Source organism: Pseudoalteromonas sp. SR41-7, from assembly GCF_014163935.1.
Classification (GTDB): domain Bacteria; phylum Pseudomonadota; class Gammaproteobacteria; order Enterobacterales; family Alteromonadaceae; genus Pseudoalteromonas; species Pseudoalteromonas distincta.
Map to the genome: position 1 here is coordinate 115,343 of NZ_JACJEF010000008.1, position 57,671 is coordinate 173,013.

Genomic DNA, 57,671 nt, shown 5'->3' on the forward strand with positions numbered 1-57,671 from the left:
CCCTAACGTACTTGAATGGCGTGTAATGCTAAGCAAAATACTCATTATGCAACAACAGTATGAAGGAGTATTGCTGCTTTTAAGTGATGAATTTGAGGCTCAAGCGAATCTTGATTTTTGGGTGCTACAAGGTACTGCTGCGCAAAGTGCGAGTAAGCACCATAAAGCACTTGAAAGCTTTAAACATCTTACACAACTACAGCCTAGTCAAGCTAAGTGGTGGCTGGCACTTGCAACCTCAAAAGATGCATTAGGAGAGTACCTCGATGCTAAACAGCTTTACAAAGTGGCTCTAGATTTAGGTGGATTAAATACAGCTATGACGCAGCATGCATTACAGCGTTTAGTTGCGCTAAAGGAGGCCGTATGAGACCTAGTTTAAAAATGCGCTTAGGGGACTTACTTGTTCATGAGCACATGATCACCGAAGCGCAACTAAGCGAAGCGCTAAACGTTCAAGCTGCGACGGGTCGTAAATTAGGTTCGACGCTTATTACACTTGAGTTTATTAGTGAACCACAACTATTACGTTTTTTAGCGCAGCAATTACAAGTACCTTTTTTAGATATATCACAGCGAAAAATATCAGCTGATGTATCTAAGCTTTTATCTGAGGTTTATGCACGTCGCTACAGAGCATTAGTAATTGAAGACAATGGTGACTCTGTTTTAGTCGGGATGAGCGATCCTGCTGATCTAAGGGGGCTTGATCAACTTGCAACTATGCTTGCTCCTAAACGAATAGATTTAGCTGTTGTACAAGAAAGTCAAATAATGGCTGCGTTTGACAACGTATATCGTCGTACAGATGAAATTACTAACTTTGCAGCACAACTCCATGAAGAATATCAAGACGTAGAAGAGTTTGATTTAAACTCTTTAGGTGATGAAACATCTGATGCAACCGTTGTAAAGCTACTGCAATCAATATTTGAAGATGCTGTGCAAGTTCGCGCATCTGATATTCACATTGAGCCTGATGAAGGTTTGCTTCGCATTCGTCAACGTGTAGATGGCATATTACAAGAGCACACTCTTAACCAAGTAAAAATAGCATCGGCACTCGTGCTACGTTTAAAGCTTATGTCGGGATTAGATATATCTGAAAAACGCCTCCCTCAGGATGGTCGCTTTAATATAAAAGTGCGCAGCCATAGTATTGATGTGCGCCTATCTACTATGCCCGTTCAGCATGGCGAATCAGTTGTAATGCGTTTGCTTGATCAATCAGCCGGATTATTATCGTTAGATGAGACAGGCATGCCAGTACACATATTAAAACGTGTACGCAGCATTATAAAACGTCCGCATGGCATGGTTTTAGTTACTGGGCCAACAGGCTCGGGTAAAACAACCACACTATACGGTGCATTAAGTGAGTTAAACCAACAAGAAAGTAAAATTATTACAGTAGAGGATCCCGTTGAGTATCGTATTGGCCGTATTAACCAGGTACAAATAAATAATAAAATAGGGCTGAGCTTTGCAAGTATTTTACGGACCGCTCTAAGGCAAGATCCTGACATTATAATGGTTGGTGAAATGCGTGACCAAGAAACCGTAGATATTGGATTAAGGGCCGCTTTAACAGGCCACCTCGTACTATCAACGTTACATACCAATGATGCAATTACCAGTGCTATGCGTTTAATCGACATGGGGGCACCGGCTTACTTAGTGGCAAGTTCACTGCGCGCGATTATTGCTCAGCGATTAGTAAGACGAGTATGTAATGACTGCAGAGTACCGTACTTGCCAGATCGCCAAGAATTAAGTTGGTTAAAATATTTAGGCGAAGAGATTACAGATGCTCAATTTTCTAAAGGGCAAGGTTGCACCGCATGTAATCACAGTGGCTATAAAGGGCGTGTAGGTATTTTTGAGTTACTCGAAATGGATGATGCGATGATGGATGCATTACGGGTTAACGACACACAAGGTTTTGCAAAGGCAGCTAAAAATAGTGCTAACTTTTCACCACTTTCAACAATGGCACTAAATTACGCTAAGCAAGGTATTACCTCTTTAGATGAAGTATTTAAAGTGGCTGAATATATTCCAGAAATAGTAGGGGATATTGATGCAACTATATAGCTACAAAGCGAAAGACAGCAAAGGTATGTTGGTTAAAGGCCAATTAGAAGCGAGTAACCAAGCTGGCGTAGCTGATAGTTTAATGAAGCGTCAATTTATACCAATATCAATCTCTTTAGTTGAAACAAAAAATAACATCAAAATTTTTGATAATTTATTTGTCGAAAAAATAACGCTAGACGACATGATTATGTTTTCTAGGCAAATGTATTCGCTATTAAAAGCAGGTATACCAATTATACGAGCAATGGTTGGGTTGGCAGAAACAACACAAAATAAAAAATTTAAAAATGTACTAATAGAAGTTACCAAGCAGCTCGAACAAGGCCGCGACTTATCCAGTGCAATGGCGATACATAACGAGGTATTTAGCCGTTTAACAGTATCCATGGTAATGGTTGGTGAAGGCTCTGGACGATTAGAAGATGCGTTTTATCAACTCGCTATTTATTTTGAGAAAGAACAAGAAACCCGAAAGCGTATAAAAGCAGCTATGCGCTACCCTACTTTTGTTATTTTGGCTCTAGTAGCGGCTATGATTATTTTGAATATTTTTGTTATTCCTACCTTTGCCAGTATGTTCGAAAAATTTGATGCTGAATTGCCATTAATGACTCAAATATTAATTGGCACTAGCAGCTTTTTTGTTAACTACTGGTGGTTATTGTTGGTGATGGGTATTGGTTCTGTTTTTGCTTGGAGGCGTTATTTAAATACAGAGCCTGGACGCTTTAAGTGGGATCAATATAAATTAAAAATTCCATTTATTGGGGATATTTTAAAACGGACATTGCTTGCGCGCTACAGTCAAAGTTTAGCTATGGTATTGCGCTCCGGTGTGCCTATGACCACTGGTTTATCACTAACAGCGCATGCCGTAGATAACAGCTATATGGAAAAAGCGATTATTACTATGCGCCAAGATATAGAAAAGGGCGATAGTTTACTCAGAGCCTCAAAAAGTTCTCAGCTGTTTTCTCAGCTTGTATTACAGATGGTGGCGGTAGGTGAAGAGACAGGTCGGGTTGATGAGCTCTTACAAGAGGCTGCTGATTATTATGAGCGTGAAGTTGATTACGACTTACGGAGCTTAACTGCAAAAATAGAACCTATTTTAACTGTGTTTGTTGCCATTATGGTGCTGATTTTAGCGTTGGGTATTTTTATGCCGATGTGGAACATGATGTCCGCGATTAAAGGTAATTAACCAAGTGATTGCATCAAAGGCTTACTCAAAAGGTTTCTCATTATTTGAGTTAGTTATTGTTGTGATTTTACTGGCAGTAATTTTGAGCTTTGCTATACCTCAATATATAGGTATTAAAAATCAAGCGCATAATGCAAGCGTTGACGCTATAGCAGGTAGTTTCTCATCGGCCGTTGGCATGGTTAGGGGTCAATGGGAATTAGAAGGTAGGCCAAACAGCAGGTCAAACAAAACATTTGTTAACTATGCAGGGGTAATAGTTGGTGTTGATGGGACGTTAGGTACACCAACAAGCGATGAAACAGAAAAAAAAGATACTCGTGCAGAAGTTATAAATGCGAATAAATGCCGCCAAGTTTTGAATATAATTTTACAAGATGCACCCAGTAGTACGTTAAGTAATGAATTATCGATAATAAAAAGTGTAAGTTTTTTAGTTAGGTACAATGCAGAAAATACGCAATGCGTCTATTATTTAACTCACACCATTGATGTTAAAAGTATACCTACCAATACAGGGGAAATATCAGGTTTAACAGGTTTTTCATACTTTGCTAAAACAGGCAAAGTAAAAATATTTAAAAATTAAGTAATTAAAAAGAGGCTTACTTATGAAAACGCAATCGTTAAAAAGTTTACCAATGAATAAACAAGCAGGTTTTACACTTGTTGAATTGATCATCGTAATTGTTATTTTAGGCATTTTAGCTGTTACCGCAGCACCTCGCTTTTTAAACTTGCAAGGTGATGCCAATGCTTCAACACTTGAAGGCTTACAAGGGTCGATTCGCAGTGGTATGAATATTGTGAATGGCAAATCTATTATTGCTAGTGATCACAAAAAGGATGAGGCTACAGTTACAGTAGATACTGGTGTAGCAGTACCTACTGTTTATGGTTATCCAGCAGCAACAGAAGAAGCCTTTGAAGCATTTTTAGATGTCAACTTTGCAGATGGAACACCAAATGCAATTGATTCAGCTGATTTCAATTTATTTGTAAACGATACAACAGTAACTATTTTTCCTAATAGTTACACTGTGGATGCAACTACTGTTGATGATTGTCGAATTGAATACACGCAAGCTACTGCGACGACAGGCCCTGTAGTTGTAACTCCTCCAGTGATTACACTTGTTACTACGGGTTGTTAATTACATAAATGATAAGCAGTAGTAAGCAACGATTGCGTGGCTTCACACTCATTGAGTTAATTATTACTCTAGTGATATTGGGAATACTGTCGGTAACGGCAGTTCCCAAATTTCTGGGCAGCTCAACAGAAGACGCCTATTCGTATCGAGACCGTACTTTAAATGCACTTAGGACAGTGCAGCTACGTGCAATGCAAAATACAGCAACAACAAGTTGCCATACCCTTTATATAACCTCCACACTTATTGCTCCCTCCGCACCCGATACATGTACCGGTGGAGCAGATACCAATAACACCGATCATTTAGTGGTACAAATAAACACGCAAAGAAGTGATATAACATTTAGCGCTTTAGATAGTAACGCGAATATATTTACCCAAATTAGTTTTGATCCTTTAGGTAAATCAAATCAAACCTGTACTACGCAGTGTCGAATAGATGTTGGATTAGCTGGCGTATGCATAAGTGGTGAAGGGCTTATATATGCGTGCCCTTAAAGTAAAAGGTTTTACTCTAATAGAGCTTATTATTGGCATTGTCATGTTTGCAATTGCATTAAGTATTATTACAGCTTTAATTGCCCCACAAGCCAAAAAAAGTGCAGAGCCGATTGTGGCTTTAAGAGCCTCTGAATTTGGTCAATCACTAATGAACGAGATTCAAAGTAAGTCGTTTGATGAGCACAGTGATAGAAGCGCACCTTTTAGGCGGTGTGGCGAAATATCTATAGGTGCTGAGGCTTGTACCGCACCTGCTGACTTCGGAGTAGATAACTCAGAAACCAGAACTAGTTATAACGATGTAGATGACTATATTGCACTGTCTAACCAGCCTATTACTAATAGCTTAGGTGAGGTGTTAAGCGAGTACAGCGACTTTAATTTAGTTGTTACTGTTGAGTACGATAGCGACTTTAACGAATCGACCACCAACGATGGCACAACCTTTAAGCGTATTACTATTGAAGTAACATCACCCTTAGGCGAAGTTTACGGATTTAGTGCATATAAAGGGAATTACTAATGCAAAGAGCTAAATACCAAAATGCATTTACCCTTATAGAACTATTACTTGTCATGGTTATTATTGGTATTTTAGCCGTAAGTGCATTTTCATTTATTGGTGCTGGGGTCAGTATTTACTCACAAGGGGTTGAGCGCCAAGAAGCAGTAGCTCAGGCCCGCTTTTTAATAACGCGACTTAGTAAAGAGCTTCGCCATGCTACGCCAAACTCATTAAGGCTCTCTTGCGATAACAGCACTAGCGGAGCATGTAGTGCTCAGCAGTGCTTAGAATTTACGCCGTTTTTATCAGCGACTCACTATACAAATTACCTACCTACCGTAGCGCCTTTTAATGTTAGCGCTGTTGATTTTGAACTTAATAATTTAACGCAGCCGCAAGTTGGAGATTGGGCAACAACTTACCCGTTAAGCAGCGCTGATATATACGATGAGAATAATAATAAGCGTTTAAAACTATCAGCATTTAATAGCTCCACCACTAGTGCAATTGATGAGTGGCAATTTAGTAAAGCGTTTGCCCAAGAGTCGCCAAGTAAGCGCCTTTATTTACTCTCTCAACCTGTAAGTTTTTGCGTTGAAGGGCAGTATTTATATAGATATACCGATTACGGTTTTACAGTTAATCAATTAGATGCCGTGAGCTTACAAATAAGCAGTGGTGTTAAACGTGATTTATTAGGTATTTACATTGCCAATAATTTAGCGAGCGATTTATTTTTTACTCTTGATGCGCTCTCCCTACAAAGAAACGCTGTGCTTAATGTGAATGCGCAAATGCAATTTAACGATACTGAAGTAATGAATTTTAACCATGAGGTGCATATTCCTAATGTACCTTAAAAAAAATCATCACGGAAAAGCCTTACCCAGTAAACAAAAAGGGAACTTAATAATTGTTTCTTTGGTAATTATTGTTGCTTTATTAGCACTAGGATTAGCATTAGTTAAAGTGCTTTCTGGTGCATCTCAACAAAATACCATTGAGTATTACGGCGCTCGCGCTTTTATGGCGGCGCAAAGTGGATTAGAAAGTGGTTTAACGCAACTCTTTCCAATAAATAGCTCAGTGCAAAGCTGTGCATCAGTTACAACTAATTTAACCTTTCAAACTGCATATTTAGCTAATTGTAACGTGCTGGTGAGTTGCGATGAATATATAGACCTACCCGACAGCAGCACAACAAACGGGCTTGTTAATATTTATTACTTACAAAGTAGTGCAACGTGCGCCGCAATTGATTGCCCTGCAGGAAATGATTGCAGAAAGGATTATTGGGAAACACAAAGAACACTCAGTGTGGAGGCTAAAACTTTACCATGATAAAAAGTGCATTAGTCATTATATTTTTTAGCTGCGTGTTACTTTGTAATCACGCAAATGCAGTGCCTCCAAAAATCGAGGGCCGTTATATAGAGCTGCAAGATACATACACATCGCCTGTTTGGACAAAAGTAAATTTTCAACAGCAATATATAACGCCTCCTGCTGTATTTATGCTCTCAACAAACCAAGGTGGAAACCCTGCAATAATAAGAATACGTAATATAACCACAACTAGCTTTGAGGCCTTACCGCTTGAACCTTCAGGAGAAGATGGTGGGCATATTAGTATGGGGGCGCACTATTTAGCTGTTGAGTATGGTGTGCATCAATTTCCAGACGGCACAATTATGGAAGTGGGCAGTACAGACTTATTACTCGAATTACAGTATGGCTCTAAGTCTGGCTTTGCTCCACTGACACCTAAAGGCTATAAGTCTTTAACATTTGCTGAACCGTTTACTCAAAGGCCAAACTTTTTCCATTCGTTACAAACACTCAATAGCATAGACAGCAATCCACCTTCTGAGGCATTAATTCCGTTTTTAACAGTTGCAGTAGAAAGTAATTCTCTATCTGCCAGCGGCGTTAATATTGCTTTAGAGGCATCTGAAACAGCACTTGGGCTCATAAAAAACGAAACTGTTGCTTACATGGCAGTGGAGCCAGGAAGTAACCGCACATTTACTGACGATAATGGCGTTGAGGTATCGTGGGAAACTTTTTTCACAGGCTTTGAAATTGACGGTTGGAGCGATGGCTGTAATTACTTTAGTTTTACTAATAACTTTAGTGTGGCTCCTTTGGTGGTTGCAAGTAAAAACTCACGCCAAGAAGATGATGGCGGGTGGCTACGCAGCTGTAACCTAAGGACTGACAGGCTAGGACTTGTTGTTGACGAAGATCGTGATGGCGATAACGAGCGCCGTCACGTAAACGAGGAAGCATCAATACTCGCCATGACCAGTACCTTTGTGTTTAACGGTGATATTTTAGATTGTGATACCTTGTTCCCTGGCGCTATTTCTACTTATAACAATGGTGAGGTGCAGTTAGTTCAGGGGGTAGAAATAACAGATGGCAATGCGCAGTTTGTCACCACCACAAGTTTAATTTCTACTGCGCTGACGAGCCCTCCTTTGTGTAATGGTCAGGCGTGTGTTGCTGGTGGTTATAACTCTTTAGAACCGAATCAAGCGGCGCAGGTGCCAACGGTTACAAATGATGGTAGCTCAACAGGGCCCGTACCTACTTCTTTAGCTGGCGACTATTATTACGATGAGTTGCAGTTAAGTATGCTGGAAACAGAGTACAGAGTAACAGCGCCTACACGTATATTTTTAAAAGACACAACCTCACTATTATCAACTTCATTTTTGAATATAGGTAAAACAAGTATAGTGGTCGAAACCGGCGCGTATTTAGCTATTTATGTTGATGGTGCGGTTGCTATTGCAGCCGATGCAAATATTGCGGGCTATATTGTTGCCACTGGTGAGGTAAGAATCGCTCAAAATGTGACGTATCAGGGGTCAATTACATCGGCTACTCAAATTATTACCGAAGGGAGCTCAACGTTTGACGCTCTACCAGTACCCGAAAGTATCCCTGGTTTTTGTGGCATTTATACACCAGAAACACTGGATCATTATCGTTTAACAATAAGCGATAACAATGCTCTAACGTGTGAAGCTAAAGAGATGACACTCACAGCCTGCGCTAATGATGCCTGCGATTTATTATTTGCTGAGCCGTCTAGTTTAAACCTTTCTCCAGATAATAGTGGTCAGCAAAGTTGGGTTACGGGGGAGAATATTAATTTTACAGGATCAGCGGTTGTCGAATTTGCTAAACGCACCACAGGCAGTGTTACATTTGGATATAACACTGCTGATCCTTCTGCACCTCTTCGTTGTTATATCGGTGGTAATAATGTTGGTTTGAGTGGCTGTAAAGTTACGTTTTCTGATGCTGGATTTATTTTTAATAATGATACAGATGGAAATACTACAATTCCTACTCAGTTATCAGCAAAGCCTTCAAATACTGGATTTAATGCAAAAGCGCTATCTATTCAAGCGGTAAAAACAAATACCACTACGGGCGTATGCGAAGCTGCATTTCCCGCTGGTGGTGATGTAAGCTTAGATTTATCGTATACATGCAGTGCTGGTGCAAGTTGCTCTGATACGGTTTCACTTAGTAACAACAATAATACCTTTGCGGTCGAGCAAGCAGCTAAATCGTTCACGCTAAACTTTGATAGTGAGTCTAAAGCCCCGATTGTTATAAATTATCCCGACGCAGGAAAGTTGAGTTTAAATGTAAATACCAATTTAATTTTAGACCCAGTCACTAATTTATCAGTAAATCTAACGGGGAGTTCAAATGAGTATGTTGTAAAGCCATTTGGATTAGCGATGGAAGTTGCAAGTGATGGCTATGCAGCAGATGCCAATGGAAGTTTATTTAGATTAACTGGCGAAGCATTTGATTTAAAAATGAATGCGGTGCAATGGCAAACAGGGCAAGACACTAACAACGATGGTTACCCAGATAACTACAGCAATATTACAAATAACACCATTGCCAAGCACTTTATTACAGAGCAACCACTTGTAGAGGCATTACTTAAAGCGCCTACGCCAGGCGTTCAAGGTACGCTTGAAGCGATGAGCACTGTTGCCTTTAGTGACACAGGCAGTTTGAGTGAATCTATATCGCAGTATAATTACGACCAAGTTGGCATAATTGATTTAACAGCAGGTCTGCAAGATGCCGATTACTTTGGCGCGGGAGATGTAAAAGGTGAATTATATAACGTTGGCCGTTTTGCACCTTCGCAGTTTCAGGTAGTGGGGGTTCAAGCTGCCGCACAATGCACGCAATACGGCAGTAATTTAACTTACCTTGATCAACCTTTTGAACTCGGCTTTACAGTACAAGCACTAAATCAAAATGGTGAGCTAATGGCTAATTATAAAGAGGGCTTTGATAAGTCCAGTGTAGCCATTAATGCCGAAAATAATGAAGTAGCTAACTATGTACCCGCAACTAATTTTGCTAGCCGCTTAGTAAACCTAGGGAATAATAACTGGGGAGATATAAGCGACGGCCAATGGCAAATGAGTCAAATAAACACCACACTTCAAAGATTAGGTGTAAGGCAAGCAGATGGACCGTTCGCTATGGTCAGTTTAATGGCAACGCTTTCTGACATAGAAGGAGCAACGCTCATTGATGCAAATGATAAACCTAATACACAAACAGCATGTTCGGGTGGCTGTAATAGTGTACGACTAAATACATTACCAATAGAGTTTAGATTTGGACGTTTAGTACTTGGTAATAACGCAGGCTCCGATCTCGACCCTTTACTTATTCCTATGCAGGCTCAGTATTACAACGGCAGTGGATTTGTAAATAACGCAGAAGATAACTGTAGTGTATTTGATCATACCCAAATCACTCAAATATCACCTAACAGCCCGCAATTAGCCTACGAATATGGAACGGGTGTATCTGGCCAGTTAGAGGCGGGAGTGTATCCGGCAAACAATGGTATTTATGCGCAGCCAAATGGTTTGGGTGAATTTACCTTAGAATATAATACTTATGATTGGTTAAAGTGGGATTGGCAGGGGGATGAAACACAGCTTGATCCTCGTACTATTTTACAATTTGGACGCTTTCGAGGAAATGATCGGGTTATTTACTGGCGTGAAACACGCGAATAGTTGTAAACTAAGATAATAATTGAACAAAGCTTGTGTTTTGTGCTGCAAGTACATAGCATAAGGCTTTAATTATAAAAAATAATAACGACCAAATAATTGCCGCTTTTTGGGACTGGAATATATGCGAATTACTCCTTTATCTCTGTTAATTTCAGCTAGTTTGTTAGCTAGTAGTGCATTTGCACAAGACACAGCTACAGTAACTGGAATTGAGTCAGAGATTAGTGTTAAACAGACAGAATACGATAACTCGACAAGAATACTTGAAAAACATCTTAAAGAAGAAAGTCAGTTACAAAATCAACTAGAGCTACTTCGTTCTCGTTCTACAGAGCTAGATAAAGAAAAAAACCAAGCGCTCGATGCGATGAACGAAATGTACCGTCGTTTAATTGACGATCCCACTATTAATATTAGTGCGGCTCAATCACGCTATCAAAAAGCGGTGATTGATCATAAGCAAAACAAAGATGATATTTCTATGCAGTTGGCGGCAATTGCATCCCACCGTAAAGATATAGAGCAAATTCGTGTTGCTAAGCATACGCTTTTAAATACTTTAGAAAGTTTAAAAGAGCAGTTAACTACAGCCAGAGTAGAGCGTTTACGTAACGAGTTTACACGTGAAGGCACGCTTGAAGTTAACCATACGATTAACTGTAAGCGAACAGAAACGCTAGCAGCGTGTGAGCAACGCGGTCAGCAAATGGGGCTACAAAAAGCAACTAAACGCTTTGTAGATCAAATATTTGCAAACTTAACAGAAGAGCGCATTGTTGAGCCAAAACGTAATTTGGCGGGCGCTCAAGTACAAATATTAAGTAGCCATGTAGTTAACAGTGCATTTAGCGGCCAAGGTAACTACAACGTTAACTTAAGCGTAACCATGCGCGGCGAAGTAAACAGTAGCCGTTTATGTAGCTTATTAAGCATTGATAACCGTTATTGTTCTGAGTACGGCACGCCACTTACTGCTGCTTATCAACCCGCGTATAACAATACATTTACTGATAGTCAGTTAACATTCAGTAATAGCGCGGATAATAGCAACACGGTGTCGGTTTCTCGTTTAGAAAAGCAGCCAGTACGTGATTATTCAGTTAAACCTGCATCGGTGAAAAAAGATTACCCTTCTATCCTTAATAAGAAGAAGGATCAATCAATAGAGCTGACATTACGATCAAACGTATACGACGATGAAGTGTTTATCGATGGTGTAAGCTTTGGCTCAACACGCTTGATCACACGTTTACCGCCGGGTATTCACAACATTGAAATACGTAAACTTGGCTATAAGCCTTATCAAGTTCGTGTTGATTTAAATAAAGCACAAACAATTAATGCAAATTTGGTAAAAAAGCCTAAGTCGATTGCTGCACCGACCTATACTCGAGAGCAACCAGAAGTAACAACACGCCAGGTTAGTGAAAACGTTAATGTATTAAATGCAAACGTTGAAACGCCGGTTGTCGTTATTCCTGCAGGCAAATTTAAAATGGGCGATATCAATGGCAATGGTTTAGCTAATGAACGTCCAGTAATTGAAAAAGTAATAGCAAATTCTTTCGCTATGCAAAGTAAAGAAGTAACCGTAGGTGCCTACGAAAAATTTGTAGCAAATACAGGTTATAAAACTCAAGCGGAAAAAAATAAAGGGTGTGCGTATTATTTAAATGGCGAACCAGTATGGGAAGCAAATTTAAATTGGCGTAATCCTGGTTTTGAGCAAGGCAGTGACTTTCCTGCTGTATGTTTAACTTATAACGATGCAAAAGCTTACGCTGAGTGGTTATCGGGTCAAACAGGGCAGCAATTTCGTTTACCTAACGAAGTTGAGTGGGAATACGCAGCACGTGCAGGAACCGAAACAGAATACCCTTGGGGTAACGAAATTGGTAAAAACCTAGCTAACTGTGGTTGGTGTGGTAGTGAATGGTCAAATAGACGTGCATCACCAGTAGGTTCTTTTTCTCCAAATGCATTTGGATTATACGATACCGTAGGCAATGTATGGGAATGGACCGATAAAGAATCAGGTGAGTCTGATGTAGCAGTAAGAGGCGGAGCGTGGAATTTTGCACCAAGCCTTGCTCGTGCATCTACGCGTTTAATTTTAGCGCCTGATTTTAGATCTAACTACATTGGTTTTCGCTTAGTTCGCGAACGATAAACTCAATTAAGGAAGCTTTGCTTCCTTTTTTCACAAATTCACAAAGGCGCTGCGCTTTATATTGCTCATATAGTTGAGCATGTTAAAGTGAGGCAGCTAATATAAGAACGTATTTCAAAGGTCATCCAGCCTCATGTTTAAAAAACTCCGTGGTATTTTTTCTAACGATCTATCGATCGACTTGGGTACAGCCAATACCCTAATTTATGTAAAAGAAGAAGGTATTGTATTAAACGAACCTTCTGTTGTTGCTATTCGCCAAGAACGCGCTGGTGGACCTAAAAGTGTTGCATCTGTAGGTACAGAAGCAAAACAAATGCTAGGCCGTACACCGGGAAATATTAAAGCAATCCGTCCAATGAAAGACGGTGTAATTGCTGATTTTTATGTAACTGAAAAAATGTTACAACACTTCATTAAGCAAGTGCATAACAATAACTTTATGCGCCCAAGTCCGCGTGTACTAATTTGTGTACCGTGTGGTGCGACTCAAGTAGAAAAACGTGCAATACGTGAATCTGCAATGGGTGCCGGTGCTCGTGAAGTTTACCTAATTGAAGAACCAATGGCAGCAGCTATTGGGGCCGGTTTACCAGTATCAGAAGCAACAGGTTCTATGGTTGTTGATATTGGTGGTGGTACAACTGAAGTGGCTATTATTTCACTTAACGGTGTTGTTTACTCATCATCTGTTCGTATTGGTGGTGATAAGTTTGACGAAGCTATTATTAATTATGTACGCCGTAACTTTGGTAGCTTAATTGGTGAAGCGACAGCTGAAAATATTAAGCATCAAATTGGCTCTGCGTTCAAAACTGATGAGCCAATCGAAATTGAAGTGCGCGGTCGTAACCTTGCCGAAGGTGTTCCGCGTTCATTCACGCTTAACTCACACGAAATCCTAGAAGCTCTACAAGAACCGTTAATGGGTATTGTGAGTGCAGTAATGGTTGCGCTTGAGCAATCACCACCTGAGCTGGCATCAGATATCTCTGCCCACGGCATGGTACTTACTGGCGGTGGTGCATTGTTAAAAGATTTAGACCGTTTATTAATGGAAGAAACGGGTATTCCGGTTGTTGTAGCTGATGATCCACTTACGTGTGTTGCGCGTGGTGGTGGTAAAGCATTAGAAATGATCGATGTTCATGGTGGTGACGTTTTTAGTTACGACTAATGAAATTAATGTTTGGACGCACAGTCTCTTTGCAACTGCGACTTTTTGTCGCAGTGCTTTTGAGTATCGTACTCATAGTTGGAGACAGATATACGCAAGGTGGTACCGTTGTTCGTACCAGCCTTAATACTCTAGTTAGCCCACTAATCTATGTTGCTAATTTACCCTACGAATTATTTAGCTTAAGTGCTAAAAGCCTGCATACGCGGGATCAACTTCTTACAGAAAACGAAGCGCTGAAAAAAAAGCAAATGCTACAAAGCGAGCAACTTCAGCAGTATCAATTTCTAGCCAGAGAAAATCAAAAACTGCGTGCCTTATTAGGCTCATCTGCAAAGCAATCAAATCGTAAAATAATTGCTCAAGTACTTTCTGTACATTCAAACCCGTATAGTCATCAGGTTGTTATTAACCGTGGTACAACTGACGGGCTTAGTGAAGGCCAAGCTGTAATTGATGAAATGGGTGTAGTAGGGCAGCTTACAAAGGTTGGTTCAACAACTTCACGCGTGCTACTAATGACCGACACCACACATGCCACACCTGTGCGTATACTTCGTAACGATGTACGAACGGTTGTTGAAGGCATAGGTAAAATTAACGTCGTTAAGCTCTCTCACGTTCCGCACAGTTTAGATGTGCGAATTGGCGATGTACTTGTTACATCGGGTTTAGGGGGCACATTCCCTGAAGGATACCCGGTGGCAGTAGTAACTGAAATAAATCGTGATGAAGGGCGACCGTTTGCACAAGTTTTTGCAGAACCTATTGCGCAACTAGATCGCATTCGTTTGCTGGTTATTTTATGGCGTAATCAACAGGAGCAAATCAGCGATGATTAACCGTTATTCATTGTTAATTGCGCTAAGCATCTTTTTTGCGTTAATAATGGCACTGATGCCACTTCCATTTTCGTTTGAACCATTTAGACCTGACTGGGTTTTACTTGTACTTATGTATTGGTCGCTAGCAGTACCGCATCGTTTAAATATTGGTACTGCTTGGGTTGTTGGTTTATTAATAGATTTAGCGTCTGGCTCACCGCTGGGCGTGAACTCGCTTACATTCTCGGTATGTATTTTTGTAACCGCGAGCAACTTTCAAAAAATTCGTAACTTTTCGCTTTGGCAACAAAGCCTACTAATTGGTTTATTTTTAACGCTGTATCACTTAATGCAGTTTTGGCTAAATCACTTTTTGTTAGGGGTTTATTTTAATCCACAGTACTTATGGCCAGTAGCAACCGGAATGGTTAGCTGGTTTTGGGTCTTTTTACTACTTCGTAAATATCGCAGACATTTTAGGATCAGGTAATGACTACCGCAGTATATTTGGCATCAGCCTCTCCCCGTCGTAAAGAGTTATTAAGCCAATTAGGTGTCGAATTTACACAATTTAGTGTTGATGCAGATGAAAGCCCACTTCCAAACGAGCAACCTAGATCACTTGTTGAGCGTTTAGCGCGCTTGAAAGCCCAAAGCGGTGTAGAGCTTGGATATACCGATCGCCCTGTACTTGGTAGTGATACCGTGGTTGTTATAGACAACGAGTCATTGGGTAAACCTCGCGATAAAAACGATTTTACACACACGTTAAAACGCCTATCGGGTAACACGCATCAAGTTCTTACCGCAGTTGCATTTGCAACGCAAAATGATGTGCTTAGCTGTGTTGTAAGCACAGATGTTACTTTTAAAACCTTAACAGATGAAGAAATTAATGCTTATTGGGAGTCAGGTGAGCCACAAGATAAAGCCGGTGGCTATGGTATCCAAGGTTTAGGCGGCCGCTTTGTAACTCACATTGCGGGTAGCTATTTTTCTGTTGTAGGCTTACCTTTATATGAAACCGAACAATTATTAAAAACATTCTTAAGAAGGTAACATGAGTACAGAATTACTGATCAATGTCACACCGAGCGAAAGCCGTGTTGCCCTAATAGAAAACGGTGTACTGCAAGAAATACAGCTAGAGCGAATCGGTAATCTAGGTATTGTAGGCAATATTTACTTAGGAAAAATAAGCCGTGTACTTCCGGGTATGCAGGCTGCTTTTGTTGATATCGGCCTTGAAAAAGCTGCATTTTTGCATGCATCCGATATTGTAAATAGTGCCTCTATTGTTGAAGGCGTAGACGACGTACCAATAAAAAAAGTACAAGATATTAGAGAGTTAGTTCGTCAAGGCCAATACATTATGGTGCAAGTGGTAAAAGATCCGCTAGGCACTAAAGGCGCAAGGCTCACCACTGATATAACTATTCCTTCTCGCTATTTAGTGTTTATGCCTGATGCGACCCATGTAGGGGTTAGTCAGCGTATTGAAACTGAAGAAGAGCGCTCACGTCTTAAAAAAATAGTCGCAGAATATGGCGATGAAAATGGCAGCTTTATTGTACGTACAGCAGCCGAAGGTGCTAGCGAAGCTGAATTACGACACGATGCTGGCTTTTTAAGAAAATTATGGGAAAAAATAACATCACGTCGTAGAAAAACGAGTAAAGCTAGTATCCTACATGAAGATTTAACGCTTGCCTTTAGAACCCTGCGTGACTACGTAGGCGAAGATATGGAGCGCATTCGCGTTGACTCTAAACTCAGCTATGAAGAACTAAAGTTATTTACAGAAGAGTTTGTTCCACAGCTTTCTCAAGTGCTTGAATACTACCCAGGCGAGCGACCTATATTTGATTTGTTTGACGTTGAAAACGAAATTCAAAAAGCACTACATCGTAAAGTCACACTAAAATCGGGTGGTTATATAATTATTGACCAAACAGAAGCAATGACGACTGTTGATGTTAATACAGGTGCATTTGTAGGGCATCGTAATTTAGAAGAAACAATTTTTAATACCAACGTAGAAGCAACCTCTGCAATTGCTCGCCAGCTTAGGCTGCGTAACTTAGGCGGTATTATCATTATCGACTTTATCGATATGGTAAGTGAGGATCATAAAAGGCGGGTGCTTCATTCACTTGAATCAGCCCTTGCAAAAGATCGCACTAAAACGAATATTAATGGGCTTTCAGCGCTTGGCCTTGTTGAAATGACGCGTAAACGTACACGCGAAAGCTTAGAGCATATTTTATGTGATGTATGCCCAGCATGTTCCGGTCGTGGTTCACAAAAAACAGTTGAAACGGTTTGCTACGAAATACTACGTGAAATAGTGCGTGTTAACCGAGCATACGCAGCAGACAAGTTTATGGTGTATGCAGCGCCGGCTGTAAGTGAGGCCCTACTAAACGATGAGTATCATAACCTTGCTGAGCTTGAACTATTTATTGGTAAGCAAGTCAATATTCAAACCGAGAGCTTATACAGCCAAGAACAGTTTGATGTGGTAATGATGTAATGAAAGCAAAAGCGGTCTGTTTTTTTTGTTTTAGAAAGTTATGGCAGACCTGCGCCATAATTTTGGTATTACTGGCCGTTATTGTTTCAATTTTAAAATATACCCTCCCGTATGCAAACGAGTACAAAGGTGACATAGAAAGCTATTTACACGAAAAGTTTGAAATAAGCTTATCTATTGGCGAAATATCAGCTAGTTGGCAGGGCAGTGGTCCTGCATTAGTGCTAGAAAATTTATCGTTTAAAGATAACGAAACCGCGCCAATATCACTCACCATTGCTAAAACCAGCTTAGAGCTAAATCTATGGGAAAGCTTAAAAGCACTACAACTTAGATCTAATTATTTTGTTATTAATGGTTTTCATACCAGTGTAAATATCACCAACTTATTTAAAACCGGTGATAACGACGAAGTTTCTTTTGAGCAAAAAGAGCTAATTGAAGAACTGTTTTTGGGTAAAACGGGTCATTTTGCAATAGAAAATTCCAGTATTAACTTTATTTTAGAAGATGGTAAAGAACGTAAATTACTTCTTCAAAACATTGTTTGGCAAAATGAAGATGAGCAGCACCTTGGTAGTGGAAGCCTAGCACTGCCGGGTATTTCGGTCGGAGACTTTGACGCGCGCATAGCACTTACCGGAGATACTCTAGAGCAGGTTGCGGGCGACATCTATGTGCAGGCTAATAAGGTCGATGTATCTAACTGGTTAGCGCAATATATAAATACGCAAAAGCAGCAACTGCATAGCGATATTAATTTACAAGCATGGCTAAAACTAGATAAAGGTTTTGTAAGCGATGTGAAAATGCAGTGGTTACCAAGCTTTGTACGCTGGCAGCGAGAAGAGCAAAGCCACCAAGTTAGTTTGAGTGAAGGTGGATTCCATCTATATCCAGAACAAAATAGCTGGCACTTAAAAAGCACCGGTTTAACATTTAATAGTAACGATAAAGCATGGCCAAGTTTAGAGTTTGAAGCCCAACTAGGGCTGCAAAATAAAGTGTGGCTGCATCAAGTTGATTTTGAATTACTGAGTAATCTAGCCGGGCTAAGTAATTTTAATGCACTTGAACCATTTTTAGAACGCCAACCTAGTGGGCAAATAGATCAAGCTTATTTAAGTTTTTCTAATGAACAGCAATGGCAGTTATGGTTTGAGGCTAACAATATTGGCTGGCAAGAATTAAGATCGGTACCAGCAGCGCAAGGGCTTAGAGTAAATGGTTTACTTACCCAAAGTACTGGTCGAATAAATTTATTTGGCGAAAGTGGCACATTAGCCACAGGCGAAAGCTTTAGTAACGACATAAATTATAATCAGCTAAATGTAGAGCTAGATTTAGCTAAGCGAGATGATGGCTGGCATATAAGTAGTGACAATATCTGGTTTGATAATGATGAAGTTACTCTTGCTGCAGAATTACAAATTAGTCTAACAGATGATCCTCGATTAGATCTTTACGCAGAAGCATTCGCTCCAGATGCCAATATTGCAGATCATTACTTCCCATTAAAAGCGATGAGCCCTGAACTTGTTAGCTATTTAAATGATGCAATTAAAGGCGGAGAAGTATCTAAAGCACAGGTCTTATTTGCAGGGCCTTTGTCTGGTTTCCCATTTACTGATGGTAGTGGTCAGTTTGATGTATTAGCACAAATAGACAATGCAACCTATGAGTTTGACCCTGATTGGCCTGCGGTCACTAATGCTAATGTGCAGCTACATTTTGCTAATGAGCGGATGGACATATATAGCCAGCAAGGCAAGTTGGTTAATTTAGATATTGGTAATAGTGTACAGGTGAGCATTGCAGATTTAATAAATGCTGATGAACTTATTGTGCAAATTGATAAAAAAGCAGAGATGGAAAAGTTACATGACTTTTTTGCAGCGACACCTATTGCCAAACCTCTTGCTGAAATTTTTAAAGTTGTACAGGGCAAAGGCGAAGCCGATGCCAGTATTGAGCTTTTAGTAGGCTCTAAGTTTAAAGGCGGAGCCAGTGTTAGCGGCAAAGTTAATTTAAATGACTTGCCAGTATTTATAGCAACGCCAGGCATTGAGCTTAAAAACTTAACTGGCGAGCTTAATTTTAAAAACGACAACATCACACTTAAAAATGCGACTGCGAAGTGGTTGGGCATGCCGCTAAATATTAATTACAGCAGCAAAAGTGATGCTAAAAATTACCAAGCAAACATAGATATAAACGCCAAAATTGACGCCGATACACTAATTGATAGTGGACAAGGTATATTAAAAAATTATTTAAGCGGGCAAAGCGATGTTGATATTGGTTTAGTACTTAATTTTACCGAACAAGGCTTTAATTATCGTGCACAGGTAAACTCAGAACTACTTGGCTTAACGAGTAACTTACCCGCACCTTATAATAAAAATAGCGAACAAGCGTGGGCACTTGATGCAGTAGTTCAAGGTGATGATATTTCTAATCTCATTACAGCAAACGCTAATCAACAGTTTTACTTTAATGCTATTTTAGAAAATGGAAAATCACAGTTTAGTAATGCCCATTTTGTGCTCGGAAAACAAGATTTAGGATTAAACCAAAAAGACTTAAGCGTAAATATAAATCTTGAGCAGAGTGAATTAGTGCCTTGGTTTGATCTGATTGATCAAATAATTAAAGCAGGTAAATCAAACCCAGATAAAGAATCAAAAGGGATTATGCCACCGCTTAATGAGGTGGTCGCAAATATAGGTATGCTTGATGCAAGTAACATCATCTTTAATGATTTTGAAATGCGTTTAGCACCATCAAAAGACGATTTATACCTAAAGCTAAATGCTAAAGAACTTAGAGCTGGGGTTTTTATTCCTACATCACAGCCTAGCCAGCCTATACGAATTAATGCCGATTACTTAAGGCTTAATTTTGCACAGCCTAGCGAGCAATTAATTGAAATAACAGATGTACTTCCTGAGGAAGACTTGAGCTGGCTTACTAAAATACCTGCCATTGAGTTTGAATGTAGTGACTGCAAAATTGATCGCTATCAGCTTGATAAAGTGAGTGCGTCATTATTAGGTGATGGCGAGCGCTTATCGATATCAGAACTTGTAATCGATAAAGGAGATCATGTACTGCGCACTAAAGGGCAGTGGCAAAATGGTTTAACAACGCTAAGTGGTGAGCTTAAAAGTGATGATATAGGCGCATTGTTTGGCGAGTTTGATATTACCTCTGCAATTAAGGACTCTAAAGCTGATCTAAATTATGATCTTACTTGGCAAGCAGCACCTTATGATTTTGATGTGAAAACTTTAAGTGGTGAGGTTACTTGGGATTTAGGGGAAGGTCACTTAACTGAAATAAGTGATGGTGGTGCACGCGTATTTTCGCTGTTGAGCCTTGATTCACTCGTACGCAAACTGAAACTTGATTTTAGAGATGTATTTTCAAAGGGCTTTTTTTATAACAGCATGCAAGGCTCTATGCAGTTAGAAAACGGTATCGCTTACACTAAAGATACTAAAATGGATGGTGTGCCTGCCGATTTAACTATTAAAGGCTACGCAAACTTAAATACGCTAGATATAGATTACGACCTTGCTGTAGCGCCACAAGTAACCTCAAGCATTCCGGTTATAGTTGCGTGGATGGTTAATCCAGTAACAGGGCTTGCTGCTTTAGCACTTGATAAAGTTATTCATTCTGCGCGCGTCATCTCAGAGATCAATTTTAAAGTAACGGGTAAAATGAACGATCCTATTGTTCAAGAACTCGACAGAAAAAGTCGTGAAGTTACACTACCTCAAGCTGCGCAAAATCAGCCACAAGCATCAGTCGATTTAAAACTTAAAGATGCACAAGTAACAGTAACGCAATGAACAAAACAGCAAGCATAAGCACACCCGCAATAGTTGCCCTACAAATGTGTTCAGGGCTAAGCCCTGATGAGAACATAACAAGCTTAAAGCGCGCACTTAAAACTCTGCCAGCAACAAGGCCATTACTTGTTTGCTTGCCTGAGGCTTTTTTAGTGTTTAGTAAAACTGGTAACGATACGTTACGTGTTGCTAAGCAAGTTGAGCAATACAAATTACAACTTAGTGAATTGTGCCAACACCATAATATTTGGTTAAATGCAGGCACAATGCCTGAGCCATTTAACGAACATAAGTATTACGCAGCATCGCACTTATATAATAATCAAGGCGAGCTGGTTGCAACGTATAACAAAATACATTTATTTGATGTAACCGTAGATGATAAAACAGGTAGCTATCGAGAGTCAGATTTTACCCAAGCAGGTCGCGATGTAGTGGTTGTTGATTCTCCCTTTGGTAAAATTGGCTTAACAGTATGTTATGATCTGCGCTTTAGTGGCTTATTTAACGAACTAGTACGCCAAGGCGCCAATATTATTTTAGTACCCAGTGCATTTACAGTCCCTACAGGGCAAGCGCATTGGCAACCGCTATTAGCAGCTCGCGCAATAGAAACACAATGTTATGTAGTTGCAGCAGCTCAGTACGGTACACATGAAAATGGCCGACAAACATATGGCCACAGTATTATTATTTCGCCTTGGGGCAATACCCTGAGTGAATTGCCAACAGGCACCGGTTTTATAAGCTGCAACGCAGATTTAGACCAGTTACAAAAAATTAGACGAGATATGCCCGTGCAGTCTCATCAACGATTTAGAGAGCATTTATTATGAATTCGGTTGAACAGCATTTACTACAAGACAGCCAGCTAAATAGAGAAGAGCTCGAAAAAACGCTCGCTTACATACATCAGCATAAAGTGGATTACGCCGATTTATATTTTCAATCAAGCCACCACGAATCATGGGTGCTTGAAGACGGCTTAGTTAAAGAAGGCTCTTATAACGTTGAACGTGGCGTTGGTGTACGTGCTGTAAGCGGCGAAAAAACAGGTTTTTCTTACTCTGATGCAATAAATCTTGAAGCACTTAATAAGGCGGCTACAGCGGCTCGTAGCATTGCAGATGCTGGCGAAGATAGAGCGATTAAAGTATTTAGTGATGTTAAAGCTAAAGAGCAGTTTGCAGCGCATCAGCCAATTTCGAGTATGAGCGATACCGACAAGGTGAGTTTATTACGCGAACTTGAAAACTATATTCGTGAACTAGCACCCGATGCAGAGCAAGTAATTAGCTCAATGTCAGCGGTATACGAAGAAGTATTAATCGCAGCTAGTGACGGTACGTTTGCCACCGATATTCGCCCGCTTATTCGTTTAAACTGCTCAGTGCTGCTTGAAAAAAATGGTCGCCGTGAACGCGGTGGCGCAGGTGGTGGTGCACGTTTAGATTATGGTTACTTTAAAGAGCTTGTTGATGGTAAACCACGTTGGATGGAATTTGCAGAAGAAGCGGTACGCCAAGCTAAAGTAAACCTTGAAGCTATTGATGCACCTGCCGGCACGATGGAAGTTGTACTTGGTAATGGTTGGCCTGGCGTGCTTTTACACGAAGCAGTAGGGCATGGACTTGAAGGCGACTTTAACCGCAAAGGCGCGTCTGCGTTTAGTGGTAAAGTGGGCCAAAAAGTAGCATCTGAGCTGTGTACTGTTGTTGATGATGGCACCATGGCCGATCGCCGTGGGTCACTTAATGTTGATGATGAAGGCACACCAGCCGCTTACAACGTACTTATCGAAAACGGTATTTTAAAAGGCTATATGCAAGATAAGCTAAACGCGCGTTTAATGGGTGTAAATCCTACCGGTAACGCACGTCGTGAGTCTTATGCGCATTTACCAATGCCTCGCATGACTAACACCTACATGTTAGGTGGTGAGCACAGCCAAGCCGATATTATCAGCTCAGTTAAAAAAGGGGTATTCGCGCCTAACTTTGGCGGCGGACAAGTTGATATAACCTCAGGTAAGTTTGTATTTAGTGCATCAGAAGCGTATTTAATCGAAAATGGTAAAATTACCCAACCAATTAAAGGCGCAACGCTTATTGGTAATGGACCAGAAGTAATGCAGCAAATATCTATGGTTGGTAACGACTTAGCACTTGATAAAGGTGTTGGTGTTTGTGGTAAAGATGGTCAAAGCGTACCGGTAGGCGTAGGCCAACCAAGCCTTAAGATTGATCAGTTAACGGTCGGTGGTACAGCTTAAATATTACTCAAGCGCGAAGTGAATTCGTACCTACATGCTTGATGTTTATTGTAGGTGAGGTTTTATACCTCGCTTTTTAAATACAGACTTAGAAATAGAGCGCGAAATAAATTCGCACCTACGATTTGTATTTTTACTTTGTGTAGGCGAGGTTTATGCCTCTCCTTCACCTTCTTTATTTTTTTCAGCCTCTTTGTACCATAACGCAAAAAAGCACTCTGTTAATTTGTGCTCTATCTCCAGCGCTTTTTCTGTCGGGCAAAACAAGGTAAAGCTTGCTTTAAATTCACCTAAATCGGTTGTACCAAAGTGAATTACCGGCTCTGGGCCAGATATTTTTGCATCAAGTTTACGCTCAATCATCGAATTATAACGGCTTGCTACTTCTTGAAACTCTTCGCAGTACAGTTTAGCTTGCTCAGTGAGTGTGTCGTGAATAGGGTACGGGTTAAAGCTCTCTCTTCGGACAATAATAAAATGATGTGTAACAAAGCGTTTTACAAAGTTTAAGTTTTTAATAGAGCTGGTAATCAGCTTGTTATTAGGTATGTATATGGTTTTTCTAGAAAATTGATAAGTATGTATATCAATTTCATGCATGGTTGTTTTTATCCAATCCGTTTCAGCTACTTCACCAAAGTAATCACCAACTTGTATCCAATCACCCACTCTAAACGGGCGAGTTGTTACGAGGTAAAAAAAGCCTATTACACACTGAATAAACTCACGCGTTGCAAGTACAATCGCCACGGCAAAAGCAGCAATAGAAAGTGCAAAGTTTTGAATTTCAGTAGACCACACAAATAGCAGCGATATCATCATTACAAAATTAATAAAGTGCTTAATATTGTGTGCGATGTAACGGATGTCTTTTTCTTTTTTTTCTGCGCGACTTTTAGCAAGCTTATCAACAAGCACTTTTAGTACAAATGCAATTGTGATCATTACAATTGAAAGAAGAAACGGATGCAGCAATATATCTTTAGTCATGGTATCCAATTAAATGTGAGTTGATAAAAACAGGCTCAGTATATTGATTTATTAAACCAATTAGCAAATTTAGTGTAAAAAAAGTAACCAATAAAAAATGTAGCTATGTTATTGAGTTACTTGATCAGTGCAATGCTTGTGATTTTTAGCCATTCTTTTTCGGCATATGAGTACAAGCTCAATGGCTGAAATAAAAATCAAAGTATAGCCAAGCGTTTCTATACCTTCTTCAACAATGTTTTTTACCGCACGTACATAGTCATCACCCATTACTGAATGCCAAAATGCGCCTTTGCCCATCATTCGCGAAAATGCGAGTAAAGTAACCATGCCTGATAAGCAAATTCCATAACTAGGAGTGAGGCTATAGGCTTTTAAAGAGTTAAAAATACTTCCTCTGTTTGTTATTAAATAAACAAACACGCCAGCTAAAATTGAATAGACGATACTTTGCCAAGCGCTATCAAAAAAGTATAGGTCGAGGTAGGTATCAAACTCTCTCACAAACATCATTGCCGATAACGCAGCTAGTAATACAGCCGGTATTTTGAGTTGAAAGTTAATTCGCGAAGCGTAAAAAAATAAAATACAGCTTAAAAAAGTTAAAACATCTTGCATATGTTCGGTAAGAGTTTCTTCACTGTAAAGTGCATCCTGTTTTAATTCAAACCCTTCAAGTTGAATTAAATGAGCAACACCCGCTAGGCATAATAAATAAATAAAAGATCGCAGTAAAAACATAAATAACCAAGAAAAACTATAAATGCGCGGGATTCTAATCGTTAAAATGCTTTAAAGCCAAAACAAAATTTAAACTTTTAACCTTTTTATCGGTCTAAAATTTTTGCTGTTAAAATAATGGCTTAGATGTTTTTTTAATGTTGAATGGATGTTTTTAATGTGACGTTTTAAGTGGTTTGTTGTGCAAAATATAACAAGCATTAAAAAAGCCCTTACTAATTACTTAACAAGGGCTTTTTATAATTGAGCGCTTAGAGTTTAGCGTCTAGCGCATAGTAACAAACTCTTCAGAACCTGTTGGGTGAATCGCAACAACGGCATCAAAGTTAGCTTTAGTAGCGCCCATTTTCATGGCAACTGCAAAACCTTGAATCATTTCATCAACCGCAAAACCAATACCATGTAGGCCAACTACTTTTTCGTCTGGGCCGGCACATACAAGCTTCATTTTACAAGGTTGGCGATGTTTAGTTACCGCTGTGTACATAGCTGTAAAACCAGATTGGTAAATCTTAACGTTTTCTTCGCCGTATTGAGAAATAGCTTCTTGTTCAGTAAGGCCAATAGTACCAATTGGTGGGTGACTAAATACAACAGTAGGAACTAGGCTGTAATCCATTTTTAAATCATCAGGTAGTTCTTTATTAAATAAGCGTTCTGATAAAGTACGCCCTGCTTTAACTGCTACAGGCGTAAGTTCAATACCGTTTTCGATAATATCGCCAACCGCGTATACATTTTTAGCTGTGGTATTTTGAAACTCATCAACTTTAACAAAACCATCGCTGTTAACTTCTACGCCTGCAGCAGCTACATTAATTGCATCTGTTGTTGGCTGGCGGCCAATGGCCCAAATTACTTGGTCAACGTTATGAGTTTTACCATTATCTAAATGTAGCGTTACAGAGCCATCATCTTCTTTAACTAATTTATGAGGTACAGATTCTGTATGAAGAGTAGGGCCTTCGGCAGCCATAACATCAACAAGGGTTTCAACTATGTATGGGTCAAAGTTACGAAGTGGAGAATGCTTACGAACAAATAAATGTGTTTCAGTACCTAAACCATGTAATACACCAGCAAGCTCAACGGCTATGTAGCCTGCGCCTATTACTGCAACGCGCTTAGGTTGCTCTTTTAGCTCAAAAAAGCCATTTGAATCGATACCGTGTTCAGCACCTTCAATATGCGGAATGCTTGGGCGTCCACCTACTGCAATTAATATATGGTCGGCTGTGTAGTGCTTGCCGTTTACTTCAACTGTTTTATTATCTACAAATTTAGCAAAGCCTTTAATTACAGTAACGCCATTGCTAGCAAGGCCACTGTCATAACCTTTATGAATTCGACCTATGTAGGCTTCACGGCTTTCTACTAACTTGCTCCAATCAAAGCCTTTAACTTCAACATTAAAGCCGTAATCTGGGGCATATAAATTAATTGCTTCAGCAACCTGAGCACCGTGCCACATTACTTTTTTAGGTACACAGCCCACGTTTACACACGTGCCGCCCATGTGTTTTGCTTCTATAAGTGCTACTTTAGCGCCACGCATTGCCGCTCTATTTGCAGAGGCAATACCACCACTGCCACCACCGATTGCAATATAATCAAAGTGTTGTGTCATTTTATGTCCTTAGGCGTTGAGTTTTATGCGCATTAGCATAACATTAAGTTTTAAAAATAAAGAGTGTTTAGGTGACCTATGTTTAGTAAAAAAACATTCGAATTTCTTGCTCAGCTTGATCAAAACAATAATAGAGACTGGTTTAATGACCATAAATCACAGTATGAGGAATACGTAAGAGAGCCCGCTTTAGATTTCATTAGGCAAATGCAAGCACCACTTGCTGAGGTTTCTAGCCATTTTGTCGCATCAGATAAAAAAGTCGGCGGTAGTTTAATGAGAATCCATAAAGACGCGCGTTTTAGTAAAGGTAAAACCCCATATAAAATTAATGTAGGAATTCAATTTCGCCATTTTATGGGAAAAGACGTACACGCCCCTGGTTTTTATTTTCACTTAGCAAATGACGAATGTTTTGTAGGTGCTGGTATTTGGCGACCAGAATCAAAGGCGCTTAATGCCATTAGAACCTGCATAGATGAAAACCCAAATAGCTATAAAAAAGCAATTTATGATGAGCAATTTAAATCTATATTTGAAATGTCAGGAGAGTCGCTAAAACGCCCACCAAGGGGTTTTGAAAAAGATCATCCCTTAATAGATGAGCTCAAACGAAAAGACTTTATAGCCATTAGCCCACTTACTCAAAAGCAAATATGCAGTAATAACCTAGTTGATACGGTACTAGAACGTTATAAAGTGGCCGACTCATTAATGGGTTATTTGTGTTTTGCTTTAGAGCAACCTTATTAAAATTAAACAACTTAAAAGCGGCTGAGTTGTTTTTTTACTTTTAGACCCAATTTAAAACGTAATGCATTAACGCAAAGAGAGTATTTATGAGCAACCCACTAATTGGCCTTGAAGGCTTACCACCATTTTCAAAAATAAAGCCTGAGTACGTAGTACCAGCACTAAAAGACGGTATTGAGCTTTGTCGTAAAGCCATTGATGACGTGCTAGCGAAAGGTTCGTACACGTGGGATGACTTAGTATTACCCCTTGAAGAAGCCGACGACAAATTATCGCGTATGTTCTCCCCTGTATCGCATTTAAATTCAGTAATGAATAACGACGAATTACGTGAAGCTTACGAGCAGTGCTTACCGTTAATATCTGAATATTCAACATTTGTAGGTCAGCACCAAGGTTTATACAACGCGTATAATACGCTTTATAACAGCGACGAATTTAAAACGCTGACTACAGCACAACAAAAAACAATTACTAATGCGCTTCGTGATTTTAAATTATCGGGTATTGCATTAGCGCCAAAGCAGCAAAAACGCTACGGCGAAATTAGCGCGCGTTTATCAGAACTAGCCTCAAAATTTGGCAACAACGTAATGGATGCCACACTTGCTTGGCACAAACATATTACTGATGAAAGCGACTTAGCTGGCTTGCCAGAATCTGCTTTAGCGCTTGCAGCTGATACTGCAAAAAGTAAAGAGTTAGACGGTTGGGTATTTACCCTTGATTTCCCGTCGTATTTACCAATTATGACCTATGCAGATAACCGCGAACTTCGCAGAGAAACTTACACCGCGTTTTCTACGCGCGCATCAGATCAAGGCCCTAACGCTGGTGAATTTGATAACTCAGAGATTATGAGTGAGGAGCTTGCGCTTCGCCATGAACTTGCACAGTTACTAGGATTTAACAGCTACGCTGAAAAGTCATTGGCAACTAAAATGGCCGAAACACCGGCGCAAGTATTCTCGTTTTTAGAAGACCTAGCGGCTAAATCAAAACCACAAGCAGAACAAGAAGTGGCAGAGTTAAAAGCCTATGCTGAGCAAAAACATGGTATTTCTGAATTACAGGCATGGGATTTTGGTTACTATAGCGAAAAACTTAAGCAAGAAAAATACGCTATTTCAGATGAAGTATTACGTCCTTACTTCCCTGCAAATAAAGTATTAAGTGGCTTATTCGAAACCGTTAACCGCTTATTTGGTATTAGCGTAAAAGAAGTTACTGACTTTGATACTTACCACAAAGATGTACATTTTTTTGAAATTGTAGATAGCAGCAATACCTTACGTGGACGTTTTTATCTCGATTTATATGCACGCGACCGTAAACGCGGTGGTGCGTGGATGGACGACTGTATGGGCCGTAAAGTACGTGCTAATGGCGAACTACAAACTCCAGTGGCTTATTTAGTGTGTAACTTTAATAAAGCGGTTGGCGATAAACCTGCATTGTTTACCCATGACGAAGTGACAACCTTATTCCACGAGTTTGGTCATGGTATTCACCACATGCTTACACAAGTTGATGCTGCCCCTGTTGCGGGTATTAATGGTGTAGCGTGGGATGCGGTAGAGCTTCCTAGTCAGTTTTTAGAAAACTGGTGTTATGAAGAAGAAGCATTGAGCTTTATTTCAGGTCATTATGAAACGGGCGAGCCGTTACCTAAAGAGCTACTTGATAAGCTACTAGCGGCTAAAAACTACAACTCAGGCATGCAAATGCTGCGTCAAATTGAGTTCTCGTTATTCGACTTTAAAATCCACAATGATTATAAAGCGGGTGAAGAGTGTCAAATTCAAGCAGTACTTGATGACGTACGCAGCCGTACCTCGGTCGTTAAGCCTCCTGAGTTTAACCGTTTTCAGCATGGCTTTAGCCACATTTTTGCAGGCGGTTACAGCGCTGGTTATTACTCGTATAAATGGGCTGAAGTACTCTCTGCTGATGCTTATTCTAAATTTGAAGAAGAAGGTATTTTTAACCCGCAAACCGGTCAAGCCTTCATGCAAAATATTTTAGAAAAAGGCGGCAGTGAAGAGCCAATGGAATTATTTAAAAAGTTCCGTGGTCGTGAGCCTAATGTTGACGCGTTACTACGCCACAGCGGTATTGCAGCTTAAAAACTAATATTTAGCACAAACTAAATTAAAGCGCCTAAATGGCGCTTTTTTATTATTTGTAAATTATTATCTAATAATTTTTAGTAATTTCATCCTGTCGTACTATGCTTTTAGCACACCTATTAAAATGGATTAAGGCATGGCAAAGTTGGTATTAGCAATTGATGACGACAAATATGTTCATCATATAATTGAAGAGTCTTTAGCAGGGTTTTGTAAAATAATTCATGCAAAAGATGGCGATGAAGGATTAAGGCTAACCAATAAATATAACCCTGATATTATTTTACTCGATATTGAAATGCCAGGTATGTCAGGCTATGACGTATGTAAAGCGATAAAGCACAGTGAAAGCACTCAAGATATTCCCGTTATGTTTCTCTCATCTAAAATAGAGTTAAGCGATCGGGTAAAAGGTTATAGTGTTGGCGCATCTGATTACATCACTAAGCCCTTTAACGCAGAAGAGTTAATAGCGCGTATAAAAGTGCTTTACGAATATCGACAGCAATGTGCAAAGCTAAAATTGGATATAGCAAAAGCGAATAAAACAGCGGAAATAGCGATGACAGAGTCGGGCGATATGGGCCGTATAATGCGCTACGTTGGACAAAGCTATCACGCTAATAACTTTCAATCGTTGAGTGAACACTTTTTTGCCTTTTTTGCTCCTTTAAATTTAGATGTTGTGGTTGTGTTTTGGTATCAAGGAACAGGTGTTTTTTACAGCCAGCAAAGTGGTGTTTGCCCGTTAGAGCAAGAGCTGCTGGAGCAACACAGACAAGCTCAACGATTTGTTGATATTGGTAGTAGTACTATAATTAATTACCCCAAAGTATCCCTTTTAATAAAAAATATGCCAGTTGATAACGATGCTTTGTACGGGCGCTATAAAGATCTGTTCCCGCATATATTAGAAGTAACCAACGAGAAGGTTATTACCATGGAAAGAAGCGAAAGCAGTTATGAGCAGGCAGCTCAAATAAGTACAGCCCTTCAAGATATTGTTAAGCAGTTAACTACACAAAATATAGAGCAAAACAAAAGTACTAAAGTGTTTATAGAGCAGCTACATGAGCTTGACTGCGCCATTAAGCTACAACAAACACAAGCAAATCCTGCCGATCTCACTTTATATATATCTCAATTAGATCAAACAATGCAGTTATTTGTATCGGCTAATAGCGATTTAGCCTTTATCAAATATCAGCTTAAACAAGTTGCCGAAAGCCGCAATGAACTTATATCTAATTTACGCACTAAAGCGGAAGCCGCAAAGGTCAATACGAATCATCACAGTGATATAGAGCTATTTTAGTGCTTTAAAGTAAAGCGGTTGATATACTACAGGCGTATTTTATCGTCGGAGTTTATTGTGGTTATTCAGTGTGCTTTTAAAGAGTTACGTCCTTATTTAAATGAATTAGAAACACGCTTTGGTTTAGCCCAATGGGCGCAAAATTGCTGTGGCTTTAGCTTACATTACGATGATAAAGGATTAAGCCTATTTAAAACCGATGAGCCTAAACTAGGTGCAATTAACGTTGATTTTGTAACCGGTGCTGCCGCCCATAGGCGCAAGTTTGGCGGTGGTAAAGGGCAAGCTATTGCCAAAGCAGTTGGCTTAAATAAAGGTGCAACGCCTGTTGTACTTGATGCTACCGCAGGCCTTGGGCGAGACGGCTTTGTACTTGCCTCGCTAGGGTGCAAAGTTATATTACATGAACGTCATCCGGTTGTTGCAGCCCTTTTATACGATGGGTTAAAGCGAGCTTATAGCGATATTGAAATTGGTGTGTGGATGAAAGAAAACATGAGCCTAATATTTGGCTCAAGCCATACCTTGCTCTCTCAGTGCGAAAGCATGCCCGATGTTGTTTATTTAGATCCCATGTTTCCGCATCGCGAAAAATCAGCATTAGTTAAAAAAGAAATGCGCGTATTTCAAGAGCTAGTTGGTGCAGACAACGACGCAGACGACCTACTTGATTTTGCCTATCCACTTGCCAGTAAGCGTGTCGTTGTAAAACGCCCCGATTACGCGCCATTCTTAAACGAAAAAACCCCAAGTATGCAAATCAAAACCAAAAAGAACCGTTTTGATGTTTATGTAAAGGCGGCAATGGTTTAAACATCAAAACAAATTGGTGGTATATCCCTAGAATTTACCCATGTAAGAATCGTTATATTGGCTTGGATCTTAGGATCTAGCCTTGTGAATCTAGGATCTTATTACATTTTCATGTTAGAATTTGCGCAATTTTTTGGCATAGCAAAGTAGCACAGTAATGATCTTAGATGATATTCGCATTGTTTTAGTTAACACGTCACATTCCGGCAATATTGGTTCGGCGGCTCGCGCCATGAAAACCATGGGTTTATCAAAACTTTATTTAGTTGATCCTGCTTGCGAAATAGACAGCCAAGCAAGTGCATTAGCTGCAGGCGCAACTGATGTTTTAGGCAATGCAGTTATTGTAGGTACTGTTGAAGAAGCTATCGCTGACTGTACATTAACGATTGGCACAAGTGCGCGTTCTCGTACGCTTTCGTGGCCAATGGTTGAACCACGTGAATGTGGTGAAAAACTCGTTGCTGAAGCGGTAAATGGCCCTGTAGCGCTAGTATTTGGTCGTGAAAACAGTGGCTTAACTAATGAAGAGTTACAGCTTTGTAATTACCACGTATGTATTCCTGCTAATCCAGAATACAGCTCGCTTAATTTAGCTATGGCCGTACAAACACTTAGTTACGAAACACGCATGGCGTTTTTAAATCAACAACCTAAAAAGGTTGAAGAAGACGATGCAGTTTACCCAAGCTCAAAACAAACAGAACTGTTTTATGAGCACCTTGAAGAGACGCTTTTCAAAACCGGTTTTATTATCAAACAGCACCCTGGGTTAGTTATGACTAAATTACGTCGTTTATTTAACCGAGCTCACCCTGAAGATGCCGAAATGAATATTTTACGCGGTATTCTCACTTCAATTAATAAGTCTATCCCTAAGTAACTTAGGTATAGCTATTAGTTATAAAAACCAATGGGTAAATAACTAGCTAATACTTGACTAAAATACTCAGGTAATTACAATGGCTGTAATACTTGACCAAAGAGGTCAAGTATTGAAAGTTTGTTAACTCTACAATTTAAAAAGTAAGAGTTTATAAATCAAATTTTTATCAAGTGATAATACTTGACTAATTTACTCTGGTAATTAAAATTTGCACTCTTTTGTGCAGGGGGCGTTATGAAGTTAACATCAAAAGGCAGATATGCCGTTACAGCTATGCTGGATGTTGCACTACACACAGGTGTAGGTCCTGTAGCCCTTGCTGATATTTCACAAAGACAAGAAATTTCTTTGTCTTACCTTGAACAATTATTTGCTCGTTTACGTAAAAATGGCCTAGTAAGTTCTGTTCGTGGACCTGGTGGTGGTTATTTACTAGGGCGTGAAGCGAGCGTTATCTCTGTTGGCGATATTATTAGCGCCGTAGACGAATCGGTCGATGCAACACGTTGCCAAGGTGCCGATACCGGCTGTCAGAGTGGTATGCGTTGTTTAACACATAATTTGTGGTCAGACTTAAGCGCACGCATAGAAGAATTTTTGAATAATATTACCCTTGCTGAATTGGTGGAAAAATCAGATGTGAAAGAAATAGCATCGCGCCAAGATAACAGTATCAATAATGCAATTAAGCAGTTGGAAAACATTCAAGTAAGCTGTCAACTTTAAGGTTGACCTGCAGCGGAGAGAGAAATGAAGTTACCGATTTATTTAGATTACGCAGCGACCACGCCTGTTGATGAACGTGTTGCTAAAGAAATGATGCAGTGCCTGACAATGGACGGTAAGTTTGGTAATCCTGCGTCACGCTCACACCGTTTTGGTTGGCAAGCAGAAGAAGCTGTTGACCAAGCGCGTACAGATATTGCTGATTTAATTAATGCAGACCCACGTGAAATTGTTTTCACATCGGGTGCAACAGAATCAAATAACCTTGCTATTAAAGGTGCAGCACAGTTTTACAAGAAAAAAGGTAAGCACGTTATTACCGCTAAAACTGAGCATAAAGCTGTAATCGACACATGTCGTGAGCTTGAGCGCCAAGGTTTTGAAGTAACTTACATGGACGTTGAAGAAAACGGCCTACTTGATTTACAAAAACTTGCCGACACAATGCGTGACGACACAGTACTTGTAAGCATCATGCACGTTAATAACGAGCTAGGTGTGATTCAAGATATCGCGACTATTGGCGAAATGTGTCGCGAACGTAAAATTATGTTCCACGTAGATGCAGCGCAAAGCGCGGGCAAAGTATTAATCGACGTGCAACAGCTTAAAGTTGATTTTATGTCGTTCTCTGCACATAAAGTGTATGGCCCTAAAGGTGTTGGTGCACTTTACGTTCGTCGTAAACCACGTGCTCGCCTTGAAGCGCAAATGCACGGTGGCGGACATGAACGCGGTATGCGCTCTGGTACACTAGCAACTCACCAATTAGTGGGTATGGGTACTGCGTTTAAAATTGCTAAGCAAGATTTCGAAAAAGATCACGCACACATCAGCGCCTTACGTAATCGTTTAATTGACGGCATTATGGCTGATATGGACGAAGTATACTTTAACGGCACACAAGACCAATCAGTACCGGGTATTGTAAACATCAGCTTTAACTTTGTTGAAGGTGAGTCGTTACTTATGGCAGTAAAAGACATTGCAGTATCGTCAGGTTCAGCCTGTACATCTGCAAGCTTAGAGCCTTCTTATGTATTACGTGCACTTGGCCGTAACGACGAATTAGCACATAGCTCAATTCGTTTTAGTATTGGTCGCTTTACTACCGAAGAAGAGATTGATTACACCGTCGAATTAATGAAAAACTCTATCGGTCGCCTACGTGAGATGTCTCCACTTTGGGAGATGCATCAAGAAGGTATTGATTTAGATTCAGTTGAATGGGCTCACCACTAATAGTGTGAGCACATACCCTAGCAGGTAATGAGGATAGAATAATGGCTTATAGTGATAAAGTAATCGACCACGTAGAAAACCCACGTAACGTAGGTACTCTAGATAAGAACGATCCGTCAGTGGCAACGGGTATGGTAGGCGCACCAGCATGTGGTGACGTAATGAAACTGCAAATTAAAGTATCTGCCACTGGCGTTATTGAAGATGCAAAATTCAAAACCTACGGTTGTGGTAGCGCAATAGCTTCATCTTCACTTGTAACAGAGTGGGTTAAAGGCAAAACGCTAGACGAAGCAGCGACAATTAAAAACACTGATATCAGTGCAGAGCTTGAGTTGCCACCAGTGAAAATTCACTGTTCAATTTTAGCCGAAGACGCAATTCAAGCAGCAATTGCAGACTACAAAAGCAAACAAGCGAAGTAAGAAGAGAAACTCATGGCAGTGACATTGACAGATGCGGCAGCAAACCGCGTACAATCATTTTTAGCAAACCGCGGTAAAGGTTTAGGCCTGCGCGTTGGCATTAAAACGACGGGCTGTTCAGGTCTTGCTTATGTACTTGAGTTTGTTGACGATTTAAACGAAGACGATGAAACTTTTGCGGCTAAAGGTGTCACATTAATTGTTGACGCTAAAAGCTTAGTTTACATCGATGGCACAGAGCTCGACTACACTAAAGAAGGCTTAAATGAAGGGTTTAAATTTAATAACCCGAATCAAGCAGATGAGTGTGGTTGTGGCGAAAGCTTTACCGTTTAAGCTTTAAATATCTTTGTAGTATAAATAAGCCCTGCCAGTTAATGTAGGGCTTTGTTATTTCTGAATATTATTGGTTGAAGTTATGCGTTACTTTGAATTATTTGCAGTCCCCGTTGATTACAATATTGATTTAGCAACGGTTAACAAGCACTACTTGGAATTACAGCGTACTGTACATCCCGATCGCCACGCGAATGCGAGCAGCCGCGATAAGTTAATGGCTGTGCAAAGCACTGCCGAAATTAACGATGCGCTACAAACATTAAAGCACCCAGTAAAACGTGCTGAATATATGTTGAGCGAGCTAGGCGTTGATATTCGTGCAGAGCAGCAAACCTTGCAAGATCCAATGTTTTTAATGCAGCAAATGGAACTTCGCGAAGAACTTGAAGAGCTAACATCAGATAGCGATCCTGATACCGCCATTGCAAATTTTGAAAAACAAATTAAGCAATTAAACGCGCAATACAGTGCACAACTTGCTGAGCAATTAGCAAGTAATGATGAGCAGCAATATCAACTTGCCGCAGATAATATTCGTAAACTGAAGTTTGTTTATAAGTTACGTGAAGAACTAGAGCGTATCGAAGACAGTTTATTTGACGATTAATTACTTGCTGCAAAGCGAGCAACACGAGTTTAAAGAGCATTATGGCATTATTGCAAATTGCTGAGCCGGGGCAAAGCGCGGCACCACACGAACATAAACTAGCAATTGGTATTGACCTTGGTACAACTAATTCATTAGTTGCAACAGTGCAAAGCGGCGAAGCCCGCACGTTAACTGATGATCTTGGCGCGGCTATGTTACCGTCGGTTGTTCGTTATCAAGCAGGCGGTATTACTGTTGGCGCAGAAGCTGCACAAGCAGCAACGCAAGACCCTGCTAACACACTTATTTCGGTTAAGCGTTTTTTAGGTAAAACTCAGGCTGAAATAGAGCAAAGTTATGGCCAACTACCGTATGAATTTTGTGAGCACAATGGTGCGCTAGCAATAGAAACTGCGGCAGGTAAAATTAGTCCAATTAAGGCATCAAGCCATATTTTAGCCGCATTAAAAGCACGAGCTGAGCAAAGTTTTGGCAACCAAGAAATTTTAGGGGCTGTAATTACAGTACCAGCGTACTTTGATGACGCGCAGCGCCAAAGTACTAAAGATGCCGCAGAGCTTGCTGGTATTAACGTACTACGTTTATTAAATGAGCCAACAGCAGCAGCGGTTGCTTATGGTTTAGATTCAGGTCAAGAAGGTATTATTGCAGTTTACGATTTAGGTGGTGGTACGTTTGATATATCAGTACTTAGATTACACCAAGGTGTGTTTGAAGTAATGGCAACCGGTGGCGACTCTAGCCTCGGCGGCGATGACTTTGATTCGCTCCTTGTTGATTACTTTAAGCAGCAAACAGGTGTGTCAGCATTATCACCTTCAGTTTTACGTTTATTTATCAATAAAGCAAAAGCGTGTAAAGAAGCATTAAGCCAATACGCTAAAGTAAACGTGGGCCTTGAGTTTGACGATCAAAAATACACCGTTGAAGTAACGCGCGAAACGTTTGATGAAATGGCTATGCCACTAATTAAAAAAACGCTGCGCTCGTGTCGTCGTGCTGTAAAAGATGCTGGCATTGAAAATGAAGAAGTGCTGCAAGTTATTATGGTAGGCGGTTCAACCCGTATGCCATTGGTACGTAGCCAAGTACAAAGCTTTTTTGATAAAGAGCCGCTAACTTCAATCGATCCTGATCGTGTTGTAGCCTTAGGTGCCGCGCTTCAAGCCGACGTGTTAATTGGCAATAAGCCCGATTCTGACATGTTATTGCTTGATGTCTTACCGTTATCGCTAGGCCTTGAAACGATGGGTGGTTTGGTTGAAAAAATCATTCCGCGTAATACAACGATTCCGGTAGCACGCGCACAAGAATTTACAACGTTTAAAGACGGTCAAACAGCCATGTCATTACATGTGCTGCAAGGTGAGCGTGAGCTTGTTGATGATTGTCGATCGCTTGCTAAGTTTAGCTTAAAAGGTATTCCACCAATGGCGGCAGGCGCTGCGCATATTCGTGTAACCTTTAAAGTTGATGCTGATGGCCTATTAAGTGTTTCAGCTATGGAAAAATCAACAGGTGTACAAGCTGAGATTCAAGTTAAGCCTTCGTTTGGTTTATCTGATGACCAAGTAGCTAACATGCTAAAAGAATCAATGAGCAACGCTAAAGGCGACATGCAAGCGCGTATGCTTAAAGAGCAACAAGTAGAAGCGTTGCGCGTAATAGAAGCGCTTAATGCATCACTTGAAGCCGATGGTGCATTACTTGACGATACGCAACTAGCTAACTTACGCGCTGAAATTGCAGAACTGGTAAAAGTGCGCGAAAATGCACAAGAGCCTGGCGAAATTAAAGCAGCTATCGAAAAAGTCGATAATGCGAGTAGCGACTTTGCATCGCGTAGAATGGATGCATCAATTAAAAAGGCCCTTACAGGGCAGTCAGTAGACAACATTTAAGAGAGATTAGAATGCCACAAATTGTTTTTCTTCCACATCCTGAATTATGTCCTGACGGCGCTGCAATTGAAGCTCCTACAGGTCAAACGGTACTCGACGCTGCGCTTAAAAATGGTATTAGCATTGCGCATGCTTGTGAAAAGTCTTGTGCATGTACTACGTGTCACTTAGTGATTCGTGAAGGATTTGACTCACTTGAAGAAAGTGATGAGCTAGAAGACGACATGCTAGATAAAGCATGGGGCTTAGAGCCTGAGTCACGCCTTGGTTGCCAAGCAATTATAAGAGATGAAGACCTAGTGGTTGAAATACCTAAGTACAATCTCAATATCGTTAATGAAGAGCACTAGTTTTTAACGATGTATATATTAAAAGCCGCTGTTTGATATAGCGGCTTTTTTGTTTGTGAATTGTAGGCGTGACAAGCAAAGCTCGTATGTTATTTTGCAGGCAAGCAAAGCTTGCTGGCGTTATGTGTTTTAACTCTAGGTTATAAATATAGAAGCTGCGCTTCTCACGTGAGCAAAGATCCTAAAATGTTAGCCTTGGCTCTATGCCACGCATTAAAAGCTAACACCTTAAAACGTAATTTTGGAGGTTTATTTTGAGTAATCTTATTTTTTCTGACTCATTTATTAACGGCGAATTTTATAAAACCGATACGCGCTTTAGCGTTAACGATCCCGCTACCGAAAAAAGTATTGTTGAAGTAAGTGATATTGACGAGCAGGGTGTAAATAGCGCAATAAACGCAGCTCAAGGGGCTTTTGTTAAGTTAAAAACGACAAATGCCACTGAGCGAAGCGAAACCTTGATGCGCTGGTATGAGCTAGTAATAAAACACAAGCAAACACTTGCAGAGCTAATGACCAAAGAGCAAGGCAAGCCACTCAAAGAATCTCTTGGTGAGATTGATTACGGTGCAGGTTTTATCAAATGGTTTGCAGAAGAAGCCAAACGTAGTTACGGAGATGTAATTCCGCCAACAGATGACTCGCATCGTTTAACTAGCTTTAAGCAGCCTGTCGGTGTTGTAGCGGGTATAACGCCGTGGAACTTTCCTATTGCTATGGTTACTCGTAAAGTAGCGCCAGCCTACGCTGCGGGCTGTAGCTTTATACTCAAACCTTCTGAACACACGCCACTTTGTGCTATCGCACTTGCTTACTTAGCTGATCAAGCTGGTTTTGTTAAAGGTGCATTTAATGTAATGGTTTCTCAAGATGCCAAAACAGTAGGTAAAATGCTGACTGACTCAGAAGTTGTGCGTAAGTTTACATTTACCGGTTCTACCGGTGTAGGTAAGCAGTTGCTATCGCAATGTGCTGACACAATTAAGCGCACCTCGATGGAGCTTGGCGGTAATGCACCTTTTATTATTTTTGATAATGCCGACTTAGATGAAGCTGTTGAAGGGCTAATGGCGGCTAAATTTAGAAACAGTGGGCAGGCATGTGTTGCTGCAAACCGTATTTTTATACAACGTAATATTCTCGACAAAGTACTTTCAAAAATCACGCCTAAGGTTGCAGCATTAAAAGTGGCAAATGGTTTTGAAGACGGGGTTGATATTGGTCCGCTTATTTACCCTAAAGCCAAAGAGAAAGTACAGCAGTTAGTACAAGACGCACTCGATAAAGGCGCGACGCTGATTGGCGATAATAGTGACTTAGGTGGCAGCTTTCAAAATCCATTAATAGTAAACAATGTCACCACAGAAATGGATATTTATCACGAAGAGGTATTTGGTCCGGTATTAACGGTTATTCCTTTTGATGAAGAAAGTGAAGTGCTTGCACTTGCTAACGATGTACCATTTGGCCTAGCAGCCTATTTTTACAGCCAAAATATTAAGCAAATTTACCGAGTTAGTGAAGGGCTTGAATTTGGTATGGTCGGCGTAAATGAAGGTGTTATATCAAACCCAGTAGCGCCATTTGGTGGTGTTAAGCAATCTGGTTTAGGCCGAGAAGGCGGCCATCAAGGGCTTGATGAGTACTTAGAAGAAAAGTACGTGTGTATTAAAATATAACGCCCGTTAAGTTTATGAGCGCGAATTTACTTCGCGCTTTTTTATGACGTTAATATGGCAGATATATGAACTTTACCTTTTACTGTTGCTACACAGAGCACTAAATGCTACCTTTGGAGCCATATTTTTTGTTAATAAAACAACATAAAAAAACAAATAAAAAGTAAAAGGATTTCTATAAGTAGAAATAACCCCGTGTGTAAATGCCACCGTATGGTGGCATTTTTTTGTTTGAATAGTTATAGACTGTAATAAGCGCATTTTGAATAAAGGCATGGCTTATAGGTGCTAACTTATAGGTGTGTAACCGGGTAAGTTATCAAAATCTATCTCATCTAACTGCTCAGGATCTGCATACTCGTTGATATAATTTTTATAAACCTCTGACTCAATAAAAATAGCAAAAATATCACCATCAAGATGGTTTTTAGCAACCATTGACCCTAAAATAAATAAACACTCACTGACCGGTTTTGCTTTTTTGTAGGGCCTATCTACTGCAGATAGCGCTTCAAAAATATCCGTAATAGCCATTAACCTTGCAGGCACCGACATTTGCTCTTTGGTTAAACCTCTTGGGTAACCAGTACCATCAAGTTTTTCATGATGACCTAAAGCATATTCAGTAACATTGCTTAAGTGTTTAGGAAACGGCAGGGCATCTAAAATATTTTTAGTTACATCCATATGACGCTTCATTACTTCACGTTCGGCTTCGGTTAGCGTGCCTCTTCGTATTGTTAAGTTTTCAACTTCATCAGCTGAGAGCAATGGTGTATTAATATCATTAATAACGAGTTGGTATTTGTTTGCAATGCGTTCAATGTGCTCAAGTTCTACATCACCTAAAAACTCGCCCCCTACATTCACACGCTGTAATAATGCACGGTCTAATGCCAACTGTTTAAGCTCGGTATCAAGTAGGCGTTCAAATTGTTGAACTTCGATAGGTTTTTGCAGCTTCATCGCACAGATGATCTTTTGCTGATACGCTATTTTTAAATCTCGGCTAATTATTTCAAATTTAGCATCTACATATTTTATTCGATCAAAAATAGTTTCTAGTTTTGTCGACTTTTCCATGATGTGATCGGGGGTCGCTATTTTCCCACAGTCATGTAACCAGCCAGCTATATCAAGCTCATGTCGGTCAGCTTCAGTCATCGAAAATGAAGCCAAAGGACCTTTATTTATATCATTAACGGCATCAGCTAGCATTAACGTGAGTGCTGGCACTCGTTTACAATGGCCACCGGTATGAGGAGACTTTTCATCTATTGCCATCGCAATTGTTTCAGCAAAGGTCGAAAAGAGATCTTCCATTCCCTTAATTAGTGTTGAGTTAGTTAGCGAAATAGCGCCTAAAGAGGCAAAAGATCGAATTAGAGTGACGAGCTCTTCACTAAAAGGAATGTTTTTATTTTGCGCATCTTTTACATTTATAAGCTGGATTACGCCAATAATGTCATCTTCATGATCTTTTAAAGGAATTGTTAGCATGGACTCAGAACGATAACCCGTGCGTGCATCCATTTTGCGTGCAGCGCTCATATCAAAAGGCAAGGCATCATACACGTCAGGAATGTTAATCACTTCCCCTGTATTAACAGAATGCGCAACAATAGCAGTGTCATTTGGTTTGCCATCAATAAAAAGATCTATATTAGGAAAATCAACAGGACCACCTAACGTGCCACCTAAATAAAGATTTAATGACTTGTTTATTACCGTTTCAAACTTGAGTTGTTTGTTTGGGGTAATAGAGTAAATGCTGCCAGCATCAGAATGTGCTATCGACATTACAACTTGCAGTATTTCATCAAGTAACTTAGACGAGTTTTTTTCGGTTGTTAGTCTAATGCTAATATCGATAAAGTGCTGAAGATTTGTTTTGTCTTTAATGTGCTGTCGCATATGTTTACTACTTTTGAGTATGTTTGAAGGCACCATTCCAATCCTTAGCTAGTGTTTGCAAATCAGTGCCCTTAATACGTTCAATAAAAATGGCATAAATGTTGGGGCTAAATACGGTTGTACTGCGTAGTTCTTTAAATAAGCTAAGTGCTTGTGGCCAGTTTTTATTATAAAAAAGCGTCATGGCCTGCTGCGACTTTTTAACTTCATTTAACTGCTCTTCATCGAGCTTATCTGTAAAGTTTATAGGTTCAAACAACTGTACAGCGGCTGTTTTACCAACAACTTGCACTTTATCTATTAAACGAAATGAAATATGAGGGCATTTTTTCATTGTCTCTTCTGTAACAAGAATAGCTACGCCATAAAATTTGGTCAAGCTTTCTACTCTAGCACCTAAATTAACAGTATCACCAAGAACTGTATAGGCTTTACGGTAAACCGAACCCATATCACCTACATTCATGTCGCCAGTACTTAAACCGATACCTATTTTTATTGCAGGCTGGTTGTTTTCTGCAAATAACTGATTTATTTTCGTTAACCCGTTGATCATAGACATTGCGGCTTCAACACCATGGCGAGCGTGGTTTTCATCTTTCAGTGGGGCATTCCAAAATGCCATCACCATATCGCCTACGTACTTATCAATAGTTCCGTGATGATCAAATATGATTTTGGTAATAGCTGTAAGATATTCGTTTAAATATTCACTTAACTGATGAGGCGACATACTTTCTGATAGTGAAGTGAAACTACGAATGTCGGCAAACAACACCGTCATATTTTTTCGCTCACTTTTTTGAGATAAACTTTTACCTTGAAGTATCATTTGGTTTATTCGCTCAGGAGGAACATATTGGTCAAACATAGATTTTATTTTTCGGCTGTGTTTCATTTCAGCGATAGAGCCTACAATGATGTAATAACCGGCTAATATAATGATAAGTAAAAGAGGCATTAATAAAGGTAAACTAATTTTTTGTACTGACCATAAATAAACGTTTAAAAATATAACGACACTTGTGACTGTAAGAGACAAAACAATAATAAAACGTGCGCTCTTAGCGTGGCTAAAAAACGACAGTACGCAACCCGTCAATGCAATGATGAGTAAGCTTGCTCCCTGTGACCAATTAGGTTTAGATGGCAGTAGCTCTGGGTGCATTAACCCTTCAAATATATTGGCATGAACCTCCACACCCGGGTATTGCAAACCAACAGGTGTTGATCTTAAATCAGCAAGCCCTACGGCGGAAGTACCAATAAAGGCTACTGTGCCTTCTAATTCATCTAAACCAATTTTTTTGGTCAAAATATCGGTAGCCGAATAATAGGGGAAGCTATGCGCACGCCCTTTGTAAGGAATTAATATTTGCCCATACTCATCAGTTTGAATCCACTTATCTTGAAACTTTATACCTTCGAATAAGGTTATACCATCTAACCTATTGGAACGGGTTTCTATGTTTTCAGCAAGGGTATAAAGTCGAGCAACTTCAAGTGCTAAAGAAGGATAAAGCTTATCGCCAACTCGATTTATAAGAGCTGCTTTACGTATAAAGCCATCTTCGTCAATATGTGCATTAATAAAGCCGGTGCCCGTTGCAGCATTTTGTAACTGTGGAATATTTACAATAGCACCAGGAAACTGGTTTATTTGTGAATTAGTGTGCTCTTCGCTTGCCCATACAACACTGTTTTTAGCTGGCAAGTTTTGATTAGTCAGTTGTTCATCAATTAGTAAAAAACCAAGAACAGTATCATTTTTAGATAATGCGCTTGCTAGTTTTGTGTCTGCATCGACTTGTTTAGTAATTTCAGCAAAGGGGATGGTGTACTTTTTTGATAAATCAGGAATTTCAGACATAATTTTTGTAACAGGGTTTTCTTCCTGTTCAGAAAAAAATATATCGAATGCAATAACAATAACACCTGCATCACTAAGCTTTGTAACAAGGTCTGCTAATTTTGAGCGACTCCAAGGAAAGCGTCCTTGTTCTTGCATGCTCTTTTCATCGATATCAATTATTACAACGGTTTCATCTATGCGCCTAGGCGTCTCTGAAAGCGTCAGTAATAATCGAGAGTCGTATATTATACCTTCTACACGGTTAACTAACTTTGCAAGCGACCCAGTTGAAAATAACTCTATTGATGCAATTATTAACGTAATAACAGCGCCAATAAAAAAGTGCTTTGAGGTAATGGGTTTTAAGAAGCTAATGAGTAACGCTCCTTGATAGACTAAAAATCAAAAACTCGTCCTTCTCGGCCGCATTCTATTTTTACCTGTTGAGCGTACTGCGTGTGTAAATATTTTTCTATAGCCAACAACTGTTCATCGGTTCTTGATGGATCGTGGCTAATAATAATCACATTTTTAATACTCGCTTTTATAGCAAGCTCAGCAACCTGATCTATGGTGCTATGACCCCAACCATGCTTAAGAGGCAAGTCTGCATCTATAAATTGAGCATCGTGAATTAGTAAATCAGCGCCTTCAATAAAATTACTCCATTCGCAAATACTTGTGTTTAGCTTGTCTGGTGGGTTTAGCTCATTGTCGGTAACGTAAGCTATCTTTTTTTCATCTGCTTTAATGCAATAAGCAGTACCGCCACCAGGGTGATTCAGTGGAGCAGTAGAAACCAAAAAACCGTTAAGTGTAAATTGCTTTTGAGACGATAAATCAGTATTAAGCGTAATGCTGGCAGGTAAATCCTGATAACACACAGGAAAGTACGAACCACTCATTTGCTTTAATATGGCATCTTGGCTTTTTTTATCATCAACGTTGCCAGCTACAATGGTTATATTGCGGTTGGGCTGGTAGATAGGTTTAAAAAAAGGAAACCCTTGAATATGATCCCAATGATTGTGCGTTAGCAAAATATTGATAGGACTTTGTGTTTCTAGTAAACGTGTACCGAGTTCTACAATACCGGTACCAGAGTCTAAAATAAGATCTTTACCGTTGTTTTGTTCAATGTACACACATGAGGTATTTCCCCCAAAAATGTGTGTATTACTTCCAGCTGAAGGCATCGAGCCTCTAACACCAAAAAATTCAACTTTCATAATTTAAGGCTAAGCTCCATCTGCTTCAAAATTGAATTTAGAAATACTAACATTGTTAGAGTTAGTGTCATTACAAGTGCTACTTACAACAACTTGGGTATCATTTTGCAGGATAATTGAAGTAAATACATGTGTACTGACACATTGGCTTGCTTCATAAAATCCGACACCACTGGCTCCAAACGTATTATCTAAAGTACCGTCAGTTAAAATGCGCGCTAACATGCCTTTATTGTTGCCCATACCAACTAAAACAATATTGTTGTTGGTATCAAAAACGGCACTTTTTACTTCGGTATCTCCCGTTGAAGCTAATGTATATTGGCCTAAAGGGTAGCTGTCATCAATTACTCCGGATGCGAGTAATCGCGTAATACTGGCTTTATTAGGCGTATCTACAACGTTTGCAATTAAATATAATTTATTTGATTCGTCGACTAAAACTTTTACCATTTTATTCTCGGAATCAATGGTTGTTTCACCTATGTATTTGTAGGTTTGCTCACCGTCGGAGTCGAGCTTTAATGCTATTAATTCTGAACTGGCACCTGATACAGATTTACCACCAATAAAAATACTATCATCACTGATAAAAACACTTTCATAATATTCAAAAGGTGTTCCTATAATTTTTCCATTGCTACCAAAGTCATCGTCAAGTGTACCGTCAGAATCTAGCATCATGATAAACGAACTAGGAGTATCGGCTATAACTACAGAGCCAACTGCTACAACGTTGCCATCATGTAGTGCTAAATCAGTTAAGTTAAGCTTTTCAGCATCTGAAATAGAAGTAGAGTAAATACCATCACTGGCGAATGAGGTATCTAAATCACCATTTTGATCGACTTTAGCTATAAAGCCCTCTTCACCGTCAGTTTTGCTTTTAGATCCCGCAACAAATAAGCTGCCGCTATTGTGTTCAACCAACGCTATATTAGGTACGCTCAAATCTATGGCAATTTCTTTATGACCACTTTCGCTAAAGCTAGTATCTATAGCCCCCGTACTCGTAAAGCGTGTTAATACCAACTTAATAATTGAGTCCGATTTAGCCGTTGATGCAAGAATATACTTACCGGCATGAGGGTCATTGCTAAGTTGTAAAACGTGCATTGATTGATCGTCAGATTCTGCGCTTATAGTATCAAAAGCAAGATAACCAACGTCTGCAAAGTTGGTAAATAATGTGGCTTGCTCGTCAATTGCTGCAACAAATGGTTTAGTGGTTGAGTCGTCAATAACACCCGATACCCATACTGTATCATTCGCATCTATAGTTGCCGATTTGGCAAATTGCTTACCATTGATACCTGAAATAATATTAATACCTGATGCACCATAAGTACTATCAAGTGAACCATCAGACATTAAAATACGGGCAGAAAATAGTTTTTCACTAGCAGAAACACCGGTAGTGCCAGATAAAGTAATTCCATTTTTAATTGGCTCGTATTTTACGCCTGTTACGTTCGCGCCACCATTACCTGCACCACCGTTACCATCAATATCGTAAATAGCAGTACCTGCATCACCAAAACTCGTTATAAGAGTACCCGTTTTATCAATAGCCAAAACCACGGCTTCTTTTTCACCACTGTTACGAGTTATGTAACCACCTGCAAAAGCTGTAAAGTCGGTGTTTTTAGCACCGCCAATTGCAAATAATTCGTCATCTTTATTATTCTCAGACAAGTCGAACGATAATGCTGCGCTACCATTAAAACTTCCGTTGTTTTCACCATCAGAAATTAAATAACGAATAAGTACGTCTTTATCGCCAGTTGCACTTGTGACACTGCCAACAACCATAAGATCAGAGCTATTAAAGTTTTTAATAGCAAACGCTTCGTCATCTCTACTAGCGCCGCTCACATCGACAATTTTAGGGCTTCCGGCTTCATAAGCGAGCGTAGATATATCGTATTTTATCCATAAGCTATCGCTGTCGTTACCATTAAATGACTTACCAACAGCCTGAATTTTATTGTCGCTAAATTCAAGGTCATTAATCACGAGGGTGCTTGCTAATGCGGTACAGTGAATACCTGAATTATTATCTCCAGAGTTATTACTTAATACGCCAGCGGTATTCATTTTCAACAAACATGCTTCGGTATTTGTGCCATCAAAACTAGTGTAAGCAACAAAGAGGCTTGTACCATCAGAGATGATAGCTGTTGCTTGTTCATCATTTTCTAAATCTAATACTTTAACGCCATCACCATTAAATGCTGTATTTATCACACCACTCGTTGTATACGATGCAATAACAATATCTTTGTCGCTGTTATTACTAAAACCTACAAAGTAAAGGTTATTATTTAGCTCAATACTGTCATTAAATTCACCGCTTGAAAAAACTCCAGAAAGCTCAAGTTCACCTGTTATAGGGCGACCAAATGTTTCATCTTCAACAGGAACTAGGGGCTCCATATCATCAGTGATATCAATTATTATATTAATAGGAGTTGTTTCGTTAGGCGTACCGTCGTCAGTAATAGCTAGGCTCAATATGTACTGAGGAGTTGTTTCAAAATCAAACGGGCTTTCACCTTTTACAGTTAATAAGCCAGAATCATTATTTATTTCGAATATGGGGGCACCACTGAGTATGGTGTAACTTAAATTTTGGTTCTCAATGTCTGAGGCACTAACAGTCCCAATAGTGTCGCCATCGGTTGCGTTTTCGCTAATATTAAAACCTTGGTTTGACGCAACTGGAGCATCGTTAATAGGAGCAATCGTAATTGACAAACTACCAGTATCTGTAGCGTTATTCCCATCATCAACAGTATAACTGACAACAACAATACCGTTGGTATTTACAGCCGGTGTGTACTGTAGTTTGTTATCAATAACGGATACTGAACCGCTATCGGCTGACGCTGCTGTTATGCTTAGGCTATCACTATCAGCGTCTAAATCATTAATCAACACATCAATGAGTAGCGGTGCTGCATCTTCAGCCATGGTAGCCGAATCGGCGTTTGCTATTGGAGCATCGTTTACGGGAGTAATAGTGATAGTTAACGTTGCTGTACTGGCGCCGCCGTTGCTATCGCTTACAGTATAAGTAACTGTTGCTAAGCCGTTGTCGTCGGCTGCCGGTGTATATTGAATTTGATTGCCAACCACTGATACAGAGCCAATATCAGCTGAGGCAGCACTGATCGTCAGGCTGTCGCCATCTTCATCTGAGTCATTTGCTAATACGTTTATCAGTATTGGCGCTGCATCTTCATCTATTGTAGCTGAGTCTGCGTTGGCCATTGGAGCATCGTTTACGGGAGTAATAGTAATTGTTAAGTTAGTAGTTGCAGTACCGCCGTTACCATCACTTATTGTGTAGTTAATAATTGCTGTTCCATTTGTATTAGGAGCAGGCGTATATTGGATTTTATTATCAACAACAGATGCAGAACCTCTATCTGCAGTAGCTGCTGTTATCACAAGAGTATTGCCATCAATGTCGGAGTCATTAGCTAATACGTTAACTAATAACGCAGGAGCATCTTCGTTCATCGTTGCTGAGTCAGCATTTGCAGTTGGGGCATCATTAACGGGTGTAACGGTAATCGTCACACTTGCTGTTCTGTCGTTTATACCTTCATTACCAGTGCTATAACCATCAGTAATGGTGTAAGTTAGCACTATTTCACCTGAAAAATTTGCTGGTGGAGTAAACTGTATTTTTCCGGCGACAATAGTCGCTTCTCCAGCAGTATTTTCTATATTAGAAATACTTATTGTATCGCCATCTGCATCAGTGTCGTTAGCTAGCACATCTAATAAAGATGCAGAGCTGTCTTCGTCTAACGTATATTGATCGTCATTGGCTTGTGGAAAAGTATTAACGCCGCTTTCACTTAAGGTTACTTGAGCTGTTGCAGTTAAGCCTTGCTCATTTGAAATTGAATAGGTAAAGCTATCTACACCAATAAAACCTAAGTCTGGCTGATAGGTAAACGAGCCATCAGCATTTAATGTAAGTTCCCCATTTTGAGTTGCATTAATTGCTGTGGTATTAACCGATAAATCACCAGCCTCAATATTAAAGTCGTTAATTAATAAGCCATTTTGTACTGTTACTTCAAATAGTTTATTTTTGCTAAATTGATAGGCATCATTTTGTGCAACAGGGTTATCGGGTTCGCTGTTTATTACTAAAGTTACTGTGGCTGTAGAGGTTGCACCTAATGAGTCAATAGCTTGATATTGAAATTGATCAACACCATTAAAATTAGCATCCGGCACATAACTAAAGCTGCCATCAGTTGCTAATAATAGTTGGCCATGTGTGGGTGCCACCATAAACGTTTCATCAACTGAAAAACTGTCATTATTTGGGTCAGTATCGTTACTAAGCACACCATTGGCTGCTGTAACCACAAGTGTTTCATCTTCGCTTAAACTATAGCTATCATTGTTTGTTACAGGGGCTACGTTAGTGTTTGAACTTACAATGGTTACATTTGCAATAGCCTGAGCACCTTGTGCATCAACAACTCTGTACTGAAAGCTGTCTTGGTCTTGCATATTTTGCTCGCCTTGGTATTCAAAGCCACCATTATCAAAAAGGGTTAATTGTCCTCTTGTTGGTTCGCTAACCGGCGTTGTATCAACAGTTAAGTCATCTAAGTCTATATCGCTATCGTTTATAAGTAAGCCTGGCGATAGGACAACTAAGGTTCCATTGTTTGTAATGCTGTAAGTATTATCAAGCGCAATAGGAGCGTCGTTAATAGCTAAAATGGTTATCTCTACAACTGCGGTATCTGTCATACCTAGCTCGTTAGCAACTTGATAGCTAAAGGCATCTTCACCATTAAAGTTTGCAATAGGGATATAAGTAAAATCCCCATTTTCATTTATATTAAGAGTGCCATGCTGCGGTAGAATTAATGCATCTGCATTTACACGTAAATCGCCACTGTATTGATTCGTATCATTTGTTAGCACGTTACCTTGCAGAGTTTGATCTTCATTTATCTGAAACTGATCGACATTGGCCTCTGGTGCAAATGCAAGCTCTCCACCCACTGGCGCTATATTTATTATATTAGCAAAACCACTTTCACCACTGCCATCAACACCGGTAATAAGTACTTGGTAACTTTTATCTGTAAGTGACTCGGTAATGCTTAATGCAGTATCTTGAATACTTAAAAATTGTTGCCCATTCTCTAATTCATTAATATTAGTAGATGAGACTCCAGCTTGAGTTGCAATATAAACGTTGTAACGATTAAGTTCGGGGTTAGCTTGCCACGAAAGATTAATATTATCTTCGTCTCGTTGTGCTGTAACACCTTCAATTTGATATGGTTGCCAGTTAAAAGTGATTGCATCAGCAAGTACTTGATTATTTAAAGTGTCAGTTATCCATATTTCGAGACGTATTTCCCCAGGAATTACGCCATAAAGCGCAGGGCTGAGGCCTATAATTGACTTTTCGTAGCCAACACCACAATCAGAAGAACAAAGTGATATGCTTTTATTAACGCTAGGGAGTACTAAATTAACTTCAGCAATGCCATCAGTATCCGAAGCTTCAAGTAAAAAAGAAACATTACCTTGTACGGTGTCGTTTGTTTGTGGAAAAACAATATTAGCGCGAGTATTAGCTAAACTTGCTCCAACAACTCCTCTACTTGAAGTGACAGCACCTAAAACTTTTGTACTCTTGGTTTGATTACTCGCTATAACACCAGCCAAATTTATATAGCTAGTCACCGATGGCGGTACTACTTCAGCCGTAGGTGATTGTATTGTCTCTTGAGTGGGGCTTTCTTCTGAGCCTCCACAGGCACTTAACAAAAACACCATAGAACCAAGCAAAAATAAATTTTTTGCTGTCATTTTAAATACTCCATAATAAAAGCTTTGTATCCAATGTGTTTATGGTTCTAATTTAAAAGAACCGCTAGCATTTACATCAGGATTATTTATTTCGTTAAGATTAAAGTTGCCAGTAATATTGTCTAGGTCATTCAAAAATATTGCATCAACATCGCCCTCGGCTTTATTGTTACCATGGGATGCAAATGTAACGGCCAGCTCAAGTTCGCTTAAATTTATTAAGCCGCTGTAAGCTGCATACCAATTTCCACCGGCGTCATTAAAACTAATTTCGCCATCAGGTACGGTGCCATTATCAAAATCAACTGCCATAGTCATAGCAAAGTCAGTAACAGCACCCACACTCGAATTTACATTAAAGCTTGATGCCTCATAGTTAAATACACCTTGGCGCTGAGCTATTTGATCGACTAAAGATGCGCTGCTAACAGTTTGAAATTGTTGTTCAGAATATATATCCATAACACCTGTATCTGCTTCAAAAGTATTTACTTCAACTTCAGTTACCGATGCTTGCTCAGTTTCTTCTTCGTTGTCGCCTTTAGGGTCAATTGCTACTATATTTTGATCAAACACACGTGCCGCACGTGTTGTTTTAAAGACTTCACCAGTGGCTGTAATTTGTGCAAACGAAAATGCTTCGTTATCACCCAAAGAAACCACGTTATTATTTTCTAACGTTAAATCTATTGCGCCATCCCATACCGCTAAAAATACATCGCCTTTAACCAGTTGAACTTCAAAATGCGTTCCGCGTATACCAATAGAGCCTACGGGAGTTTTTACACTATAAGAGCCGCCATTTTTTTTAATTACGCCGGAAATAGAGCGCAAACCGCCTTTAAGTAACTCAATAGAAGCAGAGCCTTGTTGGGTATTGTCATTAAATTCGTAGTTAGCAATATTTAATACTGAGTTTTCTTTTAAGGCTATTAAGCCACCATCCAACATCGAAAATTGCGCTTTGCTTTTCTCTCCAGTCGTAATGCGATCTACGCCAAAAACAGTATCTCTGCGCTGCAACTGTCGTTGTTGTTCATTGCTTCCATCAACCGCGAGTACAGAGCCTCGTGCTAAAATAGTTTTACCAGCAGGGTCGTTTGCTTGTGTATAAAAACTTACACAAAGTAAAGTGGTAATTACAGGGAGTAAATGTTTCATAAATACCTTAAATTAAAATGAGTAAGAAGCGCTTAAATTTATATCTAAACGGTCATATTCGAATAAAGAAATATTACTGGATTTATCTTGATAGTTGGCAGCCAACTGTATGGCTAAATCGCGATTAACTAAGTAGCGAACAGAAGTTGAGAACATAAAGAGGTTATCGGCACGTTCTTGTAAAAATAAAGGGTGATCATCTTTATAATTAATCCATTGGTATCCAGCAAGAGATAACAACTGCCAATGTTGAGCCAACTGAGTATTCACTTGGTAGTACAAGCTCGTAATATTACGGCTATTAAATTCACCTTCAGTAATGTCCGCTTCCTCGCTTTTAGCGTTAATGCTTAAGCTTTGAAACCAATTTTTAGCTGCATAGCTAGCACCTGCATTCATCGCATAAAATGAGTTATCGAGCTTTTCATCAAATCTATTGTTTAAAACACCCGCAGTCAAAGAGCTAAATAAATTAACTTGTTTATTTAGCGTAAAATTAGCTCCGGCCGTTAAAGCTGATTCAGTACGATAAAGTTCGCCATTAAGCATCAACGGAGTGGTAGCAACTCGTGCAAACCAACTTATGTCATTTTGTTTATATTGATAGGCGGCATTAATGTGCGCATTTATACGATCGTATTGACTGAGTTCTTCAAACTTGTACCACCCGGTATCAATACTTAAAGTGATTAAGCTTTTTTGATCAATAGGGTGAGAGTACTTTCCTCTGTAATTAAGTCGTGCATAGTTGTCCTGCGTACTTTTACTTTCTGGCGATAACAAAAACTCACCAATATTAGGAATTATAATCGTATTTTCTGCAGTACCTGCGTTTACGTTGCCATCTACGCCAAGGGCAAGCTCAATATTTTGTTTATAAGAGCGTCCAGCCTCTTGTTGCTTAAGTGCAGCAGTTTCTAGCAATGACTGTGCAGAAGACTTTATATTATTAGGTGTGTCAGGTGAGTTAATTAGTATTAAAGCTTGAGTATCGGCAGCAGGTAAATTATTAACTGTTAAATAAGCACGAACTAAGTACAAGCGAGCTTCATACCATCTAGGATTATTTTCAACCACGCGTTCAAAGGCAAATACAGCTGGCGCCGCATGCCCTGTTTTAAGTGCACTGACCCCTAATAAAAAGTCGTATACGGGTTCGCCCAGGTACTGGTATTCGCTATTACTTTTTTGATAAGCCTGAGTGTATTTTTTTTCAGAAACTAGTTTTTGAAGCTCAATCAATAGCTTATTGAATTCATCATTGCTTTGAGCCAATGAGTTAAAGCTCATTACAGCTAAACAACTACACAGTAAATTTCTTAAAACCTGTTTAATCATGTTTAATTTTATATCCCAGTAGAAGTTTGATGTTTTGTAAAAAGTGATGCCAACATTAGAAACCTACCACTTTTTGTAGCTAAGTATAGTTAATACAGTCACATTGGTTAATAAATTGTAGATAAGTAATGAGTTATACCAATCCGCGATAATACTTAGTCATTTTGCGGGGCTAAACGTGTCGCTACCTGTGTTAAAAAATTCTCATATACGACTGCATGGATGCAGAGCAATGCAGGAGCAATTGCCGAGAACAATGAAATAGCGAATTTTTTGCCTAGCTATCAATATGTTTTTCCATCCTCAAAATAGAACACTTAATTAAGCGAATTGGAGTTAAATACTTGTTTATTAAGTGTTATTACTAATTAGGGGGTGTTGAGCTTTGTGGGTTGAAATTTTTAATCTAGGAGTGATTTAATCGCTGCGTGAGATTTGTAAATTAGTGGGTTTAACTAGAGTATGAATAATTGTGTTGTAAGGTTAATATAGTAGCAGGTTTTAGAATTTATATAATAGGATAATTAATAGGGTATAAATATGAGGCTTACTAGGAAAAAAATGGGGCGATTGACGGGGCTTGAACCCGCGACAACCGGAATCACAATCCGGGGCTCTACCAACTGAGCTACAACCGCCACTACACACACCTCGTTTGGTGTGGCGCGCATAATACATAAAATAATAATTGTTGTGAAGCCTAAAAGTGAAATAAATTAAAATAATTTAAATCAGGCAAATATAATTAGTATTTAGTCGTTAATATTTTTTCAAGGTAGGCTATGTTTTATCGCATAAATACCTCTAAAAAATCGAATATACTTGCATTTAATAGTATTAATTCATTATTTCATGAGAATAAATTGTAAATTAATGTATAATAATGCCCGAAAACGCTTAATAAAAAACATTTGGAGTAGATATGGATTCAGTACTTAATTGGCTTAACGATAACTCAGGCCTAATTTTACACTACGGTATACAAGCAGTTGTTGCGCTTGTTATCTTTTTACTTGGTAGTCGTGTTGCTAAGTTTTGTTCTAACTTAACTGAAAAAGGTTTTGCTAAAAAGAAAGTAGATAAAGCTGTCGGTTCATTTGTTTCAAGTATTGTGTACACACTTGTATTTGCTGTAACTATTTTAATGGCACTTTCGCAAATTGGCATTGAAACAACTTCGTTCATTGCTATTTTAGGTGCTGCCGGTTTAGCTGTTGGTTTAGCATTACAAGGTTCATTATCTAACTTCGCATCAGGCGTACTAATTATTTTACTTCGTCCATTTAAGTCTGGTGACTTTGTTGAAGCAGGTAATAAAATGGGTACGGTTAAAAAAATCGAAATATTCTCAACTGAACTACGTACTCCAGATAACAAAGTAATTATCGTACCAAACTCTCAAATAATGTCTGGTGCTATTACTAACTTCTCACGAGAGTCTACTCGTCGTATCGATTTAGTTATTGGTGTTGGCTACGATGCTGATTTACGTCACGCAAAAGAAGTATTAAAATCTGTATTAGATGCAGAAACACGCATACTTAAAGATCCAGCTTACAATGTATCTGTAAATGAGTTAGGCGATTCAAGTGTTAACTTTATTGTTCGCCCTTGGGTTAACGCTACTGATTATTGGCCTACTTACTGGTCATTAATGGAAAATATTAAAATTGCATTAGATGATGCAGATATTACTATCCCATTTCCACAAATGGATGTTCACTTTCACAAGCAAGACTAATTTTAAATAGTTATTTAATTAAAGTTATCTTTAATTGTTGTAGTGCTAAAAAGCTATTAAACATAAAATTTTCATGCGGGATCTGCCGCATGAAAATTTTTTACATTATTACTTAGCTGTTTAGCTTGCTCTAACAAGTAATGCTTTAATAAAATAGATGTACATTTATCCAAAGGTTATTTTTTAATGAAATTAAAGCTTTTATCAGTTTTAGTTGCGGCTTCTGCTGCAACAAACGCATTTGCTGCAGACGCAGAACAAAGAACATGGGAAGTTACCAGTGAATTAGGTGCTATTGTCACAAGTGGTAATACAGAAACGACCACACTTAAAGGTGGCATCAAAGTTCAGCACAATCTTGAACACTGGAACAACGAATACAAGCTAGACGGCATCTACAAAGAAGATGAAGTTGAAGATGCTAATGGCGACAAAAATAAGCAGCGCACTAACGAGAAGTATTCAATTTCTGCACAAGGTAATTACAAATTAAATGAAGATCATTCTCATTTATTCATTTATGGTTCACACGTTTCAGATTATTTTGGAGCGTATAGAAGTGAGTCAGTAATTTCTGCAGGTTACGGTTTACGTTTATTAAACGAAAAAACTATGTGGCTAAGTGCTGAAATTGGTCCTGGTTATAAATACTTTGAATACCCAGATGACAGCACTGAAGTTGATGACAACGGTAACTCTCTTGCTGGTGAATTTGAAGGCGAAGTAATTGCCTTAGGTAAGTTAGATTACAACTGGCAAATTTCTGAGAATGCACGTTTTACTCAATTAGTTGCTGTAGAGTATGGTGATACAAACACTAAAACTCGTTCTGAAACTGCATTACTTGCAAAAATAAACGGCTCGTTACAAATGAAAGTCGCTTTTAATGTCACTAACAACTCAGATGTTGCTGACGATAAAGAAAGCACTGACACTGAAACGTCATTCACGTTGGTTTACAGTTTTTAACCAATGTAGTTAAGTTAATTACACTAAAGTGACAAAAGGGACGAAAGTCCCTTTTTTATTTGCCTAAAATTAAGGTATTATAGCGGCCAATTTTGGTTGTAGACCTAGGGATATACCTACTCGTGAAAGTTTTTACACAATTAATTAGTGCTTTTATTCTACTTTGTAGTTTTAGTGCTTTGGCTTTTACGCCAACAGCGTCTCAAATTGAGCAATTTAAAAAGTTACCGAAAGCTCAACAAGAAGCCCTCGCAAAACAGTATGGTGTTGACATATCAACGATCACTGGTTCAAACCAATCTAATAATCAAAATAATACACAGCAACAAAATAGTATTGGTGAGCGTACCGAGCCAGAAAAAGAAGAGCTTACAGATGAAGAGCGCTTTAAACCAAAAACAGACGAATTAAAGCCGTACGGTTACGAATTGTTTGCAGGTGAACCAACTACATTTATGCCAAGCGAAAATGCCGCAGTACCAGATACATATATTGTGGGCCCTGGCGATCAATTAAAAATAAACTTTTATGGTAAAGAAAGTGACAGTTTTGAAGTTATAGTTGACCGTGAAGGACGTATTAGTATTCCAGATTTAAGCCCTGTAGAAGTGGCCGGTTTGACCTTTGCTGAAATTAAAGAATTAGTAAAAGTAAAAGTAGAGCAAGAGGTAATTGGTGTAAAAGCGTTTGTATCGCTTGGTCAGCTTCGTAGCATGCGTATTTTAGTGCTAGGAGAGGCTTACAAGCCCGGTAGCTACAGTGTTTCATCATTAACAACCGTTTCGCACGCATTATTCGTAAGCGGTGGCGTATCTGATATTGCTTCTCTTCGTAATATTCAAGTTAAACGCGCAGGCAACGTAGTTGCAAACTTTGACCTTTACGACTTACTTATTAATGGCGATAGCAGTAACGATATCGTATTAAAGCCGGGCGATGCTGTATTTATTCCATCAGTTGGCGCTCAAGTAACAGTTGAGGGTGCAGTTAAACGTCCCGCTATTTTTGAACTTAAAAAAGGCGAATCTGCTAAGCAGTTATTAGCGATGGCCGGAGGCCTTAAACCCAATGCATACGCTAAAAGCGCAATTGTAGAGCGCTTTAATTTCGATCGTAAAGAAGTACTCTCGGTCGATTTTTCAAAACCACAAATTAACTATATCCCACAAGATGGCGACCGTATTCGTTTTAATTCGGTTAGCTCGCAATACCAAAATTCAGTTAGCTTAATCGGTGCTGTAGCGCGCCCTGGTAATTATCAATGGCATCAAGGTAAACGTATTTCAGATGTACTTAAGTCAGTACGTGGTGATTTACTGCCACAAGCGGATTTAAGCTACGGGCTTGTTATTCGTGAAATTAATATTAATGGCGATATTGAAGCGCATCAGTTTGATGTAGCCCAAGCTATTATCAAAAACCCTGAAAATAACTTACAGCTTCAGAGCAACGACAAAATTGTTATATTTAGTCGCTTTGAAGAAAAAGAAGCAGAGCAATCAGCTCTAGCAAATATGGCCCTTAGCCAAGAGCAACAAGAGCAGCAACAAAAAGCAGAGCAATGGCACAAGTTTGAGCAAAAAGAGTTCGAAAAATATATTGGTGTTAATCAAGAAGGCGAAGAGCTTGTTCTTGAAGACAATAAAATACTAACAATTGCTGAAATTTCTAAACGCAAAGCAAAAGAAGAAGAAGACCAAGA

Annotated in this window: 44 protein-coding genes and 1 tRNA gene (2 of these 45 running past the window's edge); 35 read left to right on the forward strand and 10 right to left on the reverse strand. The window is 39.4% G+C overall.

Going from position 1 to position 57,671, the window contains the following annotated elements; all coding sequences use genetic code 11:
- The 19 genes from H5092_RS12680 to tldD form a co-directional block, all read left to right on the forward strand.
- Positions 1–370 carry the final stretch of a tetratricopeptide repeat protein gene (locus H5092_RS12680; RefSeq protein WP_182733627.1) on the forward strand. Its footprint begins 773 nt before the window's first position, so 370 of the gene's 1,143 nt are visible here — the last part of the coding sequence; the start codon falls outside the window, past its left edge; it ends in the stop codon at positions 368–370.
- The gene (locus tag H5092_RS12685; protein WP_076925387.1) at positions 367–2,094 is read left to right on the forward strand and encodes a GspE/PulE family protein; all 1,728 of its coding nucleotides are present in this window, start codon (positions 367–369) and stop codon (positions 2,092–2,094) included. Before H5092_RS12680 ends, H5092_RS12685 begins: the two co-directional genes overlap by 4 nt.
- The gene (locus H5092_RS12690) at positions 2,081–3,301 is read left to right on the forward strand and encodes a type II secretion system F family protein (protein WP_182733628.1); all 1,221 of its coding nucleotides are present in this window, start codon (positions 2,081–2,083) and stop codon (positions 3,299–3,301) included. The genes H5092_RS12685 and H5092_RS12690 overlap by 14 nt, the downstream gene beginning before the upstream one ends.
- Before the next feature lie 4 nt (positions 3,302–3,305).
- On the forward strand, positions 3,306–3,890 hold the full coding sequence (locus H5092_RS12695) for a prepilin-type N-terminal cleavage/methylation domain-containing protein (RefSeq protein WP_182716461.1): 585 nt from the start codon (positions 3,306–3,308) through the stop codon (positions 3,888–3,890).
- A gap of 22 nt (positions 3,891–3,912) precedes the next feature.
- Complete coding sequence (locus H5092_RS12700; protein ID WP_024594534.1) at positions 3,913–4,455, forward strand: prepilin-type N-terminal cleavage/methylation domain-containing protein; 543 nt, start codon at positions 3,913–3,915, stop codon at positions 4,453–4,455.
- A gap of 8 nt (positions 4,456–4,463) precedes the next feature.
- Positions 4,464–4,955, forward strand: coding sequence for a type II secretion system protein (locus H5092_RS12705; protein ID WP_182716460.1), 492 nt, complete (start codon positions 4,464–4,466; stop codon positions 4,953–4,955).
- The gene (locus H5092_RS12710; protein WP_182716459.1) at positions 4,942–5,481 is read left to right on the forward strand and encodes a prepilin-type N-terminal cleavage/methylation domain-containing protein; all 540 of its coding nucleotides are present in this window, start codon (positions 4,942–4,944) and stop codon (positions 5,479–5,481) included. The genes H5092_RS12705 and H5092_RS12710 overlap by 14 nt, the downstream gene beginning before the upstream one ends.
- The gene (locus H5092_RS12715) at positions 5,481–6,323 is read left to right on the forward strand and encodes a type II secretion system protein (protein ID WP_182733629.1); all 843 of its coding nucleotides are present in this window, start codon (positions 5,481–5,483) and stop codon (positions 6,321–6,323) included. The genes H5092_RS12710 and H5092_RS12715 overlap by 1 nt, the downstream gene beginning before the upstream one ends.
- On the forward strand, positions 6,313–6,804 hold the full coding sequence (locus H5092_RS12720) for a hypothetical protein (protein ID WP_024594530.1): 492 nt from the start codon (positions 6,313–6,315) through the stop codon (positions 6,802–6,804). The genes H5092_RS12715 and H5092_RS12720 overlap by 11 nt, the downstream gene beginning before the upstream one ends.
- Before the next feature lie 62 nt (positions 6,805–6,866).
- The gene (locus H5092_RS12725) at positions 6,867–10,541 is read left to right on the forward strand and encodes an H-type lectin domain-containing protein (protein ID WP_310736013.1); all 3,675 of its coding nucleotides are present in this window, start codon (positions 6,867–6,869) and stop codon (positions 10,539–10,541) included.
- 121 nt (positions 10,542–10,662) lie between these two features.
- Entirely contained in the window at positions 10,663–12,711 is a 2,049-nt protein-coding gene (locus H5092_RS12730; RefSeq protein ID WP_024605452.1) for a formylglycine-generating enzyme family protein, read from the forward strand.
- Between the two features lie 133 nt (positions 12,712–12,844).
- Positions 12,845–13,888, forward strand: a complete 1,044-nt coding sequence (locus tag H5092_RS12735) for a rod shape-determining protein (RefSeq protein WP_002958401.1) — start codon at positions 12,845–12,847, stop codon at positions 13,886–13,888.
- Entirely contained in the window at positions 13,888–14,730 is an 843-nt protein-coding gene (gene mreC, locus H5092_RS12740) for a rod shape-determining protein MreC (RefSeq protein ID WP_173400216.1), read from the forward strand. The genes H5092_RS12735 and mreC overlap by 1 nt, the downstream gene beginning before the upstream one ends.
- Positions 14,723–15,202, forward strand: coding sequence for a rod shape-determining protein MreD (gene mreD, locus H5092_RS12745; RefSeq protein ID WP_002958403.1), 480 nt, complete (start codon positions 14,723–14,725; stop codon positions 15,200–15,202). Before mreC ends, mreD begins: the two co-directional genes overlap by 8 nt.
- Positions 15,202–15,771: a nucleoside triphosphate pyrophosphatase gene (locus H5092_RS12750; RefSeq protein WP_182733631.1), complete on the forward strand. Its 570-nt coding sequence runs from the start codon at positions 15,202–15,204 to the stop codon at positions 15,769–15,771. Before mreD ends, H5092_RS12750 begins: the two co-directional genes overlap by 1 nt.
- Before the next feature lies 1 nt (position 15,772).
- Entirely contained in the window at positions 15,773–17,245 is a 1,473-nt protein-coding gene (gene rng / locus H5092_RS12755) for a ribonuclease G (protein ID WP_002958405.1), read from the forward strand.
- The gene (locus tag H5092_RS12760; RefSeq protein WP_182733632.1) at positions 17,245–21,102 is read left to right on the forward strand and encodes a YhdP family protein; all 3,858 of its coding nucleotides are present in this window, start codon (positions 17,245–17,247) and stop codon (positions 21,100–21,102) included. Before rng ends, H5092_RS12760 begins: the two co-directional genes overlap by 1 nt.
- The gene (locus H5092_RS12765) at positions 21,099–21,938 is read left to right on the forward strand and encodes a carbon-nitrogen hydrolase family protein (protein WP_182724176.1); all 840 of its coding nucleotides are present in this window, start codon (positions 21,099–21,101) and stop codon (positions 21,936–21,938) included. The genes H5092_RS12760 and H5092_RS12765 overlap by 4 nt, the downstream gene beginning before the upstream one ends.
- Positions 21,935–23,374 carry a metalloprotease TldD gene (tldD, locus tag H5092_RS12770; protein ID WP_024597409.1) on the forward strand — a complete coding sequence of 480 codons (1,440 nt, stop codon included), beginning with the start codon at positions 21,935–21,937 and terminating at the stop codon, positions 23,372–23,374. Before H5092_RS12765 ends, tldD begins: the two co-directional genes overlap by 4 nt.
- A gap of 153 nt (positions 23,375–23,527) precedes the next feature.
- On the opposite strand, the gene H5092_RS12775 is transcribed toward tldD, so the two are convergent.
- The 3 genes from H5092_RS12775 to gorA all read right to left on the reverse strand — a co-directional run bounded on the left by H5092_RS12775 (position 23,528) and on the right by gorA (position 26,732).
- Positions 23,528–24,364, reverse strand: a complete 837-nt coding sequence (locus H5092_RS12775; RefSeq protein ID WP_024597410.1) for a mechanosensitive ion channel family protein — start codon at positions 24,362–24,364, stop codon at positions 23,528–23,530.
- A 108-nt stretch (positions 24,365–24,472) separates the two neighbouring features.
- Entirely contained in the window at positions 24,473–25,105 is a 633-nt protein-coding gene (locus tag H5092_RS12780) for a hypothetical protein (RefSeq protein ID WP_182733633.1), read from the reverse strand.
- Between the two features lie 265 nt (positions 25,106–25,370).
- Positions 25,371–26,732 carry a glutathione-disulfide reductase gene (gene gorA / locus H5092_RS12785; protein ID WP_166378410.1) on the reverse strand — a complete coding sequence of 454 codons (1,362 nt, stop codon included), beginning with the start codon at positions 26,730–26,732 and terminating at the stop codon, positions 25,371–25,373.
- A 78-nt stretch (positions 26,733–26,810) separates the two neighbouring features.
- Between gorA and H5092_RS12790 the strand changes: the two genes are divergently transcribed.
- The 13 genes from H5092_RS12790 to H5092_RS12850 all read left to right on the forward strand — a co-directional run bounded on the left by H5092_RS12790 (position 26,811) and on the right by H5092_RS12850 (position 39,903).
- Positions 26,811–27,485: a DUF2461 domain-containing protein gene (locus tag H5092_RS12790; protein WP_182733634.1), complete on the forward strand. Its 675-nt coding sequence runs from the start codon at positions 26,811–26,813 to the stop codon at positions 27,483–27,485.
- 86 nt (positions 27,486–27,571) lie between these two features.
- Positions 27,572–29,611, forward strand: a complete 2,040-nt coding sequence (prlC, locus tag H5092_RS12795) for an oligopeptidase A (RefSeq protein WP_165723954.1) — start codon at positions 27,572–27,574, stop codon at positions 29,609–29,611.
- A 139-nt stretch (positions 29,612–29,750) separates the two neighbouring features.
- Positions 29,751–30,929: a response regulator transcription factor gene (locus tag H5092_RS12800; RefSeq protein ID WP_002958415.1), complete on the forward strand. Its 1,179-nt coding sequence runs from the start codon at positions 29,751–29,753 to the stop codon at positions 30,927–30,929.
- 57 nt (positions 30,930–30,986) lie between these two features.
- The gene (locus H5092_RS12805) at positions 30,987–31,742 is read left to right on the forward strand and encodes a class I SAM-dependent methyltransferase (protein WP_182694804.1); all 756 of its coding nucleotides are present in this window, start codon (positions 30,987–30,989) and stop codon (positions 31,740–31,742) included.
- A 157-nt stretch (positions 31,743–31,899) separates the two neighbouring features.
- Entirely contained in the window at positions 31,900–32,625 is a 726-nt protein-coding gene (gene trmJ, locus H5092_RS12810; RefSeq protein ID WP_002958423.1) for a tRNA (cytosine(32)/uridine(32)-2'-O)-methyltransferase TrmJ, read from the forward strand.
- Between the two features lie 237 nt (positions 32,626–32,862).
- Entirely contained in the window at positions 32,863–33,354 is a 492-nt protein-coding gene (gene iscR / locus H5092_RS12815) for a Fe-S cluster assembly transcriptional regulator IscR (RefSeq protein ID WP_007586371.1), read from the forward strand.
- Between the two features lie 24 nt (positions 33,355–33,378).
- Positions 33,379–34,596, forward strand: coding sequence for an IscS subfamily cysteine desulfurase (locus H5092_RS12820; RefSeq protein WP_002958425.1), 1,218 nt, complete (start codon positions 33,379–33,381; stop codon positions 34,594–34,596).
- A gap of 41 nt (positions 34,597–34,637) precedes the next feature.
- Complete coding sequence (gene iscU / locus H5092_RS12825; protein ID WP_002958426.1) at positions 34,638–35,021, forward strand: Fe-S cluster assembly scaffold IscU; 384 nt, start codon at positions 34,638–34,640, stop codon at positions 35,019–35,021.
- 12 nt (positions 35,022–35,033) lie between these two features.
- Positions 35,034–35,357 carry an iron-sulfur cluster assembly protein IscA gene (gene iscA / locus H5092_RS12830; protein ID WP_002958427.1) on the forward strand — a complete coding sequence of 108 codons (324 nt, stop codon included), beginning with the start codon at positions 35,034–35,036 and terminating at the stop codon, positions 35,355–35,357.
- 82 nt (positions 35,358–35,439) lie between these two features.
- Positions 35,440–35,967: a co-chaperone HscB gene (hscB, locus tag H5092_RS12835; RefSeq protein ID WP_182733635.1), complete on the forward strand. Its 528-nt coding sequence runs from the start codon at positions 35,440–35,442 to the stop codon at positions 35,965–35,967.
- Positions 35,968–36,008: 41 nt separating this feature from the next.
- On the forward strand, positions 36,009–37,871 hold the full coding sequence (gene hscA, locus H5092_RS12840) for a Fe-S protein assembly chaperone HscA (RefSeq protein WP_182694801.1): 1,863 nt from the start codon (positions 36,009–36,011) through the stop codon (positions 37,869–37,871).
- A gap of 11 nt (positions 37,872–37,882) precedes the next feature.
- Complete coding sequence (gene fdx, locus H5092_RS12845; protein WP_002958430.1) at positions 37,883–38,221, forward strand: ISC system 2Fe-2S type ferredoxin; 339 nt, start codon at positions 37,883–37,885, stop codon at positions 38,219–38,221.
- 254 nt (positions 38,222–38,475) lie between these two features.
- Entirely contained in the window at positions 38,476–39,903 is a 1,428-nt protein-coding gene (locus H5092_RS12850; protein WP_182733636.1) for an NAD-dependent succinate-semialdehyde dehydrogenase, read from the forward strand.
- A gap of 288 nt (positions 39,904–40,191) precedes the next feature.
- Here H5092_RS12850 and H5092_RS12855 read toward each other — a convergent pair whose 3' ends face one another.
- From H5092_RS12855 to H5092_RS12885, 7 genes are all read right to left on the reverse strand, one after another.
- A complete protein-coding gene (locus H5092_RS12855) occupies positions 40,192–41,853 on the reverse strand; it encodes an HD family phosphohydrolase (RefSeq protein ID WP_182733637.1) in 1,662 nt (553 codons plus the stop codon).
- The gene (locus H5092_RS20830) at positions 41,825–44,044 is read right to left on the reverse strand and encodes an adenylate/guanylate cyclase domain-containing protein (protein ID WP_310735806.1); all 2,220 of its coding nucleotides are present in this window, start codon (positions 44,042–44,044) and stop codon (positions 41,825–41,827) included. The genes H5092_RS12855 and H5092_RS20830 overlap by 29 nt, the downstream gene beginning before the upstream one ends.
- 20 nt (positions 44,045–44,064) lie before the next feature.
- Entirely contained in the window at positions 44,065–44,898 is an 834-nt protein-coding gene (locus H5092_RS12865; protein ID WP_182733638.1) for an MBL fold metallo-hydrolase, read from the reverse strand.
- 9 nt (positions 44,899–44,907) lie between these two features.
- Positions 44,908–50,760 (reverse strand): Ig-like domain-containing protein, encoded by a 5,853-nt coding sequence (locus H5092_RS12870; RefSeq protein ID WP_182733639.1) that lies wholly within the window; start codon positions 50,758–50,760, stop codon positions 44,908–44,910.
- Positions 50,761–50,799: 39 nt separating this feature from the next.
- Positions 50,800–51,921, reverse strand: coding sequence for a FecR domain-containing protein (locus H5092_RS12875; RefSeq protein ID WP_182712121.1), 1,122 nt, complete (start codon positions 51,919–51,921; stop codon positions 50,800–50,802).
- A 12-nt stretch (positions 51,922–51,933) separates the two neighbouring features.
- On the reverse strand, positions 51,934–53,259 hold the full coding sequence (locus H5092_RS12880; RefSeq protein ID WP_182733640.1) for a surface lipoprotein assembly modifier: 1,326 nt from the start codon (positions 53,257–53,259) through the stop codon (positions 51,934–51,936).
- A 562-nt stretch (positions 53,260–53,821) separates the two neighbouring features.
- Positions 53,822–53,897: transfer RNA gene (locus H5092_RS12885), tRNA-His, on the reverse strand.
- A gap of 284 nt (positions 53,898–54,181) precedes the next feature.
- Here H5092_RS12885 and H5092_RS12890 point away from each other — a divergent pair.
- From H5092_RS12890 to H5092_RS12900, 3 genes are all read left to right on the forward strand, one after another.
- A complete protein-coding gene (locus H5092_RS12890) occupies positions 54,182–55,000 on the forward strand; it encodes a mechanosensitive ion channel family protein (protein WP_182733641.1) in 819 nt (272 codons plus the stop codon).
- A 186-nt stretch (positions 55,001–55,186) separates the two neighbouring features.
- Positions 55,187–55,969, forward strand: a complete 783-nt coding sequence (locus H5092_RS12895; RefSeq protein ID WP_024596589.1) for a YdiY family protein — start codon at positions 55,187–55,189, stop codon at positions 55,967–55,969.
- Positions 55,970–56,091: 122 nt separating this feature from the next.
- On the forward strand, positions 56,092–57,671 hold the 5' portion of the coding sequence (locus H5092_RS12900; RefSeq protein WP_182733642.1) for an SLBB domain-containing protein. It continues 1,099 nt past the right edge of the window; only the first 1,580 of its 2,679 coding nucleotides appear in the window; it begins with the start codon at positions 56,092–56,094; the stop codon falls past the right edge of the window.

What these genes read in the sequence shown, in the direction of transcription:
- H5092_RS12685 (WP_076925387.1), top strand. Translation starts at nt 367, where the DNA reads ATGAGACCTAGTTTAAAAATGCGCTTAGGGGACTTACTTGTTCATGAG.
- H5092_RS12690 (WP_182733628.1), top strand. Translation starts at nt 2,081, where the DNA reads ATGCAACTATATAGCTACAAAGCGAAAGACAGCAAAGGTATGTTGGTT.
- H5092_RS12700 (WP_024594534.1), top strand. Translation starts at nt 3,913, where the DNA reads ATGAAAACGCAATCGTTAAAAAGTTTACCAATGAATAAACAAGCAGGT.
- H5092_RS12705 (WP_182716460.1), top strand. Translation starts at nt 4,464, where the DNA reads ATGATAAGCAGTAGTAAGCAACGATTGCGTGGCTTCACACTCATTGAG.
- H5092_RS12710 (WP_182716459.1), top strand. Translation starts at nt 4,942, where the DNA reads ATGCGTGCCCTTAAAGTAAAAGGTTTTACTCTAATAGAGCTTATTATT.
- H5092_RS12715 (WP_182733629.1), top strand. Translation starts at nt 5,481, where the DNA reads ATGCAAAGAGCTAAATACCAAAATGCATTTACCCTTATAGAACTATTA.
- H5092_RS12720 (WP_024594530.1), top strand. Translation starts at nt 6,313, where the DNA reads ATGTACCTTAAAAAAAATCATCACGGAAAAGCCTTACCCAGTAAACAA.
- H5092_RS12730 (WP_024605452.1), top strand. Translation starts at nt 10,663, where the DNA reads ATGCGAATTACTCCTTTATCTCTGTTAATTTCAGCTAGTTTGTTAGCT.
- H5092_RS12735 (WP_002958401.1), top strand. Translation starts at nt 12,845, where the DNA reads ATGTTTAAAAAACTCCGTGGTATTTTTTCTAACGATCTATCGATCGAC.
- mreC (WP_173400216.1), top strand. Translation starts at nt 13,888, where the DNA reads ATGAAATTAATGTTTGGACGCACAGTCTCTTTGCAACTGCGACTTTTT.
- mreD (WP_002958403.1), top strand. Translation starts at nt 14,723, where the DNA reads ATGATTAACCGTTATTCATTGTTAATTGCGCTAAGCATCTTTTTTGCG.
- H5092_RS12750 (WP_182733631.1), top strand. Translation starts at nt 15,202, where the DNA reads ATGACTACCGCAGTATATTTGGCATCAGCCTCTCCCCGTCGTAAAGAG.
- rng (WP_002958405.1), top strand. Translation starts at nt 15,773, where the DNA reads ATGAGTACAGAATTACTGATCAATGTCACACCGAGCGAAAGCCGTGTT.
- H5092_RS12760 (WP_182733632.1), top strand. Translation starts at nt 17,245, where the DNA reads ATGAAAGCAAAAGCGGTCTGTTTTTTTTGTTTTAGAAAGTTATGGCAG.
- H5092_RS12765 (WP_182724176.1), top strand. Translation starts at nt 21,099, where the DNA reads ATGAACAAAACAGCAAGCATAAGCACACCCGCAATAGTTGCCCTACAA.
- tldD (WP_024597409.1), top strand. Translation starts at nt 21,935, where the DNA reads ATGAATTCGGTTGAACAGCATTTACTACAAGACAGCCAGCTAAATAGA.
- H5092_RS12775 (WP_024597410.1), bottom strand. Translation starts at nt 24,364, where the DNA reads ATGACTAAAGATATATTGCTGCATCCGTTTCTTCTTTCAATTGTAATG.
- H5092_RS12780 (WP_182733633.1), bottom strand. Translation starts at nt 25,105, where the DNA reads ATGTTTTTACTGCGATCTTTTATTTATTTATTATGCCTAGCGGGTGTT.
- gorA (WP_166378410.1), bottom strand. Translation starts at nt 26,732, where the DNA reads ATGACACAACACTTTGATTATATTGCAATCGGTGGTGGCAGTGGTGGT.
- H5092_RS12790 (WP_182733634.1), top strand. Translation starts at nt 26,811, where the DNA reads ATGTTTAGTAAAAAAACATTCGAATTTCTTGCTCAGCTTGATCAAAAC.
- prlC (WP_165723954.1), top strand. Translation starts at nt 27,572, where the DNA reads ATGAGCAACCCACTAATTGGCCTTGAAGGCTTACCACCATTTTCAAAA.
- H5092_RS12800 (WP_002958415.1), top strand. Translation starts at nt 29,751, where the DNA reads ATGGCAAAGTTGGTATTAGCAATTGATGACGACAAATATGTTCATCAT.
- trmJ (WP_002958423.1), top strand. Translation starts at nt 31,900, where the DNA reads ATGATCTTAGATGATATTCGCATTGTTTTAGTTAACACGTCACATTCC.
- iscR (WP_007586371.1), top strand. Translation starts at nt 32,863, where the DNA reads ATGAAGTTAACATCAAAAGGCAGATATGCCGTTACAGCTATGCTGGAT.
- H5092_RS12820 (WP_002958425.1), top strand. Translation starts at nt 33,379, where the DNA reads ATGAAGTTACCGATTTATTTAGATTACGCAGCGACCACGCCTGTTGAT.
- iscU (WP_002958426.1), top strand. Translation starts at nt 34,638, where the DNA reads ATGGCTTATAGTGATAAAGTAATCGACCACGTAGAAAACCCACGTAAC.
- iscA (WP_002958427.1), top strand. Translation starts at nt 35,034, where the DNA reads ATGGCAGTGACATTGACAGATGCGGCAGCAAACCGCGTACAATCATTT.
- hscB (WP_182733635.1), top strand. Translation starts at nt 35,440, where the DNA reads ATGCGTTACTTTGAATTATTTGCAGTCCCCGTTGATTACAATATTGAT.
- hscA (WP_182694801.1), top strand. Translation starts at nt 36,009, where the DNA reads ATGGCATTATTGCAAATTGCTGAGCCGGGGCAAAGCGCGGCACCACAC.
- fdx (WP_002958430.1), top strand. Translation starts at nt 37,883, where the DNA reads ATGCCACAAATTGTTTTTCTTCCACATCCTGAATTATGTCCTGACGGC.
- H5092_RS12855 (WP_182733637.1), bottom strand. Translation starts at nt 41,853, where the DNA reads ATGGTGCCTTCAAACATACTCAAAAGTAGTAAACATATGCGACAGCAC.
- H5092_RS12865 (WP_182733638.1), bottom strand. Translation starts at nt 44,898, where the DNA reads ATGAAAGTTGAATTTTTTGGTGTTAGAGGCTCGATGCCTTCAGCTGGA.
- H5092_RS12870 (WP_182733639.1), bottom strand. Translation starts at nt 50,760, where the DNA reads ATGACAGCAAAAAATTTATTTTTGCTTGGTTCTATGGTGTTTTTGTTA.
- H5092_RS12875 (WP_182712121.1), bottom strand. Translation starts at nt 51,921, where the DNA reads ATGAAACATTTACTCCCTGTAATTACCACTTTACTTTGTGTAAGTTTT.
- H5092_RS12880 (WP_182733640.1), bottom strand. Translation starts at nt 53,259, where the DNA reads ATGATTAAACAGGTTTTAAGAAATTTACTGTGTAGTTGTTTAGCTGTA.
- H5092_RS12890 (WP_182733641.1), top strand. Translation starts at nt 54,182, where the DNA reads ATGGATTCAGTACTTAATTGGCTTAACGATAACTCAGGCCTAATTTTA.
- H5092_RS12895 (WP_024596589.1), top strand. Translation starts at nt 55,187, where the DNA reads ATGAAATTAAAGCTTTTATCAGTTTTAGTTGCGGCTTCTGCTGCAACA.